Origin of the sequence: Streptomyces sp. NPDC002055, assembly GCF_040296705.1 — a bacterium.
GTDB lineage: Bacteria > Actinomycetota > Actinomycetes > Streptomycetales > Streptomycetaceae > Streptomyces.
Genome location: NZ_JBEOXS010000029.1, coordinates 1 through 56,521 on the forward strand (window position 1 = coordinate 1; position 56,521 = coordinate 56,521).

Sequence of the window (56,521 nt, forward strand, 5' to 3'; positions counted from 1 at the left end):
GTTTTTTGGGGGGGGGGGGGGGGGGGGGGTTTGGGGGGGGGGGCCCCCGGGGGGGGGGGTTCCGGAACGCATATTTACGGGCCCTGGGGGCCCACAAATACACGGAAGTTTCCGGAACCCCTACCCCTGCGCCCCCACCCCCTTACGTCCGGACCACCCCGCCCGGTGGCCCCACCCCCTTGCGTTCACCCAGCCGTCCTGCGGCACCGGGCCCTTGCGTTCACCCAGCCGTCCTGCGGCACCGGGCGCGCTTGCGTCCGGACCGCCCTCGGACCGTCGTGGCGCGCTGCTGTCCTTGCCCGGTCCTGTGGTCCCACGCCTTGTCGTTTGTCTTGCTTCCTGTCGCGCGCCTGGTGCCTTGGCCTGTCGCGCCGGTGTGGGTCAGCCGAGCCAGCCGAGTTGTTGGGCGCGGACGCCGGCCTGGAAGCGGCTGGTGGCGCCCAGTTTGTCCATGAGGTCGGCGGTGATGCGGCGCAGGGTGCGGATGGAGACGCCGAGTTCGCGGGCGATGGCCTCGTCCTTCAGGCCCGCGTTGAGCAGGCGCAGGACCGAGGCCTGCTGGGCGTCGAGCGGGGTGTCGGCCGGTGGTGCGGGGGTGTCGGCGGAGAGGAGGGCCGCGCTGTGCCAGCAGTGTTCGAAGACCAGGCGCAGCAGGTGGGTGATGAGGGGGCCGCGGGTGACCAGTGCGGCGGTCTGGCCCTCGATGCCCGGGGCGGGGGTGAAGGCGATCGAGTTGTCGACGACGATCAGCCGGAACGGGATGGTGGTGGCCAGCCGCACCTCGGCGCCGATCTCCTCCAGTTCGCGTAAGTAGCGGACTCCGTGGGGAGTGCGGGAGGTCGACGCGAGGTGGATGGTCCGCATGACGACGCCGCGTTCGATGGCCCGGGCGTTGCGGGCGATGCGGGCGGGCGTGCGTCTCTCGACGACGGGGCCGGGGTGCATGCTGAGGACTTCGTGTTCGGCGACCTCGGAGGTGCTCTCCAGGGATGCCGAGATGTTCTCCATGCCGATGATCAGTTCGGCGGAGGCGAGACTGGCCTGGCTGTGGTACTGGTCGGCGAGTTCGGTGGAGAGCAGCCGGATGGCCTTGCGGAGCCGTACGGACTCCGCCAGCCAGCCCTCGGCCGATTCCTCGGCGCGCAGGGTGAGTCTGGCGAGCGCTTTCTCCACGGACACGGTGGTCATGCGGCCCGAGCCGTCGTCGGAGAGCACGCCGATCTCCTGGAGCAGCCGGGTGGCCTCGGCGAATTCCTCTTCGTCGAGCCCCGTACGTCGGCGTACTTCCTCCATGCCCAGGGCGGGCTCATTCAGCATGCTGCGGTAGAGACGAGCCAGTGAGGTTCTGTCCTTACCCAGGTCCACAGCAACCCCTTTCCAGAGGCTAAGCGGAAGGAGCGGGGCCGCTGTCCGCTGTGCGCCATGGCAGCCTGCGGCCAGGCACTTTCACTTTACGCGGGGCTGTCGGCCGGGGAGTCTCTTTGTCAGGGAAACTCCGCTCCAGCGGATGTTTCGTTCAATGTTGGATTACCGGGGGTGGTTCGGAGTGCACACGACTGCGGGGGGACGCGGCACCAAGAGCGCGGCAAGACGCGTGGTGCGCGGAGTCGTCGGGGGGTGTGTCGTGCTGATCGTCGGCGTGGGTCCGGCCGGTACGGCCTCGGCACAGGGGATGTCACAGGTTGCGGCGCAGGCCGATGCGCTTTTGGCGGAGAACGACTTCGAGTGGGGCTGAGTTCCCCCGGCGGGAACTCGGTTGTCCGTAAGTCTTCCCGGTCGCTCCGCGGGGGCGGAGAAAAGGCCGTTCGAATTCCGTGAGAACTCTTCGCTTTTGCGTTCCGCGGTGAATTCGGAATCCGTCATTCGCGTCGCACGCCGTGCCGAGAAGGACCCACGATGGAGATTTCACTGTCCCGACGCGTGCTCCGGCACGGTCGGCTGAACCCGCACGCGCCCGCCCTGTTCGGGCACGGCAGGACGACGACGTACCGGGAGCTCCTGGGCCTGGCCGCCACCGCGGCGGCCGGGCTCGGGCCCCGGGACGGCCGGGAGCCGGCCGGGGACCCGGTCCGCCCGGCGGCGCTGGTGGCCGCCAAGTCGCCCGCGGCGGTGGCGGTGGTGCTCGGCGCTCTGCTGGTGCGCCGGCCGCTGCTGCTGGTCTCGCCCGAGCTGGGGGAGGAGGCGCTGACCGCGCTGCTCTCCGCGACCGGCGCGGAGCGGCTGCCCGATCCGGAGGAGCTGGTCGCGGGCACGGCCGTGCGCTCCGGTGCCGGGCCGGCGGGGGAGCCCGCGACCTTCGACGGGGACCCGGGGAACACCGCGCTGCTGCTGACCACCTCGGGATCGACCGGGCTGCCCAAGGTCGTACCCCTGTCCTTCGGCGCGGTGGACCGGTTCACCGGCTGGGCGGCGGAGCACTTCGGCCTCACGCCGGAGAGCACCGTGCTCAGCCACGCGCCGCTCAACTTCGATCTGTGTCTGCTCGACATCTGGGCGACGCTGGGCAGCGGCGGCTGCGTGTCCCTCGTCGACCAGGGGCTCGCCGGCAACCCCGCCCATCTGCAGGAGACGCTGCAGGCCCGCCCGGTGGACCTGGTCCAGGGCGTGCCGCTGCTGTACGACCTGCTCGCCCGCACCGGGGCGCACTTCGGCTCGGTGCGGCATGTGCTGGTCACCGGGGAGGCGATGGCGCCGCGGGCGTTCGCCGCGCTGCCGGAGCTCTTTCCCGGGGCCCGCTTCCACAACGTCTACGGCTGCACCGAGACCAACGACAGCTTCGTGCACGAGATCGACCCCGCCGGCCCGATGCCGTACGGCTCGCTGCCGCTCGGCCGGGAGCCGGTGCCGGGGGCCGAGGCCTGGGTGCGGGCCGACGACGGGTCGGTGCTGCGGGGGCCGGGGCGCGGCGAACTCGTCGTCCGCACCCCCTTCCAGGCGACCGGATACCTGGTCGCGGGCCCGGCGGAGAGCCCGTTCGTCGCCGGGCCGGACGACGGCCCGGTGCCCTGGTACCGCACCGGTGACCTGGTGCGGCGCCACGAGGACGGGACGCTGACCCTGGAGGGCCGCCGGGACTTCGTCGTCAAGGTCCGCGGGGTGCGGATCAACACCGCGGAGGTGGAGGCGGCGCTCTCCGCGCACCGGGAGATCGTCGAGGCCGCGGTGCTCGCGCTGCCGGACGAGCGGGCCGGCAAGCGGCTCCACGCCGTGGTGCGCCGCGCCGAGGGATCCCGGCTCAACAACCTGTCGCTGCGCCAGTACCTGGCGCAGCGGCTGCCGCGGGCGGCGGTCCCGTCCACGGTCGCGTGGGCCGAGGCCCCGCTGCCCCGCACCTCGACCGGAAAGGTCGACCGCGCGCTGGTGGCCCGTCCCGTCCCGGCCCCGGCCGGGGACTGACGCGCACCGCGCACCGCACACGTACGAACACGCATTGCAAGGGGAGAGGCCATGACGCGCACCGAACAGATCAAGCGTTTCCTGATCGACGAGTACGCACTCGACATCACGCCGGACGAACTGGCCGACGACTACGACCTGCTGGCGAACGGTGTCATCGACAGCCTCGGGCTGCTCACCCTGGTGAGCTGGCTGGAGAGCACCTTCGGTCTGGACATGGACACCCTGGACATCGCGCCCGACAACTTCCGTACGGTCGCGGCCATCGACGCGTTCTGCGCCCCGAAGGCGCTGGCACCGGAGGGGCGGTGACCCGGTCCCGGCTGCTGCCCGCGCTCACCGCACGCGAGCCGGTGACCGGGGCGGAGCCGTGGACGGACTTCTGGGACCGGCTGGAGTCGGGCGCCACGGCGCAGGGCGAGGCGCTCGCGGTACTGGCCTCCCTGTCGACGGCGCTGCCGGACGCCGGCACGCTCGACGCCCTCCTCCGGTCGCTGGACGCCCGCGCCCCGCGGGCCGGCGGCTCCTGGTCCGGCACGGTGAACGTGGTGGGCACCGGCGGCGGGCCGCCCACCTTCAACCTCTCCACCGCGGCGTGTCTGGTCGCGGCCGCCGCCGGGGCCCGGGTGGTGAAGTCCGGCTCCCGCGGCTACACCAGCCGCTACGGCTCGGTGGACATCCTGGAGCGGCTCGGCGTCCCGCTCGCCGGTTCGTACCCGGAGTGCGAGGACATGCTGGAGCGGTACGGCGTGGTGTTCGCCGGGCCGTTCGTCTACCCGCGCGAGCTGACCCTGCTGGCCCGCGGCATCATGCCGTTCGGGATCAAGCAGGTGGGCCGGGCGGTGAACACCCTGGGGCCGTTCCTGCCCCGGCTGCCGGTCACCGCGCAGCTGACCGGGGTCGCGGACCCGCGGGTGCTGCCCGTCCTGACCGAACTGGCCGCGCTGCGGGCGGTCGGCGGGCGGCAGCTGTGGCTGGTGCACAACGGGCTCGGCGTGGACGAGCTGGTGAGCTTCGCGGAGAACCGGATCGGCGTGGACGGCGGGGCCCCGCGGGTGCTCGCCCCGGAGGGGGCCGACTTCGGGCCCGGCACCCTGGCCGATCTGGCGCCGGCCGCCGAGGGCACCCCGCCCGGCCCCCAGCTGCGGGAACTGCTCGCGGGCCGGGGGCCGCGCGCCGCCGTGGAGTCCATCCGGCTGAACGCCGCCGCCGCGGCCGTCGCCTCCGGCGCGTACGCCGAGTGGTCCACGGCCCTGGACGCGGCCCGGGACGCCATGGCCTCCGGGGCCGCGGTGGACCTGGTGGAGCGGCTGCGGGCGCACCGTGCCGCGCCCCCGGCGGTGATGGTCCATGGCTGACACCCGCGCCGCGCCGCCCGCGCCGCGGCCGTTCTTCCCCGGCCGGGGCCCGGGCGACCCCGGGCTGGCGGTCTTCCTGAACGCGGGCGATCCGGGCCCGCCGGAACGCTTCGAGGAACTGCTGCTCCGGCTGGACGGGCTGGGCGTCGACTGCCTCGAACTGGCCGTGCCCTTCCCGGACTCGGTGACCGACGGGCCCGTCATCCGGCGCTCCGCCCGCCGGGCCCTGGACCGCGGCACGGACCTGGCGGCCGCCCTGGGGATGCTGGCGCGGGTGCGCCCCCGGCTGCGGCACACCCGGGTCGCGCTGCTCGCCGACTGGCGGCACACCGTGCGCCCGGCGGGGCCGGAGCCCTTCATGCGGCAGGTGCGGGAGGCCGGGGCGGACGCCGTTCTCGTCCACGGTGCTCCCCCCTTGGCCCGTCCTCGCTGCGCGGAGGCGGCACGGGAGGCGGGCCTGCCGACGGTGGCGACCTGCTACGCCTCGTCCCCGCCCGCGGTGCGGGAGGAGGCCGCGCGCTCGGCCTCCGCCTATCTGTACCTCGTCGCCCACTACGGGCGTTCCGGATCCGCCGCCCCCGACCCGGAGGCCCTGCGGCCCGTCCTGGCCGGTCTCGCCCGGCCGGGCGTCGCCCCGGTCGCGGTCGGCTTCGGGGTCCGTACCGCCGCCGACGTGCGGGCGATGGGCCGGCTGGGCGCGGACGCCGCGATCGTCGGCACCGCCCTGGTGGGCCGGCTGGAGGAGGCGCAGCTGGCCGGGCGGGACCCGGTGGCCGCGGCCGAGCACTTCGTACGAGATCTGCTGCGATCCGCGGCGCGGGACGCCGCGTCGCCGAGCACCAACGGGAGGAACGCATGATTGTCCGTCAGCTTGATGAAGTGCCCTGCGTCGAGTGGGGGAACGGCCTGAGCCGCCGGTTCCTCGTCGCGGACGACGGCATGGGCTACACCGTCACCGACACCCTGGTCAGCGCGGGCACCAAGTCCCTGCTGGAGTACAAGAACCACTTCGAGGCCTGCTACTGCATCTCGGGCCGCGGCGAGGTCGTCGACATGGCCGGCAACAGCACGCCGGTGAGCCCCGGCACCCTCTACGCCCTCGACCGGAACGACGCGCACTGGCTGATCGCCCATCCGGAGGAGGACCTGCGGCTGATCTGCGTCTTCTCCCCGGCGCTGCGCGGCGACGAGCGGCACTCCCTCGGCGACGACGCCGCCTCCCACTACTGAGCACGCGGCCGGCCTGGCCCCCACCACAGGAGCAGCAGTGATCGAATGGACCAGGGAGCAGCGCGAGCTGCGCGAAGGCCTCACGCCGTGGTTCGCCCGCCTGGGCGAGGAGCATCTGCGCTACGACGCGGACGCCGAATTCCCGCGCGGGCCCTGGGCCGCGGCGGCGGACAGCGGACTGCTGGGGCTGCCGTTCGACGAGGAGTGGGGCGGGCTCGGGCAGTCGCTGCTCACCACCATGTACATGCTGGAGGGGCTGGGGTACGGCTGCCGCAACGGCGGCCTGAACTTCTCCGTCACCACCCATCTGGCCTCCACCGGGGTGCCGTTGCAGCGCTTCGGCTCCGCGGAGGCCAAGCGGCGGTACCTCCCGAAGGTCTGCGACGGTTCGCTGATCGGCGCCCACGCCATCAGCGAACCGGACGTCGGCTCGGACGCGCTGAACATGCGCACCAGCGCGGTGCGCGACGGCGACGGCTATGTGCTGCGCGGCTCCAAGGCGTTCGTCAGCAACGGGCCGGTGGCCGGGCTGGTCATGGTCTACGCCCGGACGGACCCCACGGCGGGCCCGCTGGGGCTCAGCGTGTTCGCCGTGGAACGGGACACCCCCGGGCTGGAGTTCGGCACACCGATCGCCAAGATGGGGCTGAAGTCCTCCCCGCTGTGCGAGCTGTTCCTCGACGACTGCCGGGTGCCCGCGTCCGCGCTGGTCGGGCGGCCCGGCACCGGCTTCCTGATCCTCGACCACGTCATGAAGTGGGAGATCCTCTGCTCCTTCGCGGTCGTGCTGGGCGAGATGCGGCAGCGGATGGAGCGCTGTGTCGAGTACGCCCGGAAGCGCACCGCCTTCGGGCAGCCGATAGGCGACTTCCAGGCCGTCTCTCACAAGATCGTTGACATGAAGATCGGCGTGGAGACCGCGTCCAAGTGGCTCTACGACACCGCGCAGAAGCTCACCGCGGGGCAGTCGGTCACCACCGACCTGGCGATCGCCAAGCGCGTCGTCAGCGAGGCGAACCTGGCCTCCGCGCTCAGCGCCGTACAGGTCTTCGGCGGCAACGGCTACACCGCCGAGTACGGCCTGGAGCAGGAGCTGCGCAACGCGGTCGGCGGGACGATCTACTCGGGCACCTCCGAGATCCAGTCCTCCCGCATCGCCGCCGCCCTGGGCCTGTGACCGCTTCCGCGCCACGGCCTCCACCTTCCGACCGGACGGGGTACCCGCATGGAGTTCGCACCCTCGCTCAGCAGCACCGCCTTCCTCGACCACGACTCCCCGGAGATCCGGCGGTTCGTCGCGGAGGTACTGCCCGACGGCGGCCAGGACCCCCGCGACCGCGCGGTGAAGCTCTACTACGCCGTGCGCGACCGGATCCGCTACGAGATCTACGGCGCCGACCTCTCCCGCGAGGGGCTGACCGCCTCACAGGTGCTCAAGGCCGGCAAGGGGATGTGTCTGCACAAGTCGGTGCTCTACGTCTCCGCGCTGCGGGCCGTGGACATACCGGCCCGGATCGTGCTCACCGATGTGCGCAACCACCTCTCCTCCGAGGCGGTACGGGAGTTCATCGGCGGCGAGGTCTTCCACTACCACGCCCTCACCTCCCTCCACCTGGGCCGCTGGATCCGGGCGACCCCGGTCTTCAACCGGCTGCTGTGCCGGCTGTACGGCATCAGCCCGCTGGAGTTCGACGGCCGGGACGACAGCCTGCACCACCCGTACGACGAGAACGGCCGGGCCCACATGGAGTTCCTGCAGGAGCACGGGGAGTTCGACGACCTCCCGTACGACCGGGTGCTCGACGGGCTGCGCCGGGAGCACCCGGGGATCTTCACCGGGCCCGCCGCGGCGCGCTTCGTGCCCGGCTCCCTGGAGGCGGACGCCCGCTCCGCCCCCGCACCGCGCTGAGCGCACACACCCGGAACACCGAGAGGACCACCGCCGTGAAATCCGTGAAGTACCTGCTCAGCGATGTGCGCATACCCGAGCACTGGTACAACATCGCCGCCGATCTGCCCGGTCTGGAGCCGCTGCTGCACCCGGGCACGGGGCAGCCCGCGACCGTCGACGACCTGACCGGGATCATGCCCAAGGAGGTCGCCGAGCAGGAGCTGTCCACCGAGCGGGAGATCGAGATCCCCGACGAGGTCCGGCAGATCTACGCCCAGTGGCGGCCGTCCCCGCTCTTCCGGGCCCGCCGGCTGGAGGAGAAGCTCGGCACCCCGGCGCGGATCTACTACAAGTACGAGGGCGGCAGCCCGGCCGGCAGCCACAAGCCGTCGACCGCCGTGCCCCAGGCCTTCTACAACAAGGCGGCCGGGATCCGGCGGCTGGCGACCGAGACCGGCGCCGGGCAGTGGGGCTCCTCGCTCGCCCTGGCCGGTGCGCTGTTCGACCTCGAGGTCAAGGTCTTCATGGTGCGGGTCAGCTACCACCAGAAGCCGCAGCGCCGGGCCCTGATGCACGCGTACGGCGCCACCTGCCTGCCCAGCCCGTCCACCGAGACGGAGATCGGCCGGAAGATCCTCGACGGGGACCCGGACTGCCCCGGCAGCCTCGGCATCGCCACCTCCGAGGCGCTGGAACTGGCGATGAACGACCCGGGCACCAACTACGCGGGCGGCAGCGTCCTCAACAACGTCGTGCTGCACCAGACGGTCATCGGCCAGGAGGCCATGGCCCAGCTGGACATGGCGGAGGACTACCCGGACATCGTGATCGGCTGCGCCGGCGGCGGCAGCAACCTCGGCGGGCTCGCCTTCCCGTTCCTCGGCCGGCAGCTCCGCGGCGGCCAGGCCGTGCGGGTCATCGCCGCCGAGCCGGAGGCCTGCCCGACGCTGACCCGCGGGCGGGTGGCCTACGACTTCGGCGACACCGGCGGCTTCACCCCGCTGATGAAGATGCACACCCTCGGCCATGCCTTCGTCCCGCCGCCCATCCACGCCGGCGGCCTGCGCTACCACGGCATCTCGCCGCTGGTCAGCCGGGCGCTGGAGGAGGGGCTGATGGAGGCGCGCGCGGTGCCGCAGACCGCCTGCTTCGAGGCCGGGCTCGCGTTCGCCCGCAGCGAGGGCATCGTGCCCGCGCCGGAGTCGACGCACGCGGTGCGCGTCGCCGTGGACGAGGCGCTGCGCTGCCGCGAGGAGGGCCGCTCGCAGGTGATCCTGTTCGGCCTGTCCGGGCACGGCCACTTCGACCTCGGCGCGTACGAGCGCCACCTCGCCGGGGAGCTCACGGACGACGGCTTCGACGCGGACGCGGTCGACCGCTCCCTCGCGCAGCTGCCCGTCCCCGGCGGGCAGGAGGGCTGAGACCGTGCTGCTGAAGGTGTGCGGGCTGGTGACCGACCACGAGCTGCGCCGGCTGTCGAAGTTCCCGGTCGAGCAGGTCGGGCTCTGGCACGGCGTCCCGGGCGGCAGGTCCGAGCTGCCGCTGGAGCGGCTGGTCCCGCTGGCCGCCCGTGCAGCTCAGCTGCACCTCGACCCGGTGCTGGTCACGCTGGAGGAGGACCCCGAGGCGCTGCGTGCCGCGGTCGCCGCCTCCGGTGTGCGCCGGGTGCAGCTGCACGGCTATCCGATGCCCGGCACGGTGCGCCGGATCCGGGCCGCGCTGCCCGGGGTCCACCTGGTGAAGGTGCTGCACGCCCGGGACGGCAAGGTGCTGGAGGAGCCGCTGATCGGCGCGTACGAGCAGGCCGGGGCGGATTCCTTCCTCTTCGACTCGGTCGGCCCGGACGGCCGGATCGGCTCCACCGGACGGCCGCTGGACCCGGCCGCGCTCACCGGGGCACTGGAGCGGGTCGGCCGCCCGTTCCTGCTGGCCGGCGGGCTCTCGGAAGCCGGAGTCGAACGGTACGACAGCGTGCTGCGGCACCCCGGGATGCTCGGGATCGACCTGGACAGCGCGCTGCGCGGCCCGGGCGGCTCGCTCACCCTGCGCCGGGTGGACGCCATCCGCACCGCCTGGTGGCAGCGGCTGGGCCGGGTACGGGACGAGGTCACGGCATGAGCGCGCCGGCCGCGGGGCGCTTCGGCGAGGCCCTGCGCACCTCCCGGGTGCCGGTCCTGATGGAGCTCAAGCGCCGGTCCGCCGACGGCGACGACCTCTTCCGCGGCCGGACGGTCGCGCAACTGGTCCGGGAGTACGAGGCGTTGGGCGCCCCGGCTCTCTCGGTCGTCACCGGGTCGTGGTTCGGCGGCACCCCCGGACTGCTGGACGAGGCCGTCGCGGCGACCGGACTGCCGGTGCTGGTCAAGGACTTCCTCACCAAGGAGCGGCAGCTCGCCGACGTCGCCGCGCGCGGTGCGTCCGCCGCGCTGCTCACCGCCACCGTGCTGCCGAAATCCGTGCTGCCGCGGCTCATCGAGAGCTGCCTGGAGCACGGCCTCACCCCCTTCGTGGAGGTGACGGACGAACGGGAGGCCGCCGCCGTGGTGCACGGCGAGCGGTGCGTGGTCGCCGTCAACAACAAGGACATCCGGCGGCGCGAGCGGGGCCCGGAGGGGCCGGAGCGCAGCCACGCCCTGCTGCCCGCGGTGCTGGCCACCGGGACGCCGGTGCCGGTCAGCGCGAGCGGCATCCGGACCCCGGAGGAGGCGCGGGGGCTGCTCGGCGCGGGCTACCGGGCGCTGCTGATCGGCACGGGGCTGCTGCTGGCGGACGACGTGCCGGGCTGGGCGGCGGAGCTGGAGCGTGCGGGATGAGGCCGGAGGAGGTCGTGAGCGTCGAGGATGCGGTGAGGCCGGAGGAGGTCGTGAGGCCTGAGGGCGGGACGCGTCCGGTGGCGGCGCTGTCCGAGGAGACGGCGCGTCCCGACGCGGCGTGTTCCGACGCGGTGTGTTCCGTCGAGGAGGCGCGTCCCGGTGCCGCGGTGGCGGACGCCGAGCCGCCGGCCACCCCTCCCGGGCTGTCGCTGCGCGCCGCCCTCGCCGAGCTGGCCGGCCACGAGCCCGGGGCGGTACTCCGGGAGACGGCGCCGCTGGCCCGTACCGAGGTGGCGGGCCGCTTCGCCCGCCGCCACGGCGGGGTGCCGGCCGTCGGCGTCTCCCGCCCCGAGCCCGCGGTGCTGCACACCGCCGTCGAGGGGGCCGAGGGGCCGGTGCTGCTCGGCCTGTACGGCGCGGAGGACCGGCTCCGCCGCTGGCTGCCGGGCCTGCCGGACCGCATCACGCCCGAGCGCGCCCGGCGGCTCACGGCGCAGGCGCTGCCTCCGGTGCGGGTCGCGGAACCGGCCTGCCGGGAGCGGGTGACCACCGGCGACCGGGTGGATCTGCGCCGGCTGCCGGTGCTCACCGCCACCCCGCGGGACGCCGGGCCGTACCTCACCGCCGCGCTGGTCCGCGCCGAGGACCCGGAGACGGGGGAGACCGCGCTGTCCTCGCACCGGATGCTGGTGCTGGACCGCACCCGGCTCACGGTCTGGATGGTGCCGGGGCGGCAGCTCGGGGCCCTGTACGAACGAGCCGTCGGCGCCGGGCGCCGGCTGCCGGTCACCGTCAGCATCGGGGTGCCGCCCGCCGCCATGGTGGCCTCCGCCCTGGGCACCCGCTTCCTGCCGTCCGGGCTCGACAAGCTCGCCGTCGCGGGCGCCCTCGCCGGCGCGCCGGTGGCCCTCGCCCCGGCGCTCACCCAGGACGGGGCGTCGGTGCTGGCGGAGTCGGAGATCGTGCTGGAGGGGTACCTCGACGGCACGCTCGCCGACGAGACGGTCACCGGCAGCGGCTGGTCGCTCCCGGAGTTCCTGGGCTACGACGGGCGCTCCCGCACCGGGCTGCCGGTGCTGACCGTCACCGCCGTCACCCACCGCCGGGACCCCGTCTACCAGGCCGTCATCGGGCCGGGCCGGGAGCAGTCGCACATCCTGGGTATCGCGGGCGCCCTCTCGGCGGGGCTGTCGCTGCCGGACGTCCCCGGCGCGGCCGTCCGCGAGCTGCACCAGGCGGCGGCGGGCGGCGGGATGCTGCTGCTGGCCGTCGCGGTGCGCAAGGAGAGCGCGGAGGGGGACGCCGCCCCGGCCCGGATCGCCCGGTCGCTGCTGGCGCAGCACTCCTTCCTGAAGCTGGTGGTCGTCACCGACGACGACGTGCGGATCTCCTGCCCGGAGGACCTGCTGTGGGCCCTCACCACCCGGGCGAACCTCGCCCTCGACACCCTCTCCCGGGACGCGTCCGGACCGGTCCCCATGGACCCGTCCGGCACCGAGGAGTGGACCCGCGCCCGGGGCTGGAGCCGGCCGCCCGGCCGGGCCGCGGTCGACGCGACCACCCCGTTCGCGCTCCGGGCGCGCACCGCCCGCAGCTACGGGCTGTCCGGTGCGGGCCATGACCGCTAGCGGCCAGGCCCGGATCCGCTGAAGACGTACCGATCGCTATACGTTGTGAACTCTTGGGCTGTGGAGGATATTTACGGTGAAATGGAATGACACCACGGTGCGACTGCCGGACGCCTCCACCACCCTGCCGGGGCTCTTCGCGGCACAGGTCGCCCGTACCCCCGAACGCCTCGCGCTGGTCCACGAACGCGAGCGGCTGAGCTACGCCGAGCTGGACGAGCGCACCGACCGGCTGGCCCACCTCCTCGCCGGGGCGGGCGTCGGGCCGGGCTCGATCGTCGCGGTCACCGTGCCCCGCTCCACCGAACTGCAGGTCGCGCTGCTGGCCGTGGTCAAGGCCGGCGCGGCGTATCTGCCGGTCGACCCCGGCTACCCGGCCGAGCGCATCGCCTATCTGCTGGAGAACTCCGCCCCCGCGCTGGTGCTCAGCCACACCGCGGCCGAGGAGCTGATCCCGGCCGGTGCGCGCCCCGAGGGCCTGCGCACCGTCGTGCTCGACACCGACGAGACGCGCGGGCTGCTGGCCGCGCAGCCCTCCGTGCCGTTCGCCCCGGCCCGCCCGGTGCACGGCGAGGACGCGGCGTACGTCATCTACACCTCCGGCTCCACCGGGCACCCCAAGGGCGTCGTCGTCCCGCACCGCGGCATCGTCAACCGGCTGAGCTGGATGCAGGCCGAGTACCGGCTCGGCGAGGACGACCGGGTGCTCCAGAAGACCCCCTCCGGATTCGACGTCTCCGTCTGGGAGTTCTTCTGGCCCGTCTCCTACGGCGCGGCGCTGGTCATGGCCAGGCCCGAGGGCCACCGCGACCCCGGCTACCTCAGCGAGATCATCCGCACGGAGCGGATCACCACGATCCACTTCGTGCCCTCCATGCTCCAGCTCTTCACCGAGGAGCCCACCGCCGCGCAGTGCACCAGCCTGCGCCGGGTCATCTGCTCCGGCGAGGCGCTGCCGCTGGAACTCGCCGAGCGGTTCCGCACGCTGCTCGGTGACACCGCCGGACTGCACAACCTCTACGGGCCCACCGAGGCGTCGGTGGACGTCACCTCCTGGGAGTGCGTCCCCGAGCCGGGCGCCACCACCGTGCCCATCGGCCGGCCGGTGTGGAACACCCAGGTGTACGTGCTGGACGCGCAGTTGCGGGAGACCGCTCTGGGGGAGACCGGCGAGCTCTATCTGGCCGGTGTCCAGCTGGCCCACGGCTATCTGGGCCGCCCCGGCCGCACCGCGGAGTCCTTCCTGCCCAACCCCTTCGGGGAGCCGGGCTCCCGGATGTACCGCACCGGTGACCTGGCCCGGCGCCGGGAGGACGGCGCCGTCGAGTATGCGGGCCGGGTGGACAGCCAGGTGAAGATCCGCGGCGTGCGGATCGAACTCGGCGAGATCGAGACCGCGTTCGGCGCGCTGGACGGCGTCGCCCAGGCCGCCGTGACCATCCGCGAGGACCGGCCCGGCGACCGGCGGCTCATCGGCTACCTCGTGCCCGAGCCCGGCTGCGCGGCGGACCCGGCCCGGGTGCGCGCCCGGCTGTCCCGCACGCTGCCGGAGTACATGGTCCCGTCCGCCGTCGTGGTGCTGGAGGCGTTCCCGCTCACCCCCAACGGCAAGCTCGACCGCAAGGCCCTGCCCGCGCCCTCCGGCGCCCGTACCCGCATCGGACGCCTCGCGCGGACCCCGCGCGAGGAACTGCTGTGCGCCCTCTTCGCCGAGGTGCTGGGGCTGGAGGCGGTCGGCGCCGACGAGGACTTCTTCGGCCTCGGCGGCCACTCGCTGCTCGCCACCCGGCTGGTGAGCCGGGTCCGCACCGCCCTCGGCGCCGCGGTGGACGTCCGCAGCCTCTTCGAGGCGCCCACCCCGGCGGCGCTGGCCCGCTGGACCGAGTCCCACGGCGCCGCCGCCGAGGAGACCCCGCCGCTGCGCCGGGCCGCCCGGCGCCCCGCCCGGATCCCGCTCTCGTACGCCCAGCGGCGGCTGTGGTTCCTCAGCCGCATGGAGGACGTCCCCTCCGCGACCTACCACATCCCGCTCGCCCACCGGCTCGACGGAGCGCTGGACACCGACGCCCTGCGCCGCGCCCTCGCCGACGTCGCCGGCCGCCACGAGGCGCTGCGCACCGTCTTCCCCGCCGACGACGGGGAGCCGTACCAGGACGTCCGCGACGCGGCCGGCGTCGAGCTGCGCACCTCCACCGTCACCGCGGAGGAGCTGCCCGGGGCGATGACGGCCGAGAGCCTGCGCGGCTTCGACCTCGCCGACGAGACCCCGCTGCACGCCCATCTGTTCCGCACCGGCGAGGACCGCCACCTCCTGCTGCTGACCCTGCACCACATCGCGACCGACGGCTGGTCGCACGCCCCGCTCATGGAGGACCTGGCGCACGCCTACCGCGCCCGCACCTCCGGCGCCGCGCCGCGGTGGGAGCCGCTGCCCGCGCAGTACGCCGACTACACCCTGTGGCAGCGCGAGGCGCTGGGGGAGGGGCCCGGCTCGCTGCTCGCCCGGGAACTCGACCACTGGACGGCCGCCCTGGCCGGGCTGCCCGACCAGCTGGACATCCCCGCCGACCGGCCCCGGCCGGCCCGCGGCAGCTACCGCGGCGACACCGTCCCCGTGGCGCTCGGGGCGGAGCTGCACACCGCGCTGCGCGGCCTGGCCCAGGAGCACGGGTGCAGCCTGTTCATGGTGCTCCAGGCGGGGCTGGCCGCCCTGCTGACCCGGCTCGGCGCGGGCGAGGACATCCCGATCGGCAGCCCCGTCGCGGGCCGGACCGACGAGGCGACCGAGCCCATGGTCGGCCTGTTCATCAACAACCTGGTGCTGCGCACCGACACCTCCGGCGACCCCGCCTTCACCGAACTGCTCGCCCGGGTGCGGGAGACCGGCCTGGCCGCCTACACCCATCAGCACGTGCCGTTCGAACGGCTGGTGGAGGCGGTGAACCCGGCCCGCTCCATGAGCCGTCACCCGCTCTTCCAGGTGCTGCTCGCGCTGCAGAGCTTCCCGCACCCGCGCCCGGAGCTGCCCGGGGTGCGTGTCGAGCCGGTGCCGTTCGCGCTGGCGGTGGCCAAGTGCGACCTGTCGTTCTACGTCGAGGAGCTGACCGGCGAGGACGGCAAGCCCGCCGGGATCGGCGGCATGGTGGAGTACAGCACCGACCTCTTCGACCGCGGCACCGTCGAACTCCTGCTGCAGCGGCTGACGCTGCTGCTCACCGACGCCGCCGCCGACCCCGGCCGCCGGCTGGGCGCGCTCGGGGTGCTCACCCCCGACGAGCGGCACCGGCTGCTGGAGACCTGGAACGACACCCGCCGGACCACGCCGCGGGAGGGGCTGACCGCACAGCTGGAGGCGGTCGCGGCCCGCACCCCCGAGGCCCCCGCGGTCGTCACCGCGGCACGGACCCTCACCCACGCCGAACTGCACGAGCGGGCCGGCCGGCTCGCCCGGCTGCTGCTCGACCGGGGCATCGGCGAGGGCAGCTTCGTCGCCCTCGCCCTGCCCCGCATCCCGGACCTGGTCGTCGCCCTGCTGGCCGTGCTGCGCACCGGCGCCGCCTATCTCCCGCTCGACCCCGGCTACCCGGCCGACCGCGTCGCCCACATGCTCGACGACGCCCGCCCCGCTCTCGTCCTCACCACCACCGGCACGGACGGCGCGCTCCCCGCGGACGCGCCCCGGCTCCACCTCGACGCGCCGGAGACCGCGGACGCCCTGCGGCAGTACCCGGCGGCCGCCCCGGCGGCCCGGCCGGTGCTCCCGGGCGCCCCCGCGTACGTCATCTACACCTCGGGCTCCACCGGGCGGCCGAAGGGCGTCGTCGTCCCCCGGGCCGCGCTGGACAACTTCCTCGCGGGCATGGACGACCTGTTCCGCATGGGCTCCGACGACCGGCTCGCCGCCGTCACCACGATCGCCTTCGACATCGCCGCCCTGGAGATGTACCTGCCGCTGCGCAGCGGCGCCGCGGTGGTCCTCCCCGACGAGGAGACCGTCCGGGACCCCGCCGCGCTCGCCGCCCTCGTGGCGGAGACCGGCGCCACCCACCTCCAGGCCACGCCCTCCCTCTGGCAGGAGCTGCTGGCCGCCCGGCCGGACGCGCTGCGCGGGCTGACCGCGCTGGTCGGCGGCGAGGCGCTGCCGCCCGCTCTGGCCACGGAACTCGCCGCTGCCTGCCGCTCGGTGACCAATATGTACGGGCCCACCGAGACCGCGATCTGGTCCACCTCCTCCCCGGTCGGGGAGGCGGCACCGACCATCGGCCGCCCCATCCGGAACACACAGGTGTACGTGCTGGACGCCGGCCTGTCGCCGGTTCCGGCGGGGGTTGCGGGGGAGCTGTACATCGCGGGTGACGGGGTGGCGCGTGGTTACTGGCGGCGTGCGGGGCTGACGGCGGAGCGGTTCGTGCCGTGCCCGTTCGGTCCGGCCGGTTCGCGGATGTACCGCACCGGGGACCTGGTCCGGTGGAGCGAGGCCGGGGAGCTGGAGTTCCTGGGCCGGGTGGACCACCAGGTCAAGATCCGCGGCTTCCGCATCGAGCTCGGCGAGATCGAACAGGCCCTCACCGACCTCCCCGGGATCGCCCGCGCCGTGGTCGTCGTCCGCGAGGACACCCCCGGCGACCAGCGGCTGACCGGCTATGTCGTCCCCGAACCCGGGAAAGCGCCGGAACCGGAGGCGCTGCGCACCGCGGTCGGCGAGCGGCTGCCGCGGTTCATGGTGCCCGGCGCCGTCCTGGTGCTGGAGGCGTTCCCGCTCACCCCCAACGGCAAGCTCGACCGGAAGGCTCTCCCGGCCCCCGCGGCCACGGAGTCCGGCGAGCGGAAGGCCGCGCGCACCCCGCAGGAGGAGCTGCTCTGCGAGCTGTTCGCCGAGGTGCTCGGCGTGCCCGCGGTCGGCACCGACGACGACTTCTTCGCGCTCGGCGGCCACTCGCTGCTCGCCATCCGGCTGATCAGCCGGATCCGGTCGCTGCACGGCGGCGAGCTGAAGATCCGTCACCTCTTCGAGTCGCCCACCGTCGCCGCCCTCGCCCGGCGGCTCGGCGGCGCCGCCGCGGCCGGCGCCGGCCTGCGCCCCGCCGGCCCGCGCCCCGAGCGCCTGCCGCTCTCCTTCCAGCAGCAGCGGCTGTGGTTCCTGAACCGCTTCGAGGACGACGGCTCGCTCTACAACATTCCGCTGGTCATCCGGCTGCGCGGCCCCTTGGACACGGCGGCGCTCGGCGAGGCCCTGGCCGATGTGGTCCGCCGCCAGGAGGCCCTGCGCACCGTCTTCCCCGAGACGGACGGCGAGCCCCGGCAGCACGTCCTCGGCCCCGACGCGAGCCGGCCGCGGGTGCTGACCCGGCGCGTCGCGCCCGGGGAGCTGGACACCACCGTCCGCGAACTGGCCCACCAGGGCTTCGACCTCACCCGGGAGACCCCGCTGCGGGTCCACCTGCTCGCCACCGGGGAGCAGGAGCACGTTCTGCTGCTCGTCCTGCACCACATCGCGGGCGACGGCCCCTCCACCACCCCGCTCACCCGTGACCTCTCCCGCGCCTACGCGGCGCGGCTGGCCGGCCGCGCCCCCGACTGGCAGCCGCTGCCCGTCCCGTACGCCGACTACGCCCTCTGGCAGCGGCGGCACCTCGGCGACGAGACGGACCCGGACAGCAGGATGAGCGAACAGCTCGCCTTCTGGCGCACCGAACTGGCCGGCCTCCCCGACCAGCTGGACCTGCCCACCGACCGGCCGCGCCCGGCGCTGGCCGGCTACCGGGGCGGCACCGTGCCGCTGACCGTGCCGCCGGAGCTGCACCGCAGACTGCACGCCATGGCCCGGACCCGCGGCGCCACCGTCTTCATGGCGCTCCGGGCGGCCCTGGCCACCCTGCTCACCCGGCTCGGCGCCGGGGAGGACATCCCCCTCGGCAGCCCCGTCGGTGCCCGCACCGACGAGGCCCTGGACGGGCTGGTCGGTTTCTTCGCCAACACCCTGGTGCTGCGCACCGACACCTCCGGCGATCCGACCTTCGCCGAGCTGCTGACCCGGGTGCGGGACCGCGGGCTCGCCGCCTACGCCCACCCCGACCTGCCGTTCGAGCGGCTCGTCGAGGCGCTCAACCCGGCGCGCTCGCTCGCCCGGCACCCGCTCTTCCAGGTGCTCCTCGCCTTCCAGGACAGCCTGCGGCCCGAACTCGACCTGCCCGGGCTGGAGTCCGAGGTCACCGTGCCGCACCTGGGCACCGCCCGCTTCGACCTCGCCGTCGACCTCACCGAGCGGCGCACCCCGGACGGCACCCCCGACGGCATCACCGGAGTCGTCGAGTACAGCGCGGACCTCTTCGACGAGGCGACCGCCCACCGGATCGCCGGCTGCCTGCTGCGCGTCCTGGAGAGCGTCGCCGACGACCCCGGGCAGCGGCTGGGCGCCATCGCCGTCCTGCCGGAGGCGGAGCGGACCCGGCTGCTGGAGACCTGGAACGCCACCGCGCACCCGGTCGCCGGGGACACCCTGCCGCAGCTGTTCGAGGACCGGGTGCGGCGCACCCCCGACGCCGACGCCGTGCTCTTCCGGGACACGGCGGTCTCCTACCGGGAGCTCAACAAGCGGGCCAACCGGCTCGCCCACCACCTCATCGGGCTCGGCGTCGGCCCCGAGGACTTCGTCGCGCTCACCGCGCACCGCTCCGTGGACGTGATCGTCGCGCTGCTGGCCACCGTGAAGGCGGGCGCCGCCTATCTGCCCGTCGACCCGGACTACCCGGCCGACCGGGTGCGGCAGATGTTCGACGACGGCTCCCCGGTGCTCGCGCTGACCACCGCGCGGGCGGCCGGCGCCGTGCCCGCCGGCGTCCCCGCGGTCGTCCTCGACGACCCCGCCACCGCCGCCCTGCTGCACGCCCTGCCCGACCACGACCCCACCGACGCCGACCGGCGCGCCCCGCTCACCCGGGCCCACCCGGCGTACGTCATCTACACCTCCGGATCCACCGGCCGTCCCAAGGGCGTCGTCGTCACCCACCGCGGCATCGCGGGCGTGGCGGGGGAGCACATCGACCGGCTGGGGCTGGACCCGACGAGCCGCTTCCTGCTGCTGGTCTCCATCAGCTTCGATGTCTCGCTGGCCGACATCGCCCTCACCCTCACCTCCGGTGCGGCCCTGGTCGTGCCCGCGCCCGAACGGCAGGTGTTCGGCGAGGACCTGCGGGACCTGCTGCGCGACCACCGGGTCACCCACACCGACCTGGTGGCCCCGATGCTCGCCTCGCTCCCCGAGGGCGACCTGCCCGACCTGCGCGGCTTCGTCGTCGGCGGCGAGGCGCTCTCCGCCGAACTCGTCGAACGCTGGGCCCCCGGGCGTCGCGTCATGCAGGTGTACGGGCCCACCGAGGCCACCGTCGTCACCACCATGAGCGACCCCCTCGCCCCCGGCGGCGGCACCCCGCCGATCGGCCGGCCCATCCGCAACGCCCGGGTGTACGTGCTGGACGCCGGCCTGTCGCCGGTTCCGGTGGGCGTGGCGGGGGAGCTGTACATCGCGGGTGACGGGGTGGCGCGCGGCTACTGGCGGCGTGCGGGGCTGACGGCGGAGCGGTTCGTGCCCTGCCCCTACGGTCCGGCCGGTTCGCGGATGTACCGCACCGGGGACCTGGTCCGGTGGAACGACGCGGGGGAGCTGGAGTTCCTCGGACGAGTGGACCACCAGGTCAAGATCCGCGGCTTCCGCATCGAGCTCGGCGAGATCGAACAGGCCCTCGCCCGGCACCCCGCCGTGGACACCGCGGTGGCCGTCGCCCGCACGGGCGACGACGGGCCGAAGCAGCTCATCGGCTATGTGGTGCCCGCCCCGGGCTCAGCCGCCGACCCGGCCGAGGTGCGCGCCGCCCTCGCCGCCGAACTCCCCGCGTACATGGTGCCCGCGGCCGTCGTCGTCCTGGACGCGCTGCCGCTCACCCCCAGCGGCAAGCTCGACCGCAAGGCCCTCCCGGAGCCGCAGCCGGAGGCGGCCGTCTCCGGACGCGGCCCGCGCAGTGTCCACGAGGAGATCCTGGCCGGACTCTTCGCCGAGATCCTCGGAGTGCCCCGGGTCGGCATCGACGACAACTTCTTCGACCTCGGCGGCCACTCTCTGCTCGCCACCCGGCTCACCGGCCGGATCGGCGCGGTGCTCGGCGTCACGCCCGGCATCCGCACCCTGTTCGAGGCACCCACCGTCGCCGCCCTCGCGGCCCGGCTCGGGGACGGCCCGGACGCCCGGGGCGACGACTTCGACACCGTCCTGCCGCTGCGCCCCCAGGGTGACCTGCCGCCCCTCTTCTGCGTCCACCCGGCCGCCGGCATCGCCTGGGTCTACTCCGGCCTGCTGCGCCATCTGGACCCGGAACGGCCGGTGTACGGGCTCCAGTCGCCGCGGCTGCTGTCCCCGGACGCCGCGCCCGAGGACGCCGCGCCCGAGGACGCCGCGCCCGCGGAGGCCGTTGGGGAGCTGGCCGCCGGATACCTGGCCAGGATCCGGGAGATCCAGCCGCACGGCCCGTACCACCTGCTCGGCTGGTCCTTCGGCGGCACGCTGGCCCACGAGATCGCGGTCCTCCTGCGCGAGCAGGGCGAGGAGGTGGCCCTGCTGGCCCTGCTGGACAGCCGCCCCGGCACCGCCGCCGCGGGCCCGTCCGGCCAGGAGGAGGTGATGGCCCAACTGCTCGAATCCCTGGGCCACCCCGTCCCCGAGGGCCCCGCCGGGCTCGAACCCGCCGCCGTACTGGAGCTGCTGGCGGACGGCCACAGCCCGCTCGCCGCCCTCGGCGAGACCCGGCTGGCGGCGATGGTGGCCGCCTTCGCCGACAACGTCCGGCTCGCCACCGCCTTCACCCCGCGCCGCTACGACGGCGACGTCCTCTTCTTCACCGCCACCGGGAGCGCCGAAAGCACCGGGGACACCGGCGACACCGCCGCCCGGGCGTGGGTCCCGCACATCACCGGCCGGATCGAGGAGCATCCCGTTCGGTGCGTCCACGGCGCCATGGCGGGGCCGGAGGCGCTCGCGGTGATCGGCCCCGTGCTGGCCGCCGCGCTGTCCGGCCGTTCCTGACCCCTGAACCGAGGAGAGAGCACCATGCCGACCAACCCGTTCGAGGACACCGAGGCCCGCTACCTCGCGGTGGTCAACGACGAGGGCCAGTACGCCCTGTGGCCCGGCCACCTCGAGGTGCCGGCCGGCTGGCACACCCGCTTCGGGCCCGAGGCCCGGCAGACGGTCCTGGACCACATCGAGGAGACCTGGACGGACATGCGTCCGCTCAGCCTCATCGGCGCCGTGAACTCCTAGGAGACCTCATGAGTACCCTCCGCACCCGGATGCGGTCGCCGTGGTGGGCGCTGTTCGCGATCTGCTGGGCACAGTCCGTCGTCCTGCTCGACACCACCGCCGTGAACGTCGCCGTCCCGGAGATCACCAGTGGCCTGGACGCGAACCTCACCCAGGTGCTGTGGGTGATCAACGCCTATCTGCTCTCCTTCGCCGTCCTGCTCGTCACCGGCGGACGCCTCGGCGATCTCTACGGGGCCCGCAAGGTCTTCCTCACCGGGCTGCTGATCTTCACCCTGGCCTCCGCCGTCTGCGGCCTCGCGGAGACCCCCGGCGAGGCCATCGCCGCCCGGGTCCTCCAGGGCATCGGCGGAGCCCTGCTCACCCCGCAGGCCATGGTGATCATCAATCAGATGTTCCCCGTGGAGCGCCGCGGCGCCGCGCTCGGCGTCTGGGGCTCGTTCGCCGGCATCGTCGCCGCGGCCGGCCCCACCTTCGGCGGCTTCCTGGTGGCCTCGCTCGGCTGGCGCTGGATCTTCTGGATCAACCTCCCCATCGGGGCCGTCGGCGCCGTCCTGATGCTGCTCTGCGTGGCCCGGGTGACGGGCGACAAGCGGCCCCGGCTCGACATGGCCGGCGCCGCGCTGCTCACCGTCGCGATGTTCCTCCTGGTCTACGCGCTGCTGGAGGGCGAGTCCAAGAACTGGGGCACGGTCTGGGGCCCGGTCACCGTGCCCGTGCTGATCGCCGCCGGACTGCTGGTGCTCGCCCTGTTCGCGTTCGTCGAGCGGCGGCGCCAGGAGCGCGAACCGCTCGTCCCGTTCGCCGTGCTGCGCAACCGGAACTTCACCGTGATGGCCACCGTGGTCGGCGTCCTGCCGTGCGGCCTGGGCGGCATGATGCTGCTCACCCCGATGTACCTCCAGGAGGTCCAGCACCTCTCCGCCTTCCGCGCCGGACTGCTGGTCGCCGTCGCCCCCCTGGTCTCGGTCTTCATCGCCCCCTACTCGGGCCGGCTCACCGACCGCTTCGGCGGCAAGTACGTCATGGTCACCGGGCTGCTCTTCTTCGCCGGCGGCATCGCCCTGCTGGCCGCCCTGATCCGCGCCGACTCCGGACAGGCCGCGCTGCTCCCCGGGCTGCTCTGCGTCGGCGTCGGCATGGGGGTGGCCTTCGCCCCGGCGGCGGTCGTCGCCTTCCGGGACATCGACCCCGCCATGGCCGGCGCCGCCTCCGGACTGTTCAACACCACCCGGCTGTGCGGCAGTCTGCTCGGCTCCGCCGCCGTCGGCGCGCTCCTCCAGGTCCAGCTCGCCCGGCAGGACACCACCACCGCCATCCGCCTCACCTACCTGCTGCCCGTCGCCCTCATGCTCCTCGGGGCCGCGGTCACGCTCGCCGTCCGCGGCGCGACGCCGGACGCACCCGGTCCGGCCGAGTCCGCGGCCGGTGCCGCGCCGGCCCGGAGCGGCAGGAGCTGACCGGCGCACCCACCACCCGCACGCGACACCCGCCATTCAGAGAGGGCTTCCCGTGGAGTTCAGCCTCTTCTACTTCGCCGCCGGACAGCGCTCCGGTGACGACGGCTACCGACTGCTGCTCGACGGCGCACGCTTCGCCGACCGGCACGGATTCAGCGCCGTCTGGACGCCGGAACGCCACTTCCACGAGTTCGGCGGGCCGTACCCCAACCCCGCGGTGACCGGCGCCGCCGTCGCCGCCGTCACCGAACGGGTCGACGTCCGCGCCGGCAGCGTCGTCGGACCGCTGCACCACCCGGTGCGCATCGCCGAGGAGTGGGCGGTCGTCGACAACCTCTCCCGCGGCCGGGCCGGCCTCGCCTTCGCCTCCGGCTGGCACGCCGAGGACTTCGCGCTCCGCCCGGAGAACTACGCCGGCCGCAAGCAGATCCTCACCGAGACCATCGAGACCGTGCGCGGCCTCTGGCGCGGCGAGAGCGTCCGGCTGACCGACGGGGAGGGCAAGGAGGCGACCGTCCGCTCCTTCCCCGCCCCGGTCCGGCCCCACCTGCCGGTCTGGCTCACCAGCGCGGGCAGCGCCGACACCTTCCGGCACGCCGGAGCCCAGGGCTACGGCGTCCTGACCCATCTGCTCGGCCAGGAGCTCGCCGAGCTGGAGAAGAAGATCGCCGAATACCGGGCGGCGCTCCCCGCCACCGCTCCGGAGAACCCGGCGGCCGGCAAGGTCGCCCTGATGCTCCACACCTTCGTCGGCACCGACCGCGATGCGGTCCGGGAGCGGGTGCGCGAACCGTTCAGCGCCTACATCCGCAGCTCCCTCGGGCTGATCATGAAGGCCGCCGGCGACATCCTGCCCGGCGTCGAACCGGACGACCTCGACCCGGAGGACCTGGACTTCCTCGTCGAGCACTCCTTCGGCAAGTACTTCGACACCGGCGGCCTCTTCGGCACCGTCGAGGACCTGATACCGCTGCTGGAGCGGATCGAGGCGGCGGGCGTGGACGAGGTCGCCTGCCTGATCGACTTCGGCGTCGACGACGACGCGGTGCTCGACTCGCTGACCCACCTCGGACGCCTCCGCGAGGCCTGGACCGCACGGAGCACCCGATGAGACTGTGCCTGGTCTCCGGCACCGCCGCCGTGACCTCCGGCTGCCACCGCCTGACCGCCCTCGTGCGGGAGCGGGCCGGGCAGGCCGGCTTCGACCCCCGGGAGCTGGACCGCTCCCTGCTCACCCTCGCCGTCCTGGCCCCCGAGCGCTACGCCTCCGGTGAGCTGTACGAGGACCCGCGGGTCGGCCTGCTGCTGAGCGAGGTGACGGAGGCCGACGCCGTCGTCCTCACCACCCCCGTGCAGCACGGCTCCCTCTCCGGGGCGCTGAAGAACACCCTGGACCACCTGCCGTCCGGCGCGCTGGCCGGCAAGCCGGTGCTGCTCGCCGCCACCGCGGTCAGCCTGCACAACGGCGCCACCGCCTGCGACCACCTCCGCTCGGTGGTGCGCTCGCTCGGCGGCTGGGCCGCACCCACCCAGATCGTCGCCGAACGGCCGGAGCTGGGCCGGGCCGAGGCCCCGGGGGCCCTGCTGGAGCGGGTCGACGCCGGGCTGGCGGAGCTGGCCGAGCTGGTCCGGGCGTTCCGCGCCGCGGCGGTGGCACCGGTATGAGCCGCCACCGCGGCGCCGGCACCGGTACGAGCCGCCGCTGCGGCACCGGCACCCGTATGAGCCGCCGCTGAGGCGCCGGCACCCGTATGAGCCGCCACCGCGGCACCGGTGGGCCCCGCCGTCCCGGCCCCGGTACGACCCGCCCTCCCGCGGGGCGGCCCCGGTGCCGCCCGCACCGCCGGCCGCACCGGTGATCCGCATCCGCACCGAAGGGGGAACCCGGTGGAACCGACCCTGCCCGAGGCGTCCACGCTGGCGCTGTTCTTCGTCACCGCCCTGGCTCTGATCGCCGTACCGGGGCCCAACATGCTGTTCATCCTGAGCCAGGGCGTCGTCCAGGGCCGGCGCGCCGCCTTCGCCGCGGCGCTGGGCGTGGAGCTCGGCACGCTGGTGCACGTCCTGGGCACGGTGGTGGGGCTCTCCGCCCTGATCGCCGCCTCGGCGCTCGCCTTCGACCTGCTGAAGTACGCCGGGGTGGCCTATCTGCTCTACCTGGCGGTGCGGGCGCTGCGCGCCCCCGTGGACGAGGGCCTGCCCGGCGACGCCGCGGCCGGCGCCACCGCGCTGCGGCTGCTGCGGCGCGGGGCCCTGGTCAACATCCTCAACCCCAAGGTCGCCCTCTTCTTCCTGGCGCTGCTGCCGCAGTACGTGGCGCCGGAGCGGGGCTCGGTGCTGACCCAGTCCCTCGTCCTGGGGCTGGTCTTCTTCCTCGTCGCCCTGGGGCTCGACCTGTGCTACGCGCTGGCCTCCTCGGGGGTCGCCCGCTGGCTGGCCCGGCACGAGCGGTTCCGCCGGAGCCAGAAGTACGTCACCGGCGGGACGTACCTGGCGCTCGCGGGGGCCGCCCTGTTCGCGGGGCGCCCCGCGACCCGGGGCTGACCCGCGAACGTCCCGGAGCCCACGCCGGTCGCGGAGCCCACGCCGGGCAGGCCCCGTCGCAATGCCTACGCCGGGCAGCCCCGAGGGCCTGTCTGACACATCCCGCCTGCCCCGCGGCGTCTGGCACGCACGCTCGCTACGTTGTCGGTCGTCGGCGCAGCCCGCTGCGCTCTCCTCCCTCCGCCTTGCGATCGCACGCACCAGACGCCGCGGGGCCGCCCTACGGGCGACGGCGCTATGTGTCGGACAGCCCCTCGGGCCGCCCGGCGTGGGCATTTGTTTTGACCGGAGTCGATGCGATAGGTACGCTCAGACCTTGTGCCTGGGGTGTGCCCGGGTTCTTGTGCGTGCACGCACCCGGCCCCCGGCCGGGGTGTCCGCCGCACAGGATGCCGAGGCCGATGCACCGACCACATATGCACTTCCCGTTCACGGGAAACGTATGAGGTCGGCGACACACCCGACCGCGTGGGTCGGGGGAGGTCCCAGGTTAGCTTCACGAGTCGGCACACAGAAACCGGAGAAACGGTGCCTACGATCCAGCAGCTGGTCCGGAAGGGCCGGCAGGACAAGGTCGAGAAGAACAAGACGCCCGCACTCGAGGGATCCCCTCAGCGCCGCGGCGTCTGCACGCGCGTGTTCACCACCACCCCGAAGAAGCCGAACTCGGCCCTGCGTAAGGTCGCGCGTGTGCGTCTGACCAGCGGGATCGAGGTCACCGCTTACATCCCGGGTGAGGGACACAACCTGCAGGAGCACTCCATCGTGCTCGTGCGTGGCGGTCGTGTGAAGGACCTGCCGGGTGTTCGCTACAAGATCATCCGCGGTTCGCTCGACACCCAGGGTGTCAAGAACCGCAAGCAGGCCCGCAGCCGCTACGGCGCCAAGAAGGAGAAGTAAGAATGCCTCGTAAGGGCCCCGCCCCGAAGCGCCCGGTCATCATCGACCCGGTCTACGGCTCTCCTCTTGTCACCTCGCTCATCAACAAGGTGCTGCTGAACGGCAAGCGTTCCACCGCTGAGCGCATCGTGTACGGCGCCATGGAGGGCCTGCGCGAGAAGACCGGCAACGACCCGGTCATCACGCTCAAGCGCGCGCTCGAGAACATCAAGCCGACGCTCGAGGTCAAGTCCCGCCGTGTCGGTGGCGCCACCTACCAGGTGCCGGTCGAGGTCAAGCCCGGCCGCGCCTCCACCCTCGCCCTCCGCTGGCTCGTGGGCTACTCGCGCGCCCGTCGCGAGAAGACCATGACCGAGCGCCTGATGAACGAGCTGCTGGACGCCAGCAACGGTCTCGGCGCCTCCGTCAAGCGTCGCGAGGACACCCACAAGATGGCCGAGTCCAACAAGGCCTTCGCGCACTACCGCTGGTAGTCGCTACCCCCATCGAGACCGAGAGAAGACTGAGCCATATGGCCACCACTTCGCTTGACCTGGCCAAGGTCCGCAACATCGGGATCATGGCCCACATCGACGCGGGCAAGACGACCACCACCGAGCGGATCCTGTTCTACACCGGTGTGAGCTACAAGATCGGTGAGGTCCACGACGGCGCTGCCACGATGGACTGGATGGAGCAGGAGCAGGAGCGTGGCATCACGATCACGTCCGCTGCCACCACCTGCCACTGGCCGCTGGCGAACGTCGACCACACGATCAACATCATCGACACCCCCGGGCACGTCGACTTCACCGTTGAGGTGGAGCGCTGTCTGCGCGTGCTCGACGGTGCCGTGACGGTGTTCGACGGTGTTGCCGGTGTCGAGCCGCAGTCCGAGACCGTGTGGCGTCAGGCGGACCGCTACGGCGTTCCGCGCATCTGCTTCGTCAACAAGCTGGACCGTACCGGTGCCGAGTTCCACCGCTGCGTGGACATGATCGTGGACCGCCTGGGCGCGGTTCCGCTGGTCATGCAGCTGCCGATCGGCGCGGAGGCGGACTTCAAGGGCGTCATCGACCTGGTGACGATGAAGGCCTACGTCTGGTCCGCCGAGGCGACCAAGGGCGAGATGTACGACACGATCGACATCCCGGAGACCCACGCCGAGGCGGCCGACGAGTGGCGCGGCAAGCTGCTCGAGGCCGTCGCCGAGAACGACGAAGAGATGATGGAGCTGTACCTTGAGGGCCAGGAGCCCACCGAGGAGCAGCTGTACGAGGCGATCCGTCGCATCACCATCAGCTCCGGCAAGGGCGGCGGCACCACCGTCACCCCCGTGTTCTGTGGCACCGCGTTCAAGAACAAGGGCGTTCAGCCCCTGCTCGACGCCGTTGTCCGCTACCTCCCCTCGCCGCTCGACGTCGAGGCCATCGAGGGCCACGCGGTCAACAACCCCGACGAGGTCATCACCCGCAAGCCGTCCGAGGACGAGCCGCTGTCGGCGCTGGCCTTCAAGATCTCGAGCGACCCCCACCTGGGCAAGCTCACCTTCGTCCGGGTGTACTCGGGCCGCCTGGAGTCCGGCACGCAGGTGCAGAACTCCGTCAAGGGCAAGAAGGAGCGCATCGGCAAGATCTACCGGATGCACGCGAACAAGCGTGAGGAGATCGACTCGGTGGGTGCCGGCGACATCATCGCCGTCATGGGTCTGAAGCAGACCACCACCGGTGAGACCCTCTGCGACTCGTCGAACCCGGTGATCCTGGAGTCGATGGACTTCCCGGCTCCGGTCATCCAGGTCGCCATCGAGCCCAAGTCGAAGGGCGACCAGGAGAAGCTGGGCGTCGCGATCCAGCGGCTGGCCGAGGAGGACCCGTCCTTCCAGGTCAACACCGACGAGGAGACCGGCCAGACCATCATCGCGGGTATGGGCGAGCTGCACCTCGACGTGCTGGTCGACCGTATGAAGCGTGAGTTCCGGGTCGAGGCCAACGTCGGTAAGCCGCAGGTCGCGTACCGCGAGACGCTGCGCAAGGCGGTCGACAAGGTCGACTACACGCACAAGAAGCAGACTGGTGGTTCCGGCCAGTTCGCGAAGGTGCAGATCGCGATCGCGCCGCTCGAGGGCGAAGGCTACGAGTTCGAGAACAAGGTCACCGGTGGCCGTATCCCGCGGGAGTACATCCCGTCCGTGGACGCGGGCTGCCAGGAGGCCATGGAGTTCGGTGTACTCGCCGGCTACCCGCTGACCGGCGTGAAGGTGACGCTGCTCGACGGTGCCTTCCACGACGTCGACTCCTCGGAGCTGGCGTTCAAGATCGCCGGTTCGATGGCCTTCAAGGAGGCCGCCCGCAAGGCCAGCCCGGCCCTGCTCGAGCCGATGATGAAGGTCGAGGTCACCACGCCCGAGGACTACATGGGCGACGTGATCGGCGACATCAACTCCCGCCGTGGACAGATCCAGTCCATGGAGGAGCGGTCGGGCGCCAAGCTGGTCACCGGCCTGGTGCCGCTGTCGGAGATGTTCGGCTACGTGGGAGACCTGCGCAGCAAGACCTCCGGTCGCGCGAGCTACTCCATGCAGTTCGACTCCTACGCCGAGGTTCCGCGGAACGTCGCCGAGGAGATCATCGCGAAGGCCAAGGGCGAGTAGCACCTGCTGCTCAGCGTTTAGGCTGGAGCAAAGGCACCCGGACGTTCCGTCGCAGGCCGCACAGCGGTCTGCGGCGGGACCCGGGCGCCGGCCCCCAAGCGAATACGGCCAAGGGCGTCCCCTAGGGGTCCTGGTCGGTTCGGTCAGACCACCTGAACCCATCCGCAAAAAGAGCGGGTGGAGTACAGCACCAGTCCACAGGAGGACCCCAGTGGCGAAGGCGAAGTTCGAGCGGACTAAGCCGCACGTCAACATCGGCACCATCGGTCACATCGACCACGGTAAGACCACTCTTACCGCGGCGATCACCAAGGTGCTGCACGACGCGTTCCCGGACCTGAACGAGGCCTCGGCCTTCGACATGATCGACAAGGCGCCGGAAGAGCGCCAGCGCGGTATCACGATCTCCATCGCGCACGTCGAGTACCAGACCGACTCGCGTCACTACGCCCACGTTGACTGCCCGGGTCACGCGGACTACATCAAGAACATGATCACCGGTGCGGCGCAGATGGACGGCGCCATCCTCGTGGTCGCCGCCACCGACGGCCCGATGCCGCAGACCAAGGAGCACGTGCTCCTGGCCCGCCAGGTCGGCGTTCCGTACATCGTCGTCGCCCTGAACAAGGCCGACATGGTGGACGACGAGGAGATCCTGGAGCTCGTCGAGCTCGAGGTCCGTGAGCTCCTCTCGGAGTACGAGTTCCCGGGTGACGAGGTTCCGGTCGTCAAGGTCTCGGCGCTCAAGGCGCTCGAGGGCGACAAGGAGTGGGGCGAGTCCGTCCTCAACCTGATGAAGGCCGTCGACGACAACATTCCGACTCCGGAGCGTGACGTCGACAAGCCGTTCCTCATGCCGATCGAGGACGTCTTCACCATCACCGGTCGCGGTACGGTCGTCACCGGCCGTATCGAGCGTGGTGTCCTGAAGGTCAACGAGACCGTCGACATCATCGGCATCAAGACCGAGAAGACCACCACCACGGTCACCGGCATCGAGATGTTCCGCAAGCTGCTCGACGAGGGCCAGGCCGGTGAGAACGTCGGTCTGCTCCTCCGTGGCATCAAGCGTGAGGACGTCGAGCGCGGCCAGGTCATCATCAAGCCGGGTTCGGTCACGCCGCACACCGAGTTCGAGGCCCAGGCCTACATCCTGTCGAAGGACGAGGGTGGCCGTCACACCCCGTTCTTCAACAACTACCGCCCGCAGTTCTACTTCCGTACCACGGACGTGACCGGCGTCGTGACCCTCCCCGAGGGCACCGAGATGGTCATGCCGGGCGACAACACCACCATGTCCGTCCAGCTGATCCAGCCGGTCGCCATGGAGGAGGGCCTCAAGTTCGCCATCCGTGAGGGTGGCCGGACCGTCGGCGCCGGCCAGGTCACCAAGATCACCAAGTGATCATCGGTCTGACCCGGTAGCTCGACAGAGCAACCCGAGGAGCCCCGCCCACCGTCAGGTGGGCGGGGCTCCTTGACAGTTGGGCCTCGATTGGCCTTGGGCGTCCCAGGTGTGGCACACTGTCCAGGTTGCTCGGTTGAGTGCCGATGCTGCACGCCTCCCGCCGGGAGGACTGGAAGCGAGTCCCGCAGTACTCGTCATCTCTTATCAGAGGTGGAAGTACGGGAATCTTCCGGGAAGTGTCAGCGGGGCCCCAGCCAGGCACCCGGTGGGTGTTCTCCCCCGGCCGCGGTTCGGCGCCGCGCACCCTTTCGCAGGGAATTCCGTACGGAATTTTCTTGAGAAGGATCGCGACACGCCCGACCGCGTGGGTCGGAGAAGAACGGTGCCTCCCCCGAGGCACAGCACACCGGGTCCCAGAGCGTTACGAGAGACAGGACTACGAAGTAGCCATGGCGGGACAGAAGATCCGCATCCGGCTCAAGGCCTACGACCACGAGGTCATCGACTCCTCGGCGAAGAAGATCGTCGAGACGGTGACCCGCACTGGTGCGTCGGTCGCGGGCCCGGTGCCGCTGCCCACAGAGAAGAACGTGTACTGCGTCATCAAGTCGCCGCACAAGTACAAGGACTCGCGCGAGCACTTCGAGATGCGCACGCACAAGCGCCTCATCGACATCCTCGACCCCACGCCGAAGACGGTCGACTCGCTCATGCGTCTCGACCTGCCGGCGGGCGTCGACATCGAGATCAAGCTCTGAGGTGACGCGCGAGATGGCTAAGCAGATCAAGGGCGTCCTGGGCGAGAAGCTCGGCATGACGCAGGTGTGGGACGAGAAGAACCGTGTCGTCCCGGTCACCGTCGTCAAGGCCGGTCCCTGCGTCGTGACCCAGGTCCGCACCGACGACGCCGACGGCTACAACGCCGTCCAGATCGCCTTCGGCGAGATCGACCCCCGCAAGGTGAACAAGCCCCTCAAGGGCCACTTCGCCAAGGCGGACGTCACCCCGCGCCGCCACCTGGTGGAGCTGCGTACCGCTGACGCCAGCGAGTACACGCTCGGCCAGGAGGTCACCGCCGAGGTGTTCGAGTCCGGTGTGAAGGTCGACGTGACCGGCACCAGCAAGGGCAAGGGCACCGCCGGTGTCATGAAGCGCCACGGCTTCGGCGGCCTCGGCGCCGGCCACGGCACCCAGCGCAAGCACCGCTCGCCGGGCTCCATCGGTGGCTGCGCCACCCCGGGCCGCGTGTTCAAGGGCCTGCGCATGGCCGGCCGCATGGGCAACGAGCGGGTCACCACCCAGAACCTGACCGTCCACGCCGTTGACGCGGAGAAGGGCCTGCTCCTGATCAAGGGAGCGGTTCCTGGTCCGAACGGCGGCCTCGTCCTGGTCCGTACCGCGGCCAAGGGGGCCTGAGGTAACCGATGAGCACCATTGACATCCTTTCGCCGGCTGGCGACAAGGCCGGGACCGTCGAGCTCCCCACGGAGATCTTCGACGTGCAGGTCAGCGTTCCGCTGATCCACCAGGTCGTCGTCGCACAGCTGGCCGCGGCCCGTCAGGGCACGCACAAGACCAAGACCCGTGGCGAGGTCCGCGGCGGCGGCAAGAAGCCGTACCGCCAGAAGGGCACCGGCCGCGCCCGTCAGGGCTCGACCCGCGCCCCGCAGTTCGCCGGTGGTGGCGTCGTGCACGGTCCCGTGCCGCGTGACTACTCGCAGCGGACCCCGAAGAAGATGAAGGCCGCCGCCCTGCGCGGTGCCCTCTCCGACCGGGCGCGCCACAACCGCATCCACGTCGTCGCCGGCGTGGTCGAGGGCGAGGTCTCCACCAAGGCCGCCAAGACCCTGTTCGGCAGGATCAGCGAGCGCAAGAACCTGCTCCTGGTCGCCGACCGGTCCGACGAGGCCGCGTGGCTGTCCGCCCGCAACCTGCCCCAGGTGCACATCCTGGAGCCGGGCCAGCTGAACACGTACGACGTGCTCGTCTCCGATGACGTGGTCTTCACGCAGGCCGCCTTCGAGGCCTTTGTGGCCGGTCCGGCCAAGGCCGGTAAGGCCGTCGCCTCCGAGGCTGAGCTCGAAGGGAGCGACGCCTGATGAGCGAGGCAACTGCAGCGGTCGTCACCAGCAAGACCTTCACGGACCCCCGTGACATTCTGGTCAAGCCGGTGGTGTCCGAGAAGAGCTACGCGCTGCTGGACGAGAACAAGTACACGTTCCTCGTCGACCCGCGTGCCAACAAGACCCAGATCAAGCAGGCCGTCGAGGCGGTCTTCTCGGTCAAGGTCACCGGGGTGAACACGATCAACCGGCAGGGCAAGCGCAAGCGCACCCGCACCGGTTTCGGCAAGCGCAAGGACACCAAGCGCGCCATCGTGACCCTTGCCGAGGGCGACCGCATCGACATCTTCGGCGGCCCGGTCTCCTAACGGAGGCCGGAGCGTCCAGAAGTCCGGAATCTTCCGAGGACTGAGAAATGGGAATCCGCAAGTACAAGCCGACGACCCCGGGCCGTCGTGGCTCCAGCGTCGCCGACTTCGTCGAGATCACGCGGTCCACGCCGGAGAAGTCGCTGGTCCGCCCGCTGCACAGCAAGGGCGGCCGTAACAACGCCGGTCGTGTGACCGTTCGCCACCAGGGCGGTGGCCACAAGCGCGCCTACCGCGTGATCGACTTCCGTCGTCACGACAAGGACGGCGTGCCGGCCAAGGTCGCGCACATCGAGTACGACCCGAACCGCACTGCGCGCATCGCGCTCCTGCACTACGCAGACGGCGAGAAGCGCTACATCCTCGCCCCGGCCAAGCTGGGCCAGGGCGACCGGATTGAGAACGGCGCGGGCGCCGACATCAAGCCGGGCAACAACCTCCCGCTGCGCAACATCCCGGTGGGTACGGTCATCCACGCCATCGAGCTCCGCCCCGGCGGCGGCGCGAAGATCGCCCGTTCCGCGGGCTCTTCCGTCCAGCTGCTGGCGAAGGAGGGCACCTACGCCCACCTGCGGATGCCCTCCGGCGAGGTCCGTCTGGTCGACATCCGCTGCCGCGCCACTGTTGGCGAGGTCGGCAACGCCGAGCAGTCGAACATCAACTGGGGCAAGGCCGGCCGTATGCGCTGGAAGGGCGTTCGCCCGACCGTCCGCGGTGTCGCCATGAACCCCGTCGACCACCCGCACGGTGGTGGTGAGGGCAAGACCTCCGGTGGTCGCCACCCGGTCTCGCCCTGGGGTCAGAAGGAGGGTCGTACTCGCTCGCCGAAGAAGGCCAGCAACAAGTACATCGTCCGCCGCCGCAAGACGAACAAGAAGCGCTAGGAGCGGGTTCAGATGCCGCGCAGTCTCAAGAAGGGGCCCTTCGTCGACGACCACCTGATCAAGAAGGTGGATGTCCAGAACGAAGCCGGTTCCAAGAACGTCATCAAGACCTGGTCCCGTCGCTCGATGATCGTCCCGGCGATGCTGGGCCACACGATCGCGGTGCACAACGGCAAGACCCATGTTCCGGTGTTCGTCACCGAGTCCATGGTCGGCCACAAGCTCGGCGAGTTTGCGCCGACCCGCACCTTCCGCGGCCACGTCAAGGACGACCGCAAGTCGAAGCGTCGCTGACAAGGCGGGGTGCGAAGACTATGACTGACACCGAAGGGACAACCATGGAAGCCAGGGCCCAGGCGCGGTACATCCGCGTCACGCCCATGAAGGCCCGCCGCGTGGTGGACCTCATCCGTGGCATGGACGCCACGGAGGCCCAGGCGGTCCTGCGTTTCGCCCCGCAGGCCGCGAGCGTGCCGGTTGGCAAGGTGCTGGACAGCGCCATTGCCAATGCCGCGCACAACTACGACCACACCGACGCCGACAGCCTCTTCATCTCCGAGGCGTACGTCGACGAGGGCCCGACCCTGAAGCGGTTCCGTCCGCGCGCCCAGGGCCGCGCCTACCGGATCCGCAAGCGGACCAGCCACATCACTGTGGTCGTCAGCAGCAAGGAAGGAACCCGGTAATGGGCCAGAAGGTTAACCCGCACGGGTTCCGGCTCGGCATCACCACGGACTTCAAGTCCCGTTGGTACGCCGACAAGCTGTACAAGGACTACGTCAAGGAAGACGTCGCCATCCGCCGGATGATGACGAAGGGCATGGAGCGGGCCGGCATCTCGAAGGTTGAGATCGAGCGCACCCGCGACCGCGTCCGCGTCGACATCCACACCGCCCGGCCGGGCATCGTCATCGGCCGTCGCGGCGCGGAGGCCGACCGCATCCGCGGCGAGCTGGAGAAGCTCACCGGCAAGCAGGTCCAGCTGAACATCCTCGAGGTCAAGAACCCCGAGACCGACGCTCAGCTGGTTGCCCAGGCCGTGGCCGAGCAGCTGTCCTCCCGCGTCTCCTTCCGTCGCGCCATGCGCAAGAGCATGCAGTCGACGATGAAGGCCGGCGCCAAGGGCATCAAGATCCAGTGCGGTGGCCGTCTCGGCGGCGCCGAGATGTCCCGCTCGGAGTTCTACCGCGAGGGCCGTGTGCCCCTGCACACGCTCCGCGCGAACGTCGACTACGGCTTCTTCGAGGCCAAGACGACCTTCGGCCGCATCGGCGTGAAGGTCTGGATCTACAAGGGCGACGTCAAGAACATCGCCGAGGTCCGCGCCGAGAACGCCGCTGCCCGCGCCGGCAACCGCCCGGCCCGTGGCGGCAACGACCGCCCGGCCCGTGGTGGCCGTGGTGGCGAGCGTGGCGGTCGCGGCCGCAAGCCGCAGCAGCAGTCGGCTCCGGCTGCCGAGGCCCCCAAGGCCGAGGCTCCCGCCGCTGCCGCTCCGGCCGAGTCCACCGGAACGGAGGCCTGACCGTCATGCTGATCCCCCGTAGGGTCAAGCACCGCAAGCAGCACCACCCGAAGCGCAACGGCATGGCCAAGGGTGGCACCGAGCTTGCGTTCGGCGAGTACGGCATCCAGGCGGTGACCCCGGCCTACGTGACGAACCGTCAGATCGAGTCGGCCCGTATCGCCATGACCCGCCACATCAAGCGTGGCGGCAAGGTCTGGATCAACATCTACCCGGACCGGCCGCTCACGAAGAAGCCTGCCGAGACCCGCATGGGTTCCGGTAAGGGTTCGCCGGAGTGGTGGATCGCGAACGTCAAGCCCGGTCGGGTGATGTTCGAGCTGTCCTACCCGAACGAGAAGGTTGCTAAGGAGGCGCTGACCCGCGCCGCCCACAAGCTTCCGATGAAGTGCCGGATCGTCCGGCGCGAGGCAGGTGAGTCGTGATGGCGGCCGGTACCAAGGCGACCGAGCTGCGCGAGCTGAACAACGAGGAACTCGTTGCCAAGCTGCGCGAGGCCAAGGAGGAGCTGTTCAACCTCCGCTTCCAGGCGGCGACCGGACAGCTCGAGAACCACGGCCGGCTGAAGGCCGTCCGCAAGGACATCGCCCGGATCTACACCCTGATGCGTGAGCGCGAGCTGGGCATCGAGACGGTGGAGAGCGCCTGATGAGCGAGAAGAATGTGACTGAGACGAACGACCGCGGCTTCCGCAAGACCCGTGAGGGTCTCGTCGTCAGCGACAAGATGGACAAGACCGTCGTCGTCGCCGTCGAGGACCGCGTCAAGCACGCGCTGTACGGCAAGGTCATCCGCCGTACCAACAAGCTCAAGGCGCACGACGAGCAGAACGCCGCGGGTGTCGGCGACCGCGTCCTCCTCATGGAGACCCGGCCGCTGTCCGCGACGAAGCGCTGGCGCGTCGTCGAGATCCTCGAGAAGGCCAAGTAGGCAATTCCCGCAAGGGAATTTCCAAGATCCATCCTGAAGGCATTCGCCTTCTGGACAGTTCCGCCAGGCTCGGCAGGGACTGGAGAGATCCAGTCCCTGCCGGGAACCGGCAGACGATCAGGAGATAGACGTGATCCAGCAGGAGTCGCGACTGCGCGTCGCCGACAACACTGGTGCGAAGGAGATCCTTTGCATCCGTGTTCTCGGTGGTTCCGGTCGCCGCTACGCGGGCATCGGTGACGTCATCGTCGCCACCGTGAAGGATGCGATCCCCGGTGGCAACGTGAAGAAGGGTGACGTCATCAAGGCGGTCATCGTTCGCACCGTCAAGGAGCGCCGCCGTCCGGACGGCTCGTACATCCGCTTCGACGAGAACGCGGCCGTCATCCTCAAGAACGATGGCGACCCCCGCGGCACCCGTATCTTCGGCCCCGTGGGCCGTGAGCTGCGCGAGAAGAAGTTCATGAAGATCATCTCGCTCGCGCCGGAGGTGCTGTAACCGATGAAGATCAAGAAGGGCGACCTGGTCCAGGTCATCACCGGTAAGGACAAGGGCAAGCAGGGCAAGGTCATTCAGGCCTTCCCCGCTGACGACCGTGTTCTGGTCGAGGGTGTCAACCGGGTCAAGAAGCACACCAAGGCCGGTCAGACCGCTCGCGGTTCCAAGACCGGCGGCATCGTGACGACCGAGGCCCCGATCCACGTGAGCAATGTTCAGCTCGTGGTGGAGAAGGACGGCAACAAGGTTGTCACCCGCGTCGGATACCGCTTCGACGACGAAGGCAACAAGATCCGCGTTGCCAAGCGGACCGGTGAGGACATCTGATGACTGCCACCACCAACGCACCGCGCCTCAAGCAGCGCTACCGCGACGACATCCAGGGCAAGCTGAAGGACGAGTTCTCCTACGAGAACGTCATGCAGATCCCTGGTCTGACCAAGATCGTGGTCAACATGGGTGTGGGCGACGCCGCCCGCGACTCCAAGCTGATCGAGGGCGCCATCCGCGACCTCACCACGATCACCGGCCAGAAGCCGTCCGTCACCAAGGCCCGTAAGTCCATCGCGCAGTTCAAGCTGCGTGAGGGCCAGCCGATCGGTGCCCACGTCACCCTCCGCGGTGACCGCATGTGGGAGTTCCTGGACCGCCTGCTGTCGCTCGCGCTGCCGCGCATCCGCGACTTCCGCGGTCTGTCGCCGAAGCAGTTCGACGGCCGGGGCAACTACACCTTCGGTCTCACGGAGCAGGTCATGTTCCACGAGATCGACCAGGACAAGATCGACCGGGTCCGGGGTATGGACATCACCGTGGTCACCACGGCGACCAACGACGACGAGGGCCGTGCCCTGCTGCGTCACCTCGGCTTCCCGTTCAAGGAGAACTGACCGTGGCGAAGAAGGCTCTGATCGCTAAGGCCGCCCGCAAGCCGAAGTTCGGTGTGCGCGCGTACACCCGCTGCCAGCGCTGCGGCCGGCCGCACTCCGTCTACCGCAAGTTCGGCCTCTGCCGCGTGTGCCTTCGTGAGATGGCTCACCGTGGCGAGCTGCCGGGCGTGACCAAGAGCTCCTGGTAATCACCCCTCTGGGGTGATGCCGGGCTCTCGGTAAGCAAATGGTTGGCGGGCTCCCGTACAAAAAGCCCCTCTGCGCTCCCGTAGAGTAGAGGGGTTGGGCGCCCGCCGCCCATGACCGTCTTACTACGCCGTAGGTCCCCGCGCCGCACCCGTCCCGACATCGTTCGGGGAGAGGGATGGCGCACATAGGAAACCCCGGCGAGAGAGGCCGAAGGCCATCATGACCATGACCGATCCGATCGCAGACATGTTGACCCGTCTGCGAAACGCTAACTCGGCTTACCACGACTCCGTCGTGATGCCGCACAGCAAGATCAAGTCGCACATCGCGGAGATCCTCCAGCAGGAGGGCTTCATCATCGGCTGGAAGGTCGAGGACGCCGAGGTCGGCAAGAACCTCGTCCTCGAGCTGAAGTTCGGCCCCAACCGCGAGCGCTCGATCGCCGGCATCAAGCGGATTTCGAAGCCGGGCCTGCGGGTCTACGCAAAGTCCACCAATCTGCCGAAGGTCCTCGGCGGCCTGGGCGTGGCGATCATCTCCACGTCCCACGGTCTCCTGACCGGACAGCAGGCCAGCAAGAAGGGCGTGGGTGGGGAAGTCCTCGCCTACGTCTGGTAGTCGGGAACGGAGGAAAAGCTCATGTCGCGTATTGGCAAGCTGCCCATCCAGGTTCCCGCCGGCGTGGACGTCACCATCGATGGCCGTACGGTCGCAGTGAAGGGCCCCAAGGGTTCTCTCTCGCACACCGTCGCCGCGCCCATCGAGGTCGCCAAGGGTGAGGACGGCGTGATCAACGTCACCCGCCCGAACGACGAGCGTCTGAACAAGGCCCTCCACGGCCTGTCCCGCACGCTGGTGGCGAACATGATCACCGGTGTGACCACGGGGTACAGCAAGGCGCTCGAGATCAGCGGTGTCGGTTACCGCGTCCAGGCGAAGGGCTCCAACCTGGAGTTCTCCCTGGGCTACAGCCACCCGATCCTCGTCGAGGCGCCGGAAGGCATCACCTTCAAGGTCGAGTCCCCGACCAAGCTCAGCGTCGAGGGCATCGACAAGCAGAAGGTCGGCGAGGTCGCCGCCAACATCCGCAAGCTGCGGAAGCCCGACCCGTACAAGGCCAAGGGCGTCAAGTACGCGGGCGAGGTCATCCGCCGCAAGGTCGGAAAGGCTGGTAAGTAAGCCATGGCATACGGTGTGAAGATCGCCAAGGGCAAGGCCTACAAGGGTGCTGCTCTCAAGCGTCGCCACATCCGCGTCCGTAAGCGGATCTCCGGAACGTCGGAGCGTCCCCGCCTGGTCGTGACGCGGTCCAACCGCCACATGGTCGCCCAGGTCATCGACGACATCGCGGGCCACACGCTCGCTTCGGCGTCGACCCTGGACACGTCCATCCGCGGTGGCGAGGCCGACAAGAGCGCGCAGGCCCAGCAGGTCGGCGCCCTGGTCGCCGAGCGTGCCAAGGCCGCCGGCATCGAGGCCGTCGTGTTCGACCGCGGTGGTAACAAGTACGCAGGGCGGATTGCCGCTCTGGCTGACGCCGCCCGCGAGGCCGGACTCAAGTTCTGAGCCGACCGTCGCGCCAGCGATCGAGTGTCGCTGCGTAGCTAGCGGACGTAAACGAGAGAGGTAATTCCAATGGCTGGACCCCAGCGCCGCGGGAGCGGTGCCGGTGGCGGCGAGCGGCGGGACCGGAAGGACCGGCGGGACGGCGGCGCTGCCGCCGAGAAGACCGCCTACGTCGAGCGTGTCGTCGCGATCAACCGCGTCGCCAAGGTTGTGAAGGGTGGTCGTCGCTTCAGCTTCACCGCGCTGGTCGTGGTGGGCGACGGTGACGGCACCGTGGGTGTCGGATACGGCAAGGCCAAGGAGGTGCCGGCCGCCATCGCCAAGGGTGTGGAGGAGGCCAAGAAGCACTTCTTCAAGGTCCCCCGGATCCAGGGCACCATCCCCCACCCCATCCAGGGCGAGAAGGCTGCGGGCGTCGTCCTGCTCAAGCCGGCTTCCCCCGGTACCGGTGTGATCGCCGGTGGCCCGGTGCGCGCCGTGCTGGAGTGCGCGGGCATTCACGACGTGCTCAGCAAGTCGCTCGGCTCGTCGAACCCGATCAACATCGTGCACGCCACGGTGGAGGCTCTCCGTGGGCTGCAGCGCCCCGAGGAGATCGCCGCCCGTCGTGGCCTGCCCCTCGAGGACGTCGCTCCCGCAGCCCTGCTGCGTGCGCGTGCCGGGGCGGGTGCGTGAGCATGGCCCGCCTCAAGATCACGCAGACGAAGTCCTACATCGGCAGCAAGCAGAACCACCGCGACACGCTGCGTTCGCTCGGGCTGAAGCGCCTGAACGACGTGGTTGTCAAGGAGGACCGCCCCGAGATCCGCGGCATGGCGAACACCGTGCGGCACCTCGTGACGGTCGAGGAGGTCGACTGACATGGCGGAGCAGAACCCGCTGAAGGTCCACAACCTCCGGCCCGCCCCGGGCGCCAAGACCGCCAAGACCCGTGTGGGTCGTGGTGAGGCGTCCAAGGGTAAGACCGCTGGTCGTGGCACCAAGGGCACCAAGGCCCGCTACCAGGTTCCGGAGCGCTTCGAGGGCGGGCAGATGCCCCTCCACATGCGGCTCCCGAAGCTCAAGGGCTTCAAGAACCCGTTCCGCACCGAGTTCCAGGTCGTGAACCTGGACAAGCTGGCCGCGCTCTACCCGCAGGGTGGCGAGGTCACGGTGGCCGATCTGGTCGCCAAGGGTGCGGTTCGCAAGAACCAGCTCGTCAAGGTGCTCGGCACCGGCGAGATCACCGTGGCGCTGCAGGTGACGGTCGACGCCGTCTCCGGCTCCGCCAAGGAGAAGATCACCGCCGCTGGCGGCACCGTCACCGAGCTCGTCTGAGCCCGATGACTCATCCGGCCGGGGATGCCCTCAAATGGGGCATCCCCGGTTGGTCGTTCCAAGGGGGGCACGTGCGCCGGTATGGTGGCGTGCAGTATTGCTGTAAACACCGGGGCTCGCCCCGGGCCGCGCGGACTGTGCCCGTGCGGCTTTTGACTGATCAGTATTCGTCGATTCTCACGACCGTCACCTCTCGCGCCGATACGCGGGGGTCGCAGGAGGCACCGTGCTCACCGCGTTCGCCCGAGCGTTCAAGACGCCCGACCTGCGCAAAAAACTGCTGTTCACACTCGGCATCATCGTGCTGTTCCGGCTCGGGGCGCACATCCCGCTGCCCGGAGTCAGCTTCCCGGACGTCAATGCGTGTGTGAAGCAGGCAGAGGGCACCCAGGGCCTCTTCGGCCTGGTCAACATGTTCAGCGGCGGCGCACTGCTGCAGCTGACGATCTTCGCGCTCGGGATCATGCCGTACATCACGGCGAGCATCATCCTGCAGCTGCTGACCGTGGTCATTCCACGGCTGGAGGCCCTCAAGAAGGAGGGGTCGTCCGGCCAGGCCAAGATCACGCAGTACACCCGGTACCTGACGGTGGCGCTGGCGGTGCTCCAGGGGACCGGCCTGGTGGCCACGGCCCAGGGCGGCTCGCTCTTCCCGCAGTGCGACCGGGCGGCGCAGATCATCCCGGACCGTTCGATCTTCATGACCATCACGATGGTCATCACCATGACCGCCGGCACCTGCCTGATCATGTGGCTCGGTGAGCTCGTCACCGACCGCGGCATCGGCAACGGCATGTCGATCCTGATGTTCATCTCGATCGCGGCCGGCTTCCCGTCCGCGCTCTGGTCGATCAAGCAGCAGGGCAAGATCGCCGACGGCTGGGTCGAGTTCGGTGTGGTGATCCTGGTCGGTCTGGCGATGGTGGGCCTGGTCGTCTTCGTGGAGCAGGCCCAGCGCCGGATCCCGGTGCAGTACGCGAAGCGCATGATCGGCCGCAGGTCCTACGGCGGCACGTCCACGTACATCCCGCTCAAGGTGAACCAGGCAGGTGTGATTCCTGTCATCTTCGCCTCCTCGCTGCTCTACATCCCGGCCCTGCTGGTGCAGTTCAGTGGCTCGAAGGCGGGCTGGGCGACGTGGATCAACACCCATCTGGTCAAGGGCGACCACCCGTATTACATGGTCACGTACTTCCTCCTGATCGTTTTCTTCGCGTTCTTCTACGTGGCGATCTCGTTCAACCCCGAGGAAGTCGCGGACAACATGAAGAAGTATGGTGGCTTCATCCCGGGCATCCGGGCTGGTCGACCTACTGCTGAGTACCTGAGCTACGTGCTCAATCGGATCACCTGGCCGGGGTCGCTGTACCTGGGCTTGATCGCACTTGTGCCGACGACGGCGTTGGCAGGTTTCGGTGCCAACCAGAACTTCCCGTTCGGCGGGACGAGCATCCTGATCATCGTGGGTGTGGGTCTGGAAACCGTGAAGCAGATCGAGAGCCAGCTTCAGCAGCGTAACTACGAAGGGTTCCTCCGCTGATGCGAATCGTCCTCGTCGGGCCGCCCGGTGCGGGCAAGGGCACGCAGGCCGCGTACCTCGCCAAGAATCTGTCGATCCCGCACATCTCCACGGGAGACCTCTTCCGCGCCAACATCAGCCAGGGCACGCCCCTCGGCAAGAAGGCGCAGGAGTACATGAAGGCCGGCCAGCTGGTGCCGGACGAGGTCACCATCGGGATGGCCAAGGCACGCCTGGAGGAGCCGGACGCGGCGGACGGCTTCCTGCTGGACGGCTTCCCCCGCAACCTCAACCAGGCCAAGGTCCTGGACGAGATCCTCGACGAGAAGAGCATCCGCCTCGACGCGGTGCTCGACCTCGAGGTCCCGGAGGACGAGGTCGTCAAGCGGATCGCGGGCCGCCGCATCTGCCGCAGCGACAGCAGCCACGTCTTCCACGTGACCTACAGCGCGCCGAAGGCCGAAGGGGTCTGCGACCACTGCGGCGGCGAGCTGTACCAGCGGGAGGACGACACCGAGGAAACGGTCCGCAAGCGCCTCGAGGTCTACCACCGCGAGACCGAGCCGATCATCGACTACTACAAGGCCCAGGGCCTGGTGGTGACGATCTCGGCGCTCGGCAAGGTGACCGAGGTGACCCAGCGGGCCATGGAGGCGCTCCGGCAGAACGCCGCCTGAGGCCTGCACGGATCGGAACAGAGCACGGAACGGCCGTGGTGTCCCCGGACACCGCGGCCGTTTTCGGTTGGCCGGTTACCGTAAGGACGACAACCGATTCATCGAGGAACCCAGCGGAGACGATTCCCCTCCGCGACAGTGGCGGCGTGACCGCGGAGAGGCAGCAGGAGAACCCATGGTGGAGATCAAGACCCCGGAGCAGATCGCCAAGATGCGGGCGGCGGGGCTGGTCGTGGCGAAGATCCACGACGCGTGCCGTGCGGCCGCCGTGCCGGGCGCCACCACCAAGGACCTGGACGACGTCGCGCGCAAGGTGCTCGCCGAGAACGGCGCCAAGTCGAACTTCCTCGGCTACGGCGGCTTCCCGGCCACCATCTGCACCTCGGTGAACGACATCGTGGTGCACGGCATCCCGGACACCGACACGGTCCTGAAGGACGGTGACCTGCTCTCGATCGACGCCGGCGCCATCATCGAAGGCTGGCACGGCGACGCGGCCCTCACCGTCTTCGTGGGCACCGGACACGCCCCGGAGCTCCACGAGCTCTCCCGGGTGACCGAGGAGTCCATGTGGGCCGGCATCGCCGCGGTGAAGAACGGCAACCGGCTGGTCGACATCTCCCGGGCCATCGAGACCTACATCCGCCGGCAGCCCCGCCCGGCCACCGGGAAGTACGGGATCATCGAGGACTACGGGGGCCACGGCATCGGCTCCGAGATGCACATGGACCCGCACCTGCTGAACTACGTCGAGCGGCGCCGCGGCCGCGGCCCCAAGCTGGTGCCGGGCTTCTGCATCGCGATCGAGCCGATGGTCGGCCTCGGCACGCCGCGGACCCACGTCCTGGAGGACGACTGGACCGTCAAGACCGACGACGGCAGCTGGAGCAGCCACTGGGAGCACTCGGTCGCGCTGACCGAGGAGGGCCCGCTGGTCCTGACCGCCGTCGACGGCGGAAAGGCGAAGCTCGCCGAGTACGGCGTCACCACCGCGCCGGACCCGCTGGCTTAATGATCTACGCTACGGGGCATCCTTCCTCGATTCGTCTTTCCGAGTGCCCTGGCGTAGACTGACGCGTCGGCTCTCGTGTATCCGTGTGTCCGCATGCGTAGCGAGGGCCGATCAAGGTAGCCGATTCGAAGGGCGAAGCGTGGCCAAGAAGCAAGGTGCCATCGAGATCGAGGGCACCGTGATCGAGTCCCTGCCGAACGCCATGTTCAAGGTGGAGCTCCAGAACGGTCACAAGGTCCTCGCGCACATCAGCGGCAAGATGCGGATGCACTACATCCGTATCCTCCCGGATGACCGGGTCGTCGTGGAGCTCTCTCCCTACGACCTGACGCGCGGTCGGATCGTCTACCGCTACAAGTAGATCTTGCCGAGGCCCTCGTCCGCGGGGGACCGGCACTGACCCGGAGAACCTCACATCCCATGAAGGTCAAGCCGAGCGTCAAGAAGATCTGCGACAAGTGCAAGGTGATCCGCCGCCACGGCCGGGTCATGGTCATCTGCGACAACCTGCGCCACAAGCAGCGCCAGGGCTGACGCACGACCTGCACCTCGCAGTTTCTTCGCGCGACGCACATTCGTACATACGCAGTCACCCCTTCCCCAGCAGTGGGGAGGACACCCCCGGTCGGAGGCCGGGGACCCGGGGATTTTCGTCGGGCGCCCGAGAGCGCTCCGGCGGCCGGGAGCGGTGCTGCGGAAGACCTCCGCATAGCCATCAGGAGCCACATCAATGGCACGCATCGAAGGCGTTGATCTTCCGCGCGAAAAGCGCGTGGAGGTCGCCCTTACCTACGTCTTCGGCATTGGTCGCACCCGTGCTCAGGAGACCCTGAAGAACACTGGTGTGAACCCCGACACCCGCGTTCGCGACCTGGCCGAAGAGGACCTGGTCAAGATCCGCGAGTACGTGGACCAGACCTTCAAGACCGAGGGTGACCTCCGTCGCGAGATTCAGGCCGACATCCGCCGCAAGGTCGAGATCGGCTGCTACCAGGGTCTTCGTCACCGCCGTGGCCTGCCGGTCCACGGTCAGCGCACGAGCACCAACGCCCGCACCCGCAAGGGCCCGCGTCGCGCGATCGCCGGCAAGAAGAAGCCGGGCAAGAAGTAGTCCTCACCGGACGCTGCCCAGCGGTCCGAGCTGTAGGACCGACCACCTCCACGGGAGTTACCAAGTATGCCTCCGAAGAGCCGTACGGCCGGCGCCAAGAAGGTGCGCCGCAAGGAGAAGAAGAACGTCGCCCACGGGCACGCTCACATCAAGAGCACGTTCAACAACACGATCGTTTCGATCACCGACCCGACCGGGAACGTGATTTCTTGGGCCTCTGCCGGCCACGTCGGCTTCAAGGGCTCGCGCAAGTCCACCCCCTTCGCCGCGCAGATGGCCGCCGAGTCGGCCGCCCGCCGCGCGCAGGAGCACGGCATGCGCAAGGTCGACGTCTTCGTGAAGGGTCCCGGCTCCGGCCGTGAGACCGCGATCCGCTCCCTCCAGGCCACCGGCCTCGAGGTGGGTTCGATCCAGGACGTCACCCCCACTCCGCACAACGGATGCCGCCCGCCGAAGCGCCGCCGCGTCTGACCCGAGGAGCGCATCCTCGTGCATGCGCTGCCCGAGCGCCAGGTGATCGACACCCAGGTGCAGGAGCAGCTGATCGTCGGGCTCTACTCCAAGTAGTAGGGCCGGGCGGTACGGGCGGTACGACCCATTCGGGCCGTGCCGCCCGTACCCTTGCAGTATCGACTCCGGGCTGCCGCCCGGGGCATCGGCATCAAATAGCGGGTGCCGAAGACTGGAGGCAATTTTCATGCTGATCGCTCAGCGTCCCTCTCTGACCGAAGAGGTCGTCGACGAGTACCGCTCCCGGTTCGTGATCGAGCCGCTGGAGCCGGGCTTCGGCTACACCCTCGGCAACTCCCTGCGTCGTACGCTCCTCTCCTCGATCCCCGGCGCCGCTGTCACCAGCATCCGGATCGACGGGGTCCTGCACGAGTTCACCACCGTGCCGGGCGTCAAGGAGGACGTCACCGACCTCATCCTCAACATCAAGCAGCTGGTCGTCTCCTCGGAGCACGACGAGCCGGTCGTGATGTACCTGCGCAAGCAGGGTCCCGGCCTGGTCACCGCTGCGGACATCGCCCCGCCGGCCGGCGTCGAGGTGCACAACCCCGACCTGGTGCTCGCCACCCTGAACGGCAAGGGCAAGCTGGAGATGGAGCTGACCGTCGAGCGCGGTCGCGGCTACGTCTCCGCCGTGCAGAACAAGCAGCTGGGCCAGGAGATCGGCCGGATCCCGGTCGACTCCATCTACAGCCCGGTGCTCAAGGTCACCTACAAGGTCGAGGCGACCCGTGTCGAGCAGCGCACCGACTTCGACAAGCTGATCGTCGACGTCGAGACCAAGCAGGCGATGCGTCCGCGCGACGCCATGGCGTCGGCCGGTAAGACCCTGGTCGAGCTGTTCGGTCTGGCCCGCGAGCTCAACATCGACGCCGAGGGCATCGACATGGGCCCGTCCCCGACGGACGCCGCCCTCGCCGCCGACCTGGCGCTGCCGATCGAGGAGCTCGAGCTCACGGTCCGCTCGTACAACTGCCTCAAGCGTGAGGGCATCCACTCCGTGGGTGAGCTCGTCGCCCGCTCCGAGGCCGACCTGCTCGACATCCGCAACTTCGGTGCGAAGTCGATCGACGAGGTCAAGGCGAAGCTGGCCGGCATGGGCCTGGCCCTCAAGGACAGCCCGCCCGGATTCGACCCGACCGCCGCCGCCGACGCCTTCGGCGCCGACGACGACGCGGACGCCGGTTTCGTGGAGACCGAGCAGTACTGATCCCTCTCCGGCGGGGACCGGGCCCGCGGTGAAAGCCGCAGGTCAGGGCCCCGCCGGGGCGTGGATCGGGCCCTTCGCCGGGCCCGATGCAAGACCTTCCGGCGGGCAGCAGCCCGTGCGGACCCTGACACCGGTACCTGATACGGCCGGTGCAGACAACGAGGAGAAACACCATGCCGAAGCCCGCCAAGGGCGCCCGTCTGGGCGGCAGCGCTGCGCACGAGCGGCTCATGCTGGCGAACCTCGCCACCGCGCTGTTCGAGCACGGCCGCATCACCACCACCGAGGCCAAGGCCCGCCGGCTGCGCCCGGTGGCCGAGCGTCTGATCACCAAGGCGAAGAAGGGTGACCTTCACAACCGCCGTCTGGTGCTGCAGACCGTCCGCGACAAGGGTGTCGTCCACACCCTGTTCACGGAGATCGGCCCGCGCTACGAGAACCGGCCGGGTGGCTACACCCGGATCACCAAGATCGGCAACCGTCGTGGCGACAACGCCCCGATGGCGGTCATCGAGCTGGTCGAGGCCCTGACCGTGCAGCAGACCGCTGTCGGTGAGGCCGAGGCCGCCACCAAGCGTTCCGCCAAGGACGCTGCCGGTGACCAGGCCGCCGCGGACCTCAAGAAGGACGAGGCCGTCGAGGCCGAGGCCAAGGATGAGGCCGCCGAGGAGTCCAAGGACGCCTGAGCCGTCCGACGGCTTGCACGGACGGGCCCGCTCCCAGTTTCTGGGGGCGGGCCCGTTCGGCGTCCGGCGTGGAGAGGAACGTGGGGTGTGAGCGACGACGTGGAGCCCGGCTTCGTCCGGGTCCGGCTGGACCTGTCCTACGACGGGAAGGACTTCTCCGGCTGGGCCCGCCAGCGGGAGCGGCGCACGGTGCAGGGCGAGCTGGAGAGCGCGCTGCAGACCGTGATGCGGCTGCCCGAGCCGGTCGAGCTGACCGTGGCGGGCCGTACCGACGCGGGGGTGCACGCCCGCGGCCAGGTCGCCCATGTGGATCTGGCGCAGGGGGTGTGGGACGAGCACCGGGAGAAGCTGCTGCGGCGGCTCGCGGGGCGGCTGCCGCACGACGTCCGGGTCTGGAAGGTCGAGGAGGCCCCCGCGGGCTTCAATGCCCGGTTCTCGGCGATCTGGCGGCGGTACGCCTACCGGGTCGGTGACCAGCGGGGCGGCGTCGACCCGCTGCGGCGGGGGTACGTGCTGTGGCACGACTGGCCGCTGGACATCGGCCTGATGAACGAGGCCGCGGAGCGGCTGCTCGGCGAGCACGACTTCGCCGCCTACTGCAAGAAGCGCGAGGGCGCCACCACCATCCGCACCCTGCTCGACCTGCGCTGGGAGCGGACCGAGGACGGGCTCGCGGTGGCGACCGTCCGGGCGGACGCCTTCTGCCACAACATGGTGCGGGCCCTGGTGGGCTCGCTGCTGCTGGTCGGCGACGGGCACCGGCCGGTGGGCTTCCCGGGCGAGGTCCTGGCGGGGCGGGTGCGGCACTCGGCGGTGAACGTCGTCCGGCCGCACGGGCTGACCCTGGAGGAGGTCGGCTACCCGCCGGACGACCAGCTGGCGGCCCGCAACCTCGCGGCGCGGAACAAGCGCTCCCTGCCGGGCACCGCGCCTGCCGGGGGCGGGGCCGGCGCGGGCTGCTGCTGACCCGGCTGACCTGGCTGACCCGCTGACCTGGCTGCCCCGGCTGGGTCGGGAGCGGTCGGGCCGGGAGCGGTCGGGTCGGTCCCCGGTGGGTCGGTTGCGCAGGGAGCGGTTGCGGGCGGAGCTGGTTGCGCTCGGGCCCGGTTGCGGTCGGGACCGATTACGGTCTGCCGGGCCGGGTGCCGGTCGGTCCGGCTCGGTCAGCCGGTCCGGCTCGGCCGAGCGGGGGCTCGGCCTGCCCAGTGTCCGGCTCGGCCGAGCGGGCGCTACCGGCCCAGCCGGGCGAGCAGGGCCTTGAGCGGCTTGACCCGGTCGACACGGAGGGTGAGCGATTCCGTCCTCGGGACGGGCTTGGCGTAGCGCGGCAGGAGGCCGCGTCGCCACCGGACCGCGGGCAGCTTCGGTTCGGCCGGTACGGGCAGCTCCCAGGAGCGCCCGGGGCCCGCGCCGAGGTGCAGCGACACGCTCCAGTCCCCGGCGGGCAGCCGGGTCAGCGGTACGGGAACCGTGAACCGGCCGTCGGGGAACAGCGGCGCGGCCGGCTCGCCTCCGGGGGCCGGTACCGGGACGACGATCTCCTCGGTGGTGCCGGTGGTGCCGGTGGTGCCGGTGGTGCCGGTGGTGCCGGTAGTCCCAGTGGTCCCGGTGGTCCCAGTGGTGCCGGTGGTCCCGGTCAGGCGTACCCGGAGCGTGCCCTCCGGCAGGCCGGCCAGCTCGCAGGTCCCGGAGACGGTGAGGATTCCGTCCTCCGTCGACCAGGCGGCGCCCCCGACGCCGAGCAGCGGGGCGACCTCGTGCTTCCGCTCCCCGACGTCCAGGGTGAGGTTCCCGTGGGGCTTGGTGGAGTAGAGCGTGACGGGCGCGGCCCCGTCGGCGGTGGCCACGAGGTGGGTGGCGGGCCGGTGCGGGACGGCCTCGGTGCGGCGGCTGCCGAGGCGTATCTCCTTGGTGAAGCCGTCCACGGATATCGCGAGGTGGAGGTCCCAGAGGCCGTCGGGCAGCGCGGCGCCGTCCGCGGCGGTTGCGAGGTCGACGGTCGCGGCGAAGCCGGCCCGGGAGTAGTCGTACGCTCCGGCGTCCTCGTCGGCCCCGAGCCCGGGGGTCGGGGTGCGCTCCGCCGGGAGCCGGTGCTCGGCCCCCGTGCCGCGCTCGCGGAGGACCAGTTCGGTGCGCAGGCCCTCGGTGGTGGTCGGGACGCGCCGGAGCCGGGCGTGTCCGGTGAGGCGGAGCTCGCTCCCGGTGAGCACGGCGGCCTCGACCCGGTGGCGCGCCTTGGCCTCGTCGGTGATGTCGTAGCAGGCGTCGGGCACGGCGCGCTCGGGGTCCCGGAAGAACGGGTAGCGGGCGAGGACGCGGCCCTGCTCGACCAGGACCCCGGGGGCGCTGGTGCCGGCCGTGCGCTCGCGGACGGTGATGCCGTAGCTGGTGCTGCCCTGGGCCATCTCGAACTCCACCAGCTCCAGCAGCTCGTCGAGCATGCCGTGTTCCACGAGGTGGCAGCGGAGCCGGGCGAGGGCGGGCAGCCGGGCCGCGAGGTCCGGGTGGTAGCAGCGGCCGAGGACGTCCCGGAGCCGGGTGAGCGCCTTCTCCTGGTCCTCGCGCCGGGGTTCGTGGTGGATGTGCAGCACGGCGTCGCGCAGTTCCACGGTGAGGTGACGGTGCAGCAGGTGGTCGCGGCCGGGGCCCGGGGGGACGTGCTCGTCGAGCAGGTCGACCATGGTGTCCAGGGAGCGGATCCGCATGTCGGTGTCGTGGTGGGTGACGGTGATGTTGCCGCCGTCGGCCCGGGCGACCCAGTACAGGCAGTCGTAGTCGGCGACCACGGAGATGCCGGAGGCGTGCAGATAGGCGAGCGCCGTGAAGTAGACGTCCTCGCCGATCTTGTACTCGGTGGGGAAGCGGAGCCCGTGACGCTCCAGCAGGTCGCGCCGGAAGAGCTTCATCGGGTTGAGCGTCCAGTACACGCGTGAGGCGAAGACGTCGGTGCGCGGCTGGTTGCGGCCGAACATGGAGCTGGGCGCGCGGCGGCCCCCGACCCCCACCATGCGGCCGAGGACCACGTCGGTTTCGTTGGTCTCGGCGGCCTTGACGAGCCGTTCCAGGGCCTCGGTGCCGAGGTAGTCGTCGGCGTCGAGGAAGAAGACGTAGCGGCCGCGGGCGTACTGATCGAGTGCCAGGTTGCGGGGGGCCGACGGGCCACCGGAGTTCTCCTGGTGAACGACCCGGATGAGGCCGGGGTGTTCCGCGGCGAGCCGGTCGAGTTCCGCGCCGGTGCCGTCGGTCGAGCCGTCGTCCACCGCGATGATCTCCATGCGGTCGTGCCCGATGGACTGCTCGACCACCGACGTCACGCACTGGGTGAGATAGGGCATGGCGTTGTAGGCGCCGATGATGATGCTGACGTCGGGGACGGGCAAGGGAGCGCACTCCGTTCAGGCAGCGGGAGCTCCGCGGGACGGCCCGCAGCAGGTGCTGTCTCGGTACGGCAGCGGGCCACCGGGCGGCGGAGCCTTCCGAACGATCGTACGTATCTCCCGCTGGGCGCAGCTCAGTTGGCATCCAATTCCTTTACATCACGGTCATCTTGTGATGGATCTGTGATGACTCCTGTCCCTCTTTGTCGGACATCTCCTCTTGTCGCCGGCTTGTCGGTAGGTGAATATTCAGCTGACTTAGGGTCATGAGGGGGCATAAGCAGTGATGGGGGAATCGTGCGGGAGGTGGCTGGCCGCCGGGGCGGCCACGGCGCTCCTGCTGGTGTCCGCACCGGCCGGCGCGCTCGCGCCGCCGGCGGCGGCCGCGGGGTGCACGGCCGGCACACCGGTGGACTTCAACGGCGACGGGACGCGTGACCTCGCGATCGCGGACCCGGAGGCGACGGTCGCGGGGCATGCGGAGGCGGGGCTGGTCCGGATCTCCTACGGCGGCGGCAAGGGGGTCGCGGAGCTCTCCCAGGACGCCGCCGGGGTACCGGGGGACGCGGAGACCGGTGACCGCTACGGCCACGCTCTCGCCGTGCTCGACGAGAACAAGGACGGGTGCAGCGATCTGGCCGTCGGGGTGCCGTACGAATCCCTCGGCGAGGAAGCCGAAGCGGGCCTGGTCCAGGTGATCTACGGCGCGCCGGGCGGGCTGGGGACCGGTCCCGCCGTGCGGGAGCTGTTCCAGGGGGCGGGCAAGGGCGACATCGCCACGTCCGCCGCGGAGGAGCGGGACTGGTTCGGCTACGCCCTGGCGGCCGGGGCCACCACCTCCGGAGACCCGTATCTGGTCATCGGCGTGCCGGGGGAGGACCTCGACGCCACCCAGGACGCCGGCACCGTGCACTATCTGCGCGGCGGCGTCAACGTGAGCATCCACGAGGAGAGCCCCGGTGTCGCGGGGGCGGCGGAGCGGGACGACCGGTTCGGCTCCGCGGTCGCCGCGTCACCCGAGCACATCGCGGTGGGCGGCCCGGGCGAGGCCATCGAGGACCGGACGTTCTCCGGGGCGGCCTGGGTGTTCGGGCACCGGCTGAGCGGCGACGGGATCCCGGTGCCGCTGGCCGACTTCGACCAGACCTCGGGCATCAGCGGGTCCGCGGAGACCGGGGACCAGTTCGGCTCGGCCCTGGCCCTGGTTCCCTACCGGCCGTCGGGTGCCGCGTCGGCGACCCACTCGCTGCTCGCCGTGGGGGCGCCCGGCGAGGACAGCACGACCGGTACCGACACCGGCCGGGTCGTCGTCCTGGACGTCACGGCCTCCGGAACGGCGCAGCAGACGGCGGACATCAGCCAGACCGAGGCGGGTGTCACCGGCGTCGGCGAGGACGGTGACTACTTCGGCCGCCAACTGGCCGCCGTCAACACCGCTCCCGGCTCGGTCGGTACGGCGAGCACGGTCCTGCTGGCCGTGGGGGTTCCCGGCGAGGACGTCGAGGAGGCCGTCGACTCCGGCTCGGTGCAGATCTTCCCGCTGGTGGGAGCGGCCGGTGACGGTGACGCCGCCGTGGGCAAGGGCGACGCAGGGCTGCCGGGAACACCGGGGCCGCGGGAGTACCTCGGGACGAGCCTCTGGGCCACTTCCTCGCAGCTCTATGTGGGGATTCCGCACGGTGCGCCGGCCGACCGGGGGGTGTACGGCCTGCGGTGGCCGGACGTCCTGGCCGGCTCCGCCGGGACCGTGACCGCCTGGAAGCCGGGCGAGGGCGGACTGCCCGCCGTGGGACGGGCCTTCGGGGCGGTGGTCCGGTGACCTCCGGCGGACGTGGGGACGACAGGACGGACGAGCCGGGGGAACCCGGGGGCGGGGACGTGAAGAGCAAACGATTACGGCGCAGCGTGCGCCGCACTGCGACCATGGTGGGGGTGCTGACGGCGCTGCTGGCGGCCGGCGGCACCGGACTTCCGGACACCGGCACACCGGTGCCCGCGGGTGCGGCCTCCGCCGCGCCCGCGAAGACACCGTCCGGCCGCTACGCCAAGGTGCAGCAGACGGAGGAACAGGCACAGGTGGCGGCCGAGGCCGGCGGGAACCCCGTCGAGGTGGCCGCGCTCCGGCAGGAGCGGCGGGAGGTGCTGGCCAACCCGGACGGTTCGTTCACGGCGTACGAGTACACCGAGCCGGTGCGCACGGTCCGCGACGGACGGTGGGTCCCTGTGGACGACGCCCTGGTCCGGCGCGCGGACGGGAGTTGGGGCCCGAAGGCGGCCACGGTCGACCTGCGCTTCTCGAACGGCGGTGAAGAACCGTTTGTGCGGATGCGGAAGGCGGGGCGCGAGTACGCCCTGACCTGGCGGGCCGGAAAGCTGCCCGCGCCGAAGGTGGAGGGCAGCACCGCGACCTACCCCGACGTCCTGCCCGGGGTGGATCTCGTGACCCGCGCCGAGGTGGACGGTCTGGCACACCTGCTGGTGGTCAAGACACCGGAGGCGGCCCGGAACCCCGAGCTGAAGAAGATCGAGTTCGGGCTGCGGACCCAGGGGCTGACCGTCGAGGAGACCGCGGACGGTTCCCTGCGCGCGGTGGACGCCGCGGTCGGCGGCACGGTGTTCGAGGGCGCCGAGCCCGTGATGTGGGACTCCGCGGACACCGGGCCGCAGGCCGGCCCGTCGGCCTCGGCCCGGCCCGGCAAGGCGCCGTCGGGGGCTCCGGCCGCCCGGGCCGCGCGCCCGGCCTCGGCCTCCCGGGCCGCCGCGGACCCGTCCGCGGAGCGGGCCGTCGACGGCCCGGGGGCCGGTGGCCGCACCGCCCCCGTCGACGTCGAGGTGACCGGGGACCGGCTCAGCCTCACCCCGGACCGTTCGCTGCTCACCGGCGAGGACACAGTCTTCCCCGTGGTCATCGACCCGGTCCAGCGGACCACCTCCCGTACGGCCTGGACCGGCGTGATGTCCGGCATGCCGACGGAAGCGGACTGGAAGTACAAGGGGAGCGCGGGAGCGGGCAAGTGCCCGACGGACTACAACCCGGTCTCCTGCAACGGTGTGGGTGTACGGCGGCTGCTCTACACCCTGCCGACGTCGTTCTACCGGGGCAAGAGCATCCTCGAGGCGAGCTTCTCGGCACGGGTGGAGCACGTCTACCACGCCGACGCCAGGGCGGAGCCGATCAGTCTCTACCGGATCGGCGGGAAGAACTACACCGTCACCGCGAAGAGCAACTGGTCCAACACCAAGGACGACTGGAACGACCGGCTGCTGACCGTCGACCGGAAGATCCAGCCGACGTCCTGCGGGGCCCAGCCGAATCTGCACTTCGAGGGCGGGGAGCTCCTCAAGGAGTTGCAGACCGCGGCCGACGGCGACTGGTCCTCGATGTCGCTCGGGCTGCGGGCCACCAACGAGGACACCTTCGGCGGGTGGAAGCGCATCTGCGGGAAGGCCCACCTGTCGGTCAAGTACAACAAACCGCCGAAGAGGATCGACGTCGACTGGATGTCGTCCAACCCCGGAAAGGAGTGCACCTGGGGGAGCGGGCGGCCGTTCACCGACGAGCGCCCGAAGCTCCGTACCCAGGCCCGGGACCCGGACCACACCTCCTACCGCACGGAGCAGGTGAAGGTGGAGTTCAAGGTCGACTGGACACGTAGGAACGGCAGTTCCGACTCGTACACGGCCACCACGAAATTCAAGGCGCCCAACGAGGGGACCAGTTTCGACCACACCGTCAAGAAGTCCGTCATCAGTGATCTCAAACCGGGCTCGGTGATCTACTGGAGTGCCCGCGCCCACGACCACGCCCAGGGGGGACCGTGGAGTTACGACGGTGGCGCCCAGCGCTGCGAGTTCATCTACGACGCGACCGTCCCCGGAGCTCCCGGGGTCGTCTCGAAGGCCTATCCCGATGACGGGAAGTGGCACGACGGCGTCGGCACGGTCGGCAGCTTCACCTTCGCTCCCAACACCGACGACTCCATCGACGACAAGGACGTCACGGAGTACCGCTACAGCTTCGACAAGGAGCCGATGAAGCCGGTGGCCGCGAAGCCGATGGGCGGACCGGCCACGGTCAGCTGGACTCCGATGAAGCCGGGCCGGCACACGCTGACCGTCGAGGCGTACGACCGCGCGAAGCACTCCAGCAGTTCCTCGCACCACTGGTTCCTCGTCACCGAGGGGCGTCCGGTCGCGGGCCAGTGGAACCTCGCGGACGAGCGCGGGGCCGGGACCGCTCACGACGAGACGCTGGACCATCCCGCGACGGCGGGGCCGGGCGTCGAGTTCGGCGTGCCCGGACCCGGTGGGACGGCGGACTTCGCCGCCCGGTTCGACGGAACCGAGAACGGCTATCTCGACGCCGAGGCGGGGGTTCTCGACAGCGACACGAGCTTCAGCGTCAGCGCCTGGGTCCGGCCCACCGCCCTGGACCACGACATGGCGGTGGTCAGCCAGAACGGAACCGGAGAGCCCGGTTTCACCCTCGGGTACGACGCCGGCCTCAAGTCCTGGGCGTTCTCGGCGCCGGTCGGCGACGTGAGTTCGCTGGGTTCCTGGCAGGCGAAGGCGGGAGTCGTCCCGGTCAAGGACCAGTGGGTGCTGCTCACCGGCGTGTACGACGCTCATGCCGCGGGCGGTCCGGAGATGCGGATCCACGTCAACCAGCAGGTGCAGGGCACCGCCAAGCGCCGCTCCGTGTGGAAGGCGCGCGGCGACCTGCAGATCGGCCGGGCGACGGCGCCGTCCGGCTACCGTGATCCCTTCCAGGGGGATCTGGCCGAGGTCCGGGCCTTCGACCGCGTGCTGTCCCCGGAGCAGGTCGCCGAGCAGATGACGGTGAAGCCCCAGCGCAAGGGCTACTGGCCGTTGGACAGCGCCGCGAACGGCACGTCCGCCGATGCCCAGCAGGGCGGGCAGCCGCTGACGCTGGGCGGCGACGCCACGGTGTACCGGTCGTCGGACCCGCTGGCCGAGCCTCCCCTCGTCGGCGCGGGGCACCTGACGCTCGACGGCGCGGGTGACTGGGCTGCCACGGCGGCGCCCCCGGTCAACGGGACCAGCAGTTTCACCATCACCGCACGGGCCCAGCTGACCTCGCTGGACGCCGAGAAGTCGCAGACGGTGTTCTCTCTGCCGGGCAGCGCGGCGGACCGGGTCGCGGTGCGCTACGACGCGTCATCCGGACGCTGGCAGTTGGCGGTGGCGCGGGAGAACAAGGCCGGCGCCAAGGTCACATCGGTGACCGATGACCGGGAGCTCCCGGACACCGGCGGGGCGGGCCAGCATCTCGCCGTCGTCTACGACGCGTTCGCCAATCGGCTCCGCCTCTATGTCGAGGGGCAGCTCGCCACGTCCGCGAGTGCCGCCGACACCACCCTCTGGGCCGCGAACGGAGGGCTGCAGATCGGCCGTTCCGCCCAGGGCGGCGGCCGCGAGCACTTCGCCGGTGCGCTCGACGAGGTGCGTGTCTACTCCGGTGCGGCCGACCCGGCGGCGGTGGCACGTATGGCGGAACCGGTCCCCGCGCCGGGTCTCTAGCCCGGAGCGGCCCCGGGGCGGGCACGCCCCTGGCCCGAGTGCGCCGGACCTGTGCCGGTGCACTCGGGCCCACCCATCGA

General features: G+C 71.1%; 56 protein-coding genes and 1 pseudogene. 55 read left to right on the forward strand and 2 right to left on the reverse strand.

Annotated features, from left to right (window positions below):
- Nucleotides 1-381: 381 nt before the first annotated feature.
- The gene (locus tag ABT112_RS19275; RefSeq protein WP_351511116.1) at nucleotides 382-1,317 is read right to left on the reverse strand and encodes a helix-turn-helix transcriptional regulator; all 936 of its coding nucleotides are present in this window, start codon (nucleotides 1,315-1,317) and stop codon (nucleotides 382-384) included.
- A 579-nt stretch (nucleotides 1,318-1,896) separates the two neighbouring features.
- Between ABT112_RS19275 and ABT112_RS19280 the strand changes: the two genes are divergently transcribed.
- From ABT112_RS19280 to truA, 53 genes and pseudogenes are all read left to right on the forward strand, one after another.
- Entirely contained in the window at nucleotides 1,897-3,396 is a 1,500-nt protein-coding gene (locus ABT112_RS19280; RefSeq protein ID WP_351511118.1) for an AMP-binding protein, read from the forward strand.
- Nucleotides 3,397-3,447: 51 nt separating this feature from the next.
- The gene (locus tag ABT112_RS19285) at nucleotides 3,448-3,708 is read left to right on the forward strand and encodes a phosphopantetheine-binding protein (RefSeq protein ID WP_351511120.1); all 261 of its coding nucleotides are present in this window, start codon (nucleotides 3,448-3,450) and stop codon (nucleotides 3,706-3,708) included.
- Entirely contained in the window at nucleotides 3,705-4,754 is a 1,050-nt protein-coding gene (locus ABT112_RS19290) for a hypothetical protein (RefSeq protein WP_351511122.1), read from the forward strand. Before ABT112_RS19285 ends, ABT112_RS19290 begins: the two co-directional genes overlap by 4 nt.
- Nucleotides 4,747-5,613 carry a tryptophan synthase subunit alpha gene (gene trpA, locus ABT112_RS19295; RefSeq protein ID WP_351511124.1) on the forward strand — a complete coding sequence of 289 codons (867 nt, stop codon included), beginning with the start codon at nucleotides 4,747-4,749 and terminating at the stop codon, nucleotides 5,611-5,613. The genes ABT112_RS19290 and trpA overlap by 8 nt, the downstream gene beginning before the upstream one ends.
- Nucleotides 5,610-5,984 (forward strand): ectoine synthase, encoded by a 375-nt coding sequence (locus tag ABT112_RS19300; RefSeq protein ID WP_351511126.1) that lies wholly within the window; start codon nucleotides 5,610-5,612, stop codon nucleotides 5,982-5,984. The genes trpA and ABT112_RS19300 overlap by 4 nt, the downstream gene beginning before the upstream one ends.
- Before the next feature lie 37 nt (nucleotides 5,985-6,021).
- Complete coding sequence (locus ABT112_RS19305; protein ID WP_351511127.1) at nucleotides 6,022-7,161, forward strand: acyl-CoA dehydrogenase family protein; 1,140 nt, start codon at nucleotides 6,022-6,024, stop codon at nucleotides 7,159-7,161.
- Nucleotides 7,162-7,209: 48 nt separating this feature from the next.
- On the forward strand, nucleotides 7,210-7,893 hold the full coding sequence (locus ABT112_RS19310) for a transglutaminase-like domain-containing protein (protein WP_351511128.1): 684 nt from the start codon (nucleotides 7,210-7,212) through the stop codon (nucleotides 7,891-7,893).
- Between the two features lie 35 nt (nucleotides 7,894-7,928).
- Nucleotides 7,929-9,296 carry a TrpB-like pyridoxal phosphate-dependent enzyme gene (locus ABT112_RS19315; protein WP_351511129.1) on the forward strand — a complete coding sequence of 456 codons (1,368 nt, stop codon included), beginning with the start codon at nucleotides 7,929-7,931 and terminating at the stop codon, nucleotides 9,294-9,296.
- A 4-nt stretch (nucleotides 9,297-9,300) separates the two neighbouring features.
- Complete coding sequence (gene trpF / locus ABT112_RS19320) at nucleotides 9,301-9,993, forward strand: phosphoribosylanthranilate isomerase (RefSeq protein WP_351511130.1); 693 nt, start codon at nucleotides 9,301-9,303, stop codon at nucleotides 9,991-9,993.
- Nucleotides 9,990-10,688 (forward strand): beta/alpha barrel domain-containing protein, encoded by a 699-nt coding sequence (locus tag ABT112_RS19325; protein WP_351511132.1) that lies wholly within the window; start codon nucleotides 9,990-9,992, stop codon nucleotides 10,686-10,688. Before trpF ends, ABT112_RS19325 begins: the two co-directional genes overlap by 4 nt.
- 14 nt (nucleotides 10,689-10,702) lie before the next feature.
- On the forward strand, nucleotides 10,703-12,316 hold the full coding sequence (locus tag ABT112_RS19330) for a UbiD family decarboxylase domain-containing protein (protein WP_351511134.1): 1,614 nt from the start codon (nucleotides 10,703-10,705) through the stop codon (nucleotides 12,314-12,316).
- Between the two features lie 76 nt (nucleotides 12,317-12,392).
- Entirely contained in the window at nucleotides 12,393-21,392 is a 9,000-nt protein-coding gene (locus ABT112_RS19335; protein WP_351511136.1) for a non-ribosomal peptide synthetase, read from the forward strand.
- Between the two features lie 24 nt (nucleotides 21,393-21,416).
- Nucleotides 21,417-21,629 (forward strand): MbtH family protein, encoded by a 213-nt coding sequence (locus ABT112_RS19340; RefSeq protein WP_351511138.1) that lies wholly within the window; start codon nucleotides 21,417-21,419, stop codon nucleotides 21,627-21,629.
- 8 nt (nucleotides 21,630-21,637) lie between these two features.
- Nucleotides 21,638-23,089: an MFS transporter gene (locus ABT112_RS19345; protein WP_351511140.1), complete on the forward strand. Its 1,452-nt coding sequence runs from the start codon at nucleotides 21,638-21,640 to the stop codon at nucleotides 23,087-23,089.
- A 52-nt stretch (nucleotides 23,090-23,141) separates the two neighbouring features.
- Complete coding sequence (locus ABT112_RS19350; protein WP_351511142.1) at nucleotides 23,142-24,200, forward strand: MupA/Atu3671 family FMN-dependent luciferase-like monooxygenase; 1,059 nt, start codon at nucleotides 23,142-23,144, stop codon at nucleotides 24,198-24,200.
- Nucleotides 24,197-24,754 (forward strand): NADPH-dependent FMN reductase, encoded by a 558-nt coding sequence (locus ABT112_RS19355; RefSeq protein ID WP_351511144.1) that lies wholly within the window; start codon nucleotides 24,197-24,199, stop codon nucleotides 24,752-24,754. The genes ABT112_RS19350 and ABT112_RS19355 overlap by 4 nt, the downstream gene beginning before the upstream one ends.
- 222 nt (nucleotides 24,755-24,976) lie before the next feature.
- A complete protein-coding gene (locus ABT112_RS19360) occupies nucleotides 24,977-25,633 on the forward strand; it encodes a LysE family translocator (protein ID WP_351511145.1) in 657 nt (218 codons plus the stop codon).
- A 528-nt stretch (nucleotides 25,634-26,161) separates the two neighbouring features.
- Complete coding sequence (gene rpsL, locus ABT112_RS19365; protein ID WP_003948652.1) at nucleotides 26,162-26,533, forward strand: 30S ribosomal protein S12; 372 nt, start codon at nucleotides 26,162-26,164, stop codon at nucleotides 26,531-26,533.
- Nucleotides 26,534-26,535: 2 nt separating this feature from the next.
- Entirely contained in the window at nucleotides 26,536-27,006 is a 471-nt protein-coding gene (gene rpsG / locus ABT112_RS19370) for a 30S ribosomal protein S7 (RefSeq protein ID WP_019707816.1), read from the forward strand.
- A gap of 38 nt (nucleotides 27,007-27,044) precedes the next feature.
- A complete protein-coding gene (fusA, locus tag ABT112_RS19375) occupies nucleotides 27,045-29,165 on the forward strand; it encodes an elongation factor G (RefSeq protein ID WP_351511148.1) in 2,121 nt (706 codons plus the stop codon).
- A gap of 211 nt (nucleotides 29,166-29,376) precedes the next feature.
- Nucleotides 29,377-30,570, forward strand: coding sequence for an elongation factor Tu (tuf, locus tag ABT112_RS19380; protein WP_351511150.1), 1,194 nt, complete (start codon nucleotides 29,377-29,379; stop codon nucleotides 30,568-30,570).
- 452 nt (nucleotides 30,571-31,022) lie between these two features.
- Complete coding sequence (rpsJ, locus tag ABT112_RS19385) at nucleotides 31,023-31,331, forward strand: 30S ribosomal protein S10 (protein WP_003948644.1); 309 nt, start codon at nucleotides 31,023-31,025, stop codon at nucleotides 31,329-31,331.
- A 13-nt stretch (nucleotides 31,332-31,344) separates the two neighbouring features.
- The gene (gene rplC, locus ABT112_RS19390; RefSeq protein ID WP_351511152.1) at nucleotides 31,345-31,989 is read left to right on the forward strand and encodes a 50S ribosomal protein L3; all 645 of its coding nucleotides are present in this window, start codon (nucleotides 31,345-31,347) and stop codon (nucleotides 31,987-31,989) included.
- 8 nt (nucleotides 31,990-31,997) lie between these two features.
- On the forward strand, nucleotides 31,998-32,672 hold the full coding sequence (rplD, locus tag ABT112_RS19395; protein ID WP_351511154.1) for a 50S ribosomal protein L4: 675 nt from the start codon (nucleotides 31,998-32,000) through the stop codon (nucleotides 32,670-32,672).
- Nucleotides 32,672-33,004 (forward strand): 50S ribosomal protein L23, encoded by a 333-nt coding sequence (gene rplW, locus ABT112_RS19400; RefSeq protein WP_351511156.1) that lies wholly within the window; start codon nucleotides 32,672-32,674, stop codon nucleotides 33,002-33,004. The genes rplD and rplW overlap by 1 nt, the downstream gene beginning before the upstream one ends.
- A 47-nt stretch (nucleotides 33,005-33,051) precedes the next feature.
- Complete coding sequence (gene rplB / locus ABT112_RS19405; protein WP_351511158.1) at nucleotides 33,052-33,888, forward strand: 50S ribosomal protein L2; 837 nt, start codon at nucleotides 33,052-33,054, stop codon at nucleotides 33,886-33,888.
- Nucleotides 33,889-33,900: 12 nt separating this feature from the next.
- Entirely contained in the window at nucleotides 33,901-34,182 is a 282-nt protein-coding gene (rpsS, locus tag ABT112_RS19410) for a 30S ribosomal protein S19 (protein WP_351511160.1), read from the forward strand.
- A 44-nt stretch (nucleotides 34,183-34,226) separates the two neighbouring features.
- Complete coding sequence (gene rplV, locus ABT112_RS19415; protein WP_003974262.1) at nucleotides 34,227-34,574, forward strand: 50S ribosomal protein L22; 348 nt, start codon at nucleotides 34,227-34,229, stop codon at nucleotides 34,572-34,574.
- Nucleotides 34,574-35,410 (forward strand): 30S ribosomal protein S3, encoded by an 837-nt coding sequence (rpsC, locus tag ABT112_RS19420; RefSeq protein WP_351511162.1) that lies wholly within the window; start codon nucleotides 34,574-34,576, stop codon nucleotides 35,408-35,410. Before rplV ends, rpsC begins: the two co-directional genes overlap by 1 nt.
- Nucleotides 35,411-35,415: 5 nt before the next feature.
- A complete protein-coding gene (gene rplP, locus ABT112_RS19425) occupies nucleotides 35,416-35,835 on the forward strand; it encodes a 50S ribosomal protein L16 (protein WP_351511164.1) in 420 nt (139 codons plus the stop codon).
- Nucleotides 35,835-36,059, forward strand: coding sequence for a 50S ribosomal protein L29 (rpmC, locus tag ABT112_RS19430; protein ID WP_043264893.1), 225 nt, complete (start codon nucleotides 35,835-35,837; stop codon nucleotides 36,057-36,059). Before rplP ends, rpmC begins: the two co-directional genes overlap by 1 nt.
- Complete coding sequence (rpsQ, locus tag ABT112_RS19435) at nucleotides 36,059-36,340, forward strand: 30S ribosomal protein S17 (RefSeq protein ID WP_351511166.1); 282 nt, start codon at nucleotides 36,059-36,061, stop codon at nucleotides 36,338-36,340. The genes rpmC and rpsQ overlap by 1 nt, the downstream gene beginning before the upstream one ends.
- 130 nt (nucleotides 36,341-36,470) lie before the next feature.
- Entirely contained in the window at nucleotides 36,471-36,839 is a 369-nt protein-coding gene (rplN, locus tag ABT112_RS19440) for a 50S ribosomal protein L14 (protein ID WP_003992364.1), read from the forward strand.
- Between the two features lie 3 nt (nucleotides 36,840-36,842).
- Nucleotides 36,843-37,166 (forward strand): 50S ribosomal protein L24, encoded by a 324-nt coding sequence (gene rplX, locus ABT112_RS19445; protein WP_351511168.1) that lies wholly within the window; start codon nucleotides 36,843-36,845, stop codon nucleotides 37,164-37,166.
- On the forward strand, nucleotides 37,166-37,726 hold the full coding sequence (gene rplE / locus ABT112_RS19450; protein ID WP_351511170.1) for a 50S ribosomal protein L5: 561 nt from the start codon (nucleotides 37,166-37,168) through the stop codon (nucleotides 37,724-37,726). The genes rplX and rplE overlap by 1 nt, the downstream gene beginning before the upstream one ends.
- Nucleotides 37,727-37,728: 2 nt before the next feature.
- Complete coding sequence (locus ABT112_RS19455) at nucleotides 37,729-37,914, forward strand: type Z 30S ribosomal protein S14 (RefSeq protein WP_003956452.1); 186 nt, start codon at nucleotides 37,729-37,731, stop codon at nucleotides 37,912-37,914.
- A gap of 220 nt (nucleotides 37,915-38,134) precedes the next feature.
- The gene (gene rpsH, locus ABT112_RS19460; protein ID WP_351511171.1) at nucleotides 38,135-38,533 is read left to right on the forward strand and encodes a 30S ribosomal protein S8; all 399 of its coding nucleotides are present in this window, start codon (nucleotides 38,135-38,137) and stop codon (nucleotides 38,531-38,533) included.
- A gap of 21 nt (nucleotides 38,534-38,554) precedes the next feature.
- Nucleotides 38,555-39,094, forward strand: coding sequence for a 50S ribosomal protein L6 (gene rplF / locus ABT112_RS19465; protein WP_351511173.1), 540 nt, complete (start codon nucleotides 38,555-38,557; stop codon nucleotides 39,092-39,094).
- Nucleotides 39,095-39,097: 3 nt separating this feature from the next.
- Nucleotides 39,098-39,481 (forward strand): 50S ribosomal protein L18, encoded by a 384-nt coding sequence (rplR, locus tag ABT112_RS19470; RefSeq protein ID WP_351511175.1) that lies wholly within the window; start codon nucleotides 39,098-39,100, stop codon nucleotides 39,479-39,481.
- Nucleotides 39,482-39,550: 69 nt separating this feature from the next.
- A complete protein-coding gene (gene rpsE / locus ABT112_RS19475) occupies nucleotides 39,551-40,156 on the forward strand; it encodes a 30S ribosomal protein S5 (protein ID WP_351511177.1) in 606 nt (201 codons plus the stop codon).
- A gap of 2 nt (nucleotides 40,157-40,158) precedes the next feature.
- Complete coding sequence (rpmD, locus tag ABT112_RS19480; RefSeq protein ID WP_351511179.1) at nucleotides 40,159-40,341, forward strand: 50S ribosomal protein L30; 183 nt, start codon at nucleotides 40,159-40,161, stop codon at nucleotides 40,339-40,341.
- Nucleotide 40,342: 1 nt separating this feature from the next.
- The gene (rplO, locus tag ABT112_RS19485) at nucleotides 40,343-40,798 is read left to right on the forward strand and encodes a 50S ribosomal protein L15 (RefSeq protein WP_351511181.1); all 456 of its coding nucleotides are present in this window, start codon (nucleotides 40,343-40,345) and stop codon (nucleotides 40,796-40,798) included.
- 226 nt (nucleotides 40,799-41,024) lie between these two features.
- A complete protein-coding gene (gene secY, locus ABT112_RS19490) occupies nucleotides 41,025-42,338 on the forward strand; it encodes a preprotein translocase subunit SecY (protein WP_351511182.1) in 1,314 nt (437 codons plus the stop codon).
- Entirely contained in the window at nucleotides 42,338-42,994 is a 657-nt protein-coding gene (locus ABT112_RS19495; RefSeq protein WP_351511184.1) for an adenylate kinase, read from the forward strand. The genes secY and ABT112_RS19495 overlap by 1 nt, the downstream gene beginning before the upstream one ends.
- Nucleotides 42,995-43,169: 175 nt before the next feature.
- Nucleotides 43,170-44,006, forward strand: coding sequence for a type I methionyl aminopeptidase (gene map / locus ABT112_RS19500; RefSeq protein ID WP_351511186.1), 837 nt, complete (start codon nucleotides 43,170-43,172; stop codon nucleotides 44,004-44,006).
- A 139-nt stretch (nucleotides 44,007-44,145) separates the two neighbouring features.
- Nucleotides 44,146-44,367, forward strand: coding sequence for a translation initiation factor IF-1 (infA, locus tag ABT112_RS19505; protein WP_003956442.1), 222 nt, complete (start codon nucleotides 44,146-44,148; stop codon nucleotides 44,365-44,367).
- Nucleotides 44,368-44,426: 59 nt separating this feature from the next.
- Nucleotides 44,427-44,540: a 50S ribosomal protein L36 gene (gene rpmJ / locus ABT112_RS19510; RefSeq protein WP_003956441.1), complete on the forward strand. Its 114-nt coding sequence runs from the start codon at nucleotides 44,427-44,429 to the stop codon at nucleotides 44,538-44,540.
- A 196-nt stretch (nucleotides 44,541-44,736) separates the two neighbouring features.
- Nucleotides 44,737-45,117 (forward strand): 30S ribosomal protein S13, encoded by a 381-nt coding sequence (rpsM, locus tag ABT112_RS19515; RefSeq protein WP_351511188.1) that lies wholly within the window; start codon nucleotides 44,737-44,739, stop codon nucleotides 45,115-45,117.
- A 66-nt stretch (nucleotides 45,118-45,183) separates the two neighbouring features.
- Nucleotides 45,184-45,588: a 30S ribosomal protein S11 gene (gene rpsK, locus ABT112_RS19520; RefSeq protein WP_009715860.1), complete on the forward strand. Its 405-nt coding sequence runs from the start codon at nucleotides 45,184-45,186 to the stop codon at nucleotides 45,586-45,588.
- Nucleotides 45,589-45,597: 9 nt separating this feature from the next.
- A pseudogene (locus tag ABT112_RS19525) lies at nucleotides 45,598-45,684 on the forward strand (30S ribosomal protein S4); the annotation flags it as partial.
- 130 nt (nucleotides 45,685-45,814) lie between these two features.
- Nucleotides 45,815-46,837: a DNA-directed RNA polymerase subunit alpha gene (locus ABT112_RS19530; protein ID WP_010473911.1), complete on the forward strand. Its 1,023-nt coding sequence runs from the start codon at nucleotides 45,815-45,817 to the stop codon at nucleotides 46,835-46,837.
- 173 nt (nucleotides 46,838-47,010) lie between these two features.
- A complete protein-coding gene (gene rplQ, locus ABT112_RS19535) occupies nucleotides 47,011-47,523 on the forward strand; it encodes a 50S ribosomal protein L17 (protein ID WP_351511190.1) in 513 nt (170 codons plus the stop codon).
- An 87-nt stretch (nucleotides 47,524-47,610) separates the two neighbouring features.
- The gene (gene truA / locus ABT112_RS19540) at nucleotides 47,611-48,489 is read left to right on the forward strand and encodes a tRNA pseudouridine(38-40) synthase TruA (protein WP_351511192.1); all 879 of its coding nucleotides are present in this window, start codon (nucleotides 47,611-47,613) and stop codon (nucleotides 48,487-48,489) included.
- Between the two features lie 263 nt (nucleotides 48,490-48,752).
- Here truA and ABT112_RS19545 read toward each other — a convergent pair whose 3' ends face one another.
- Nucleotides 48,753-50,903: a glycosyltransferase family 2 protein gene (locus tag ABT112_RS19545; protein WP_351511194.1), complete on the reverse strand. Its 2,151-nt coding sequence runs from the start codon at nucleotides 50,901-50,903 to the stop codon at nucleotides 48,753-48,755.
- 283 nt (nucleotides 50,904-51,186) lie between these two features.
- On the opposite strand from ABT112_RS19545, the gene ABT112_RS19550 reads away from it, so the two are divergent.
- Both ABT112_RS19550 and ABT112_RS19555 read left to right on the forward strand, forming a co-directional pair.
- Nucleotides 51,187-52,719: a VCBS repeat-containing protein gene (locus ABT112_RS19550; RefSeq protein ID WP_351511252.1), complete on the forward strand. Its 1,533-nt coding sequence runs from the start codon at nucleotides 51,187-51,189 to the stop codon at nucleotides 52,717-52,719.
- Nucleotides 52,720-52,805: 86 nt separating this feature from the next.
- Nucleotides 52,806-56,441, forward strand: a complete 3,636-nt coding sequence (locus ABT112_RS19555; RefSeq protein ID WP_351511196.1) for a LamG domain-containing protein — start codon at nucleotides 52,806-52,808, stop codon at nucleotides 56,439-56,441.
- Nucleotides 56,442-56,521: the final 80 nt, after the last annotated feature.

What these genes read in the sequence shown, in the direction of transcription:
- rpmC (WP_043264893.1), top strand. Translation starts at nt 35,835, where the DNA reads ATGGCGGCCGGTACCAAGGCGACCGAGCTGCGCGAGCTGAACAACGAG.
- fusA (WP_351511148.1), top strand. Translation starts at nt 27,045, where the DNA reads ATGGCCACCACTTCGCTTGACCTGGCCAAGGTCCGCAACATCGGGATC.
- ABT112_RS19285 (WP_351511120.1), top strand. Translation starts at nt 3,448, where the DNA reads ATGACGCGCACCGAACAGATCAAGCGTTTCCTGATCGACGAGTACGCA.
- rpmJ (WP_003956441.1), top strand. Translation starts at nt 44,427, where the DNA reads ATGAAGGTCAAGCCGAGCGTCAAGAAGATCTGCGACAAGTGCAAGGTG.
- ABT112_RS19300 (WP_351511126.1), top strand. Translation starts at nt 5,610, where the DNA reads ATGATTGTCCGTCAGCTTGATGAAGTGCCCTGCGTCGAGTGGGGGAAC.
- ABT112_RS19340 (WP_351511138.1), top strand. Translation starts at nt 21,417, where the DNA reads ATGCCGACCAACCCGTTCGAGGACACCGAGGCCCGCTACCTCGCGGTG.
- ABT112_RS19530 (WP_010473911.1), top strand. Translation starts at nt 45,815, where the DNA reads ATGCTGATCGCTCAGCGTCCCTCTCTGACCGAAGAGGTCGTCGACGAG.
- trpA (WP_351511124.1), top strand. Translation starts at nt 4,747, where the DNA reads ATGGCTGACACCCGCGCCGCGCCGCCCGCGCCGCGGCCGTTCTTCCCC.
- rplD (WP_351511154.1), top strand. Translation starts at nt 31,998, where the DNA reads ATGAGCACCATTGACATCCTTTCGCCGGCTGGCGACAAGGCCGGGACC.
- rplB (WP_351511158.1), top strand. Translation starts at nt 33,052, where the DNA reads ATGGGAATCCGCAAGTACAAGCCGACGACCCCGGGCCGTCGTGGCTCC.
- rplV (WP_003974262.1), top strand. Translation starts at nt 34,227, where the DNA reads ATGGAAGCCAGGGCCCAGGCGCGGTACATCCGCGTCACGCCCATGAAG.
- ABT112_RS19550 (WP_351511252.1), top strand. Translation starts at nt 51,187, where the DNA reads ATGGGGGAATCGTGCGGGAGGTGGCTGGCCGCCGGGGCGGCCACGGCG.
- map (WP_351511186.1), top strand. Translation starts at nt 43,170, where the DNA reads ATGGTGGAGATCAAGACCCCGGAGCAGATCGCCAAGATGCGGGCGGCG.
- rpsC (WP_351511162.1), top strand. Translation starts at nt 34,574, where the DNA reads ATGGGCCAGAAGGTTAACCCGCACGGGTTCCGGCTCGGCATCACCACG.
- ABT112_RS19275 (WP_351511116.1), bottom strand. Translation starts at nt 1,317, where the DNA reads ATGCTGAATGAGCCCGCCCTGGGCATGGAGGAAGTACGCCGACGTACG.
- rpsJ (WP_003948644.1), top strand. Translation starts at nt 31,023, where the DNA reads ATGGCGGGACAGAAGATCCGCATCCGGCTCAAGGCCTACGACCACGAG.
- rplP (WP_351511164.1), top strand. Translation starts at nt 35,416, where the DNA reads ATGCTGATCCCCCGTAGGGTCAAGCACCGCAAGCAGCACCACCCGAAG.
- rplC (WP_351511152.1), top strand. Translation starts at nt 31,345, where the DNA reads ATGGCTAAGCAGATCAAGGGCGTCCTGGGCGAGAAGCTCGGCATGACG.
- ABT112_RS19280 (WP_351511118.1), top strand. Translation starts at nt 1,897, where the DNA reads ATGGAGATTTCACTGTCCCGACGCGTGCTCCGGCACGGTCGGCTGAAC.
- rplR (WP_351511175.1), top strand. Translation starts at nt 39,098, where the DNA reads ATGGCATACGGTGTGAAGATCGCCAAGGGCAAGGCCTACAAGGGTGCT.
- rplQ (WP_351511190.1), top strand. Translation starts at nt 47,011, where the DNA reads ATGCCGAAGCCCGCCAAGGGCGCCCGTCTGGGCGGCAGCGCTGCGCAC.
- rpsG (WP_019707816.1), top strand. Translation starts at nt 26,536, where the DNA reads ATGCCTCGTAAGGGCCCCGCCCCGAAGCGCCCGGTCATCATCGACCCG.
- rplE (WP_351511170.1), top strand. Translation starts at nt 37,166, where the DNA reads ATGACTGCCACCACCAACGCACCGCGCCTCAAGCAGCGCTACCGCGAC.
- rpmD (WP_351511179.1), top strand. Translation starts at nt 40,159, where the DNA reads ATGGCCCGCCTCAAGATCACGCAGACGAAGTCCTACATCGGCAGCAAG.
- rpsQ (WP_351511166.1), top strand. Translation starts at nt 36,059, where the DNA reads ATGAGCGAGAAGAATGTGACTGAGACGAACGACCGCGGCTTCCGCAAG.
- ABT112_RS19325 (WP_351511132.1), top strand. Translation starts at nt 9,990, where the DNA reads ATGAGCGCGCCGGCCGCGGGGCGCTTCGGCGAGGCCCTGCGCACCTCC.
- rplO (WP_351511181.1), top strand. Translation starts at nt 40,343, where the DNA reads ATGGCGGAGCAGAACCCGCTGAAGGTCCACAACCTCCGGCCCGCCCCG.
- ABT112_RS19495 (WP_351511184.1), top strand. Translation starts at nt 42,338, where the DNA reads ATGCGAATCGTCCTCGTCGGGCCGCCCGGTGCGGGCAAGGGCACGCAG.
- ABT112_RS19310 (WP_351511128.1), top strand. Translation starts at nt 7,210, where the DNA reads ATGGAGTTCGCACCCTCGCTCAGCAGCACCGCCTTCCTCGACCACGAC.
- rpsS (WP_351511160.1), top strand. Translation starts at nt 33,901, where the DNA reads ATGCCGCGCAGTCTCAAGAAGGGGCCCTTCGTCGACGACCACCTGATC.
- rpsE (WP_351511177.1), top strand. Translation starts at nt 39,551, where the DNA reads ATGGCTGGACCCCAGCGCCGCGGGAGCGGTGCCGGTGGCGGCGAGCGG.
- rpsM (WP_351511188.1), top strand. Translation starts at nt 44,737, where the DNA reads ATGGCACGCATCGAAGGCGTTGATCTTCCGCGCGAAAAGCGCGTGGAG.
- rpsH (WP_351511171.1), top strand. Translation starts at nt 38,135, where the DNA reads ATGACCATGACCGATCCGATCGCAGACATGTTGACCCGTCTGCGAAAC.
- ABT112_RS19355 (WP_351511144.1), top strand. Translation starts at nt 24,197, where the DNA reads ATGAGACTGTGCCTGGTCTCCGGCACCGCCGCCGTGACCTCCGGCTGC.
- rplX (WP_351511168.1), top strand. Translation starts at nt 36,843, where the DNA reads ATGAAGATCAAGAAGGGCGACCTGGTCCAGGTCATCACCGGTAAGGAC.
- rplW (WP_351511156.1), top strand. Translation starts at nt 32,672, where the DNA reads ATGAGCGAGGCAACTGCAGCGGTCGTCACCAGCAAGACCTTCACGGAC.
- rplF (WP_351511173.1), top strand. Translation starts at nt 38,555, where the DNA reads ATGTCGCGTATTGGCAAGCTGCCCATCCAGGTTCCCGCCGGCGTGGAC.
- ABT112_RS19345 (WP_351511140.1), top strand. Translation starts at nt 21,638, where the DNA reads ATGAGTACCCTCCGCACCCGGATGCGGTCGCCGTGGTGGGCGCTGTTC.
- rpsK (WP_009715860.1), top strand. Translation starts at nt 45,184, where the DNA reads ATGCCTCCGAAGAGCCGTACGGCCGGCGCCAAGAAGGTGCGCCGCAAG.